The organism is Mesorhizobium sp. WSM4807 (genome assembly GCF_055811615.1).
Genome location: NZ_JBVVQY010000031.1, coordinates 1 through 44,453, shown reverse-complemented (window position 1 = coordinate 44,453; position 44,453 = coordinate 1). Strand labels below are relative to the sequence as shown.

General features: G+C 60.9%; 35 protein-coding genes and 2 pseudogenes. 16 read left to right on the top strand and 21 right to left on the bottom strand.

The genetic code is table 11. The features are described 5' to 3' along the window. Positions 1–296: 296 nt before the first annotated feature. Positions 297–2,090, top strand: a complete 1,794-nt coding sequence (locus AC0L3N_RS28300) for a type I secretion system permease/ATPase (RefSeq protein ID WP_473550800.1) — start codon at positions 297–299, stop codon at positions 2,088–2,090. Positions 2,091–2,208: 118 nt separating this feature from the next. Beyond that, entirely contained in the window at positions 2,209–3,609 is a 1,401-nt protein-coding gene (locus AC0L3N_RS28295) for an HlyD family type I secretion periplasmic adaptor subunit (protein ID WP_473550798.1), read from the top strand. A gap of 212 nt (positions 3,610–3,821) precedes the next feature. On the opposite strand, the gene AC0L3N_RS28290 is transcribed toward AC0L3N_RS28295, so the two are convergent. From AC0L3N_RS28290 to AC0L3N_RS28265, 6 genes are all read right to left on the bottom strand, one after another. Beyond that, on the bottom strand, positions 3,822–4,061 hold the full coding sequence (locus AC0L3N_RS28290) for a hypothetical protein (protein WP_473550797.1): 240 nt from the start codon (positions 4,059–4,061) through the stop codon (positions 3,822–3,824). 115 nt (positions 4,062–4,176) lie between these two features. Further along, complete coding sequence (locus AC0L3N_RS28285) at positions 4,177–5,175, bottom strand: nucleotidyltransferase family protein (protein ID WP_473550796.1); 999 nt, start codon at positions 5,173–5,175, stop codon at positions 4,177–4,179. Next, entirely contained in the window at positions 5,172–6,344 is a 1,173-nt protein-coding gene (locus tag AC0L3N_RS28280; RefSeq protein WP_473550794.1) for a PqqD family peptide modification chaperone, read from the bottom strand. The genes AC0L3N_RS28285 and AC0L3N_RS28280 overlap by 4 nt, the downstream gene beginning before the upstream one ends. Positions 6,345–6,794: 450 nt before the next feature. Beyond that, positions 6,795–8,234 carry an exopolysaccharide biosynthesis polyprenyl glycosylphosphotransferase gene (locus AC0L3N_RS28275; protein ID WP_473550793.1) on the bottom strand — a complete coding sequence of 480 codons (1,440 nt, stop codon included), beginning with the start codon at positions 8,232–8,234 and terminating at the stop codon, positions 6,795–6,797. Between the two features lie 439 nt (positions 8,235–8,673). Further along, positions 8,674–9,834 (bottom strand): glycosyltransferase, encoded by a 1,161-nt coding sequence (locus tag AC0L3N_RS28270; RefSeq protein ID WP_473550791.1) that lies wholly within the window; start codon positions 9,832–9,834, stop codon positions 8,674–8,676. A gap of 34 nt (positions 9,835–9,868) precedes the next feature. Beyond that, positions 9,869–11,527, bottom strand: coding sequence for a GMC family oxidoreductase (locus AC0L3N_RS28265; RefSeq protein ID WP_473550790.1), 1,659 nt, complete (start codon positions 11,525–11,527; stop codon positions 9,869–9,871). A 341-nt stretch (positions 11,528–11,868) separates the two neighbouring features. On the opposite strand from AC0L3N_RS28265, the gene AC0L3N_RS28260 reads away from it, so the two are divergent. Continuing rightward, complete coding sequence (locus AC0L3N_RS28260) at positions 11,869–12,960, top strand: hypothetical protein (protein WP_473550788.1); 1,092 nt, start codon at positions 11,869–11,871, stop codon at positions 12,958–12,960. Between the two features lie 36 nt (positions 12,961–12,996). Here AC0L3N_RS28260 and AC0L3N_RS28255 read toward each other — a convergent pair whose 3' ends face one another. From AC0L3N_RS28255 to AC0L3N_RS28215, 9 genes and pseudogenes are all read right to left on the bottom strand, one after another. Then, positions 12,997–13,401 (bottom strand): recombinase family protein, encoded by a 405-nt coding sequence (locus AC0L3N_RS28255; RefSeq protein WP_473550787.1) that lies wholly within the window; start codon positions 13,399–13,401, stop codon positions 12,997–12,999. Further along, the gene (locus AC0L3N_RS28250; protein ID WP_473550786.1) at positions 13,398–14,603 is read right to left on the bottom strand and encodes a glycosyltransferase family 4 protein; all 1,206 of its coding nucleotides are present in this window, start codon (positions 14,601–14,603) and stop codon (positions 13,398–13,400) included. Before AC0L3N_RS28250 ends, AC0L3N_RS28255 begins: the two co-directional genes overlap by 4 nt. Before the next feature lie 244 nt (positions 14,604–14,847). Then, positions 14,848–16,146, bottom strand: coding sequence for a glycosyltransferase family 4 protein (locus AC0L3N_RS28245; protein ID WP_473550784.1), 1,299 nt, complete (start codon positions 16,144–16,146; stop codon positions 14,848–14,850). Further along, positions 16,052–17,350 (bottom strand): polysaccharide biosynthesis/export family protein, encoded by a 1,299-nt coding sequence (locus tag AC0L3N_RS28240; RefSeq protein WP_473550783.1) that lies wholly within the window; start codon positions 17,348–17,350, stop codon positions 16,052–16,054. The genes AC0L3N_RS28245 and AC0L3N_RS28240 overlap by 95 nt, the downstream gene beginning before the upstream one ends. Before the next feature lie 309 nt (positions 17,351–17,659). Continuing rightward, positions 17,660–18,970 (bottom strand): O-antigen ligase family protein, encoded by a 1,311-nt coding sequence (locus AC0L3N_RS28235; protein ID WP_473550782.1) that lies wholly within the window; start codon positions 18,968–18,970, stop codon positions 17,660–17,662. Beyond that, the gene (locus tag AC0L3N_RS28230) at positions 18,967–20,691 is read right to left on the bottom strand and encodes a Wzz/FepE/Etk N-terminal domain-containing protein (protein ID WP_473550780.1); all 1,725 of its coding nucleotides are present in this window, start codon (positions 20,689–20,691) and stop codon (positions 18,967–18,969) included. Before AC0L3N_RS28230 ends, AC0L3N_RS28235 begins: the two co-directional genes overlap by 4 nt. 10 nt (positions 20,692–20,701) lie before the next feature. After that, on the bottom strand, positions 20,702–22,021 hold the full coding sequence (locus AC0L3N_RS28225) for an oligosaccharide flippase family protein (RefSeq protein ID WP_473550779.1): 1,320 nt from the start codon (positions 22,019–22,021) through the stop codon (positions 20,702–20,704). A 160-nt stretch (positions 22,022–22,181) separates the two neighbouring features. Next, entirely contained in the window at positions 22,182–22,988 is an 807-nt protein-coding gene (locus AC0L3N_RS28220; RefSeq protein ID WP_473489149.1) for a WecB/TagA/CpsF family glycosyltransferase, read from the bottom strand. A 170-nt stretch (positions 22,989–23,158) separates the two neighbouring features. After that, positions 23,159–23,281: pseudogene (locus tag AC0L3N_RS28215) on the bottom strand (bifunctional Delta(1)-pyrroline-2-carboxylate/Delta(1)-piperideine-2-carboxylate reductase); the annotation flags it as partial. Between the two features lie 185 nt (positions 23,282–23,466). On the opposite strand from AC0L3N_RS28215, the gene AC0L3N_RS28210 reads away from it, so the two are divergent. The 12 genes and pseudogenes from AC0L3N_RS28210 (at position 23,467) to AC0L3N_RS28155 (ending at position 35,404) form a co-directional block, all read left to right on the top strand. Next, complete coding sequence (locus AC0L3N_RS28210) at positions 23,467–24,075, top strand: SIS domain-containing protein (protein ID WP_473550778.1); 609 nt, start codon at positions 23,467–23,469, stop codon at positions 24,073–24,075. Then, entirely contained in the window at positions 24,072–25,340 is a 1,269-nt protein-coding gene (locus AC0L3N_RS28205) for an HAD-IIIA family hydrolase (RefSeq protein ID WP_473550776.1), read from the top strand. Before AC0L3N_RS28210 ends, AC0L3N_RS28205 begins: the two co-directional genes overlap by 4 nt. Beyond that, on the top strand, positions 25,333–26,388 hold the full coding sequence (locus AC0L3N_RS28200; protein ID WP_473550775.1) for an NAD-dependent epimerase/dehydratase family protein: 1,056 nt from the start codon (positions 25,333–25,335) through the stop codon (positions 26,386–26,388). Before AC0L3N_RS28205 ends, AC0L3N_RS28200 begins: the two co-directional genes overlap by 8 nt. Positions 26,389–26,421: 33 nt before the next feature. After that, a complete protein-coding gene (locus AC0L3N_RS28195) occupies positions 26,422–27,504 on the top strand; it encodes a GHMP family kinase ATP-binding protein (protein WP_123147937.1) in 1,083 nt (360 codons plus the stop codon). 103 nt (positions 27,505–27,607) lie between these two features. Further along, complete coding sequence (gene rfbC, locus AC0L3N_RS28190) at positions 27,608–28,141, top strand: dTDP-4-dehydrorhamnose 3,5-epimerase (protein ID WP_352963810.1); 534 nt, start codon at positions 27,608–27,610, stop codon at positions 28,139–28,141. A gap of 46 nt (positions 28,142–28,187) precedes the next feature. Beyond that, positions 28,188–29,525, top strand: a complete 1,338-nt coding sequence (locus AC0L3N_RS28185) for an NAD(P)H-dependent oxidoreductase (protein WP_473529706.1) — start codon at positions 28,188–28,190, stop codon at positions 29,523–29,525. Between the two features lie 41 nt (positions 29,526–29,566). Next, entirely contained in the window at positions 29,567–30,355 is a 789-nt protein-coding gene (locus AC0L3N_RS28180) for a phosphatase PAP2 family protein (RefSeq protein WP_133254760.1), read from the top strand. 805 nt (positions 30,356–31,160) lie between these two features. Continuing rightward, a complete protein-coding gene (locus AC0L3N_RS28175; RefSeq protein ID WP_473550773.1) occupies positions 31,161–31,733 on the top strand; it encodes an FkbM family methyltransferase in 573 nt (190 codons plus the stop codon). A gap of 463 nt (positions 31,734–32,196) precedes the next feature. Further along, a complete protein-coding gene (gene gmd / locus AC0L3N_RS28170) occupies positions 32,197–33,267 on the top strand; it encodes a GDP-mannose 4,6-dehydratase (protein ID WP_473550772.1) in 1,071 nt (356 codons plus the stop codon). Positions 33,268–33,339: 72 nt separating this feature from the next. Next, a pseudogene (locus AC0L3N_RS28165) lies at positions 33,340–34,246 on the top strand (GDP-L-fucose synthase family protein). A 222-nt stretch (positions 34,247–34,468) separates the two neighbouring features. After that, complete coding sequence (locus AC0L3N_RS28160; RefSeq protein ID WP_473550770.1) at positions 34,469–34,651, top strand: DUF3606 domain-containing protein; 183 nt, start codon at positions 34,469–34,471, stop codon at positions 34,649–34,651. A 423-nt stretch (positions 34,652–35,074) separates the two neighbouring features. Further along, positions 35,075–35,404 carry a GYD domain-containing protein gene (locus tag AC0L3N_RS28155; protein ID WP_165848547.1) on the top strand — a complete coding sequence of 110 codons (330 nt, stop codon included), beginning with the start codon at positions 35,075–35,077 and terminating at the stop codon, positions 35,402–35,404. A gap of 123 nt (positions 35,405–35,527) precedes the next feature. On the opposite strand, the gene AC0L3N_RS28150 is transcribed toward AC0L3N_RS28155, so the two are convergent. The 6 genes from AC0L3N_RS28150 to AC0L3N_RS28125 form a co-directional block, all read right to left on the bottom strand. Further along, a complete protein-coding gene (locus tag AC0L3N_RS28150) occupies positions 35,528–37,624 on the bottom strand; it encodes an EAL domain-containing protein (RefSeq protein WP_473550769.1) in 2,097 nt (698 codons plus the stop codon). 219 nt (positions 37,625–37,843) lie between these two features. Then, positions 37,844–38,152 (bottom strand): hypothetical protein, encoded by a 309-nt coding sequence (locus tag AC0L3N_RS28145; RefSeq protein WP_123147946.1) that lies wholly within the window; start codon positions 38,150–38,152, stop codon positions 37,844–37,846. Positions 38,153–38,161: 9 nt separating this feature from the next. After that, a complete protein-coding gene (locus AC0L3N_RS28140; protein ID WP_473550767.1) occupies positions 38,162–39,511 on the bottom strand; it encodes a S8 family peptidase in 1,350 nt (449 codons plus the stop codon). Positions 39,512–39,514: 3 nt separating this feature from the next. Then, the gene (locus tag AC0L3N_RS28135) at positions 39,515–41,086 is read right to left on the bottom strand and encodes a phospholipase D-like domain-containing protein (protein WP_123147948.1); all 1,572 of its coding nucleotides are present in this window, start codon (positions 41,084–41,086) and stop codon (positions 39,515–39,517) included. A 377-nt stretch (positions 41,087–41,463) separates the two neighbouring features. Beyond that, entirely contained in the window at positions 41,464–42,669 is a 1,206-nt protein-coding gene (locus AC0L3N_RS28130; protein ID WP_473550766.1) for an NAD-dependent formate dehydrogenase, read from the bottom strand. 272 nt (positions 42,670–42,941) lie between these two features. Beyond that, entirely contained in the window at positions 42,942–43,541 is a 600-nt protein-coding gene (locus AC0L3N_RS28125; protein WP_473550764.1) for a YdeI/OmpD-associated family protein, read from the bottom strand. 215 nt (positions 43,542–43,756) lie between these two features. Here AC0L3N_RS28125 and AC0L3N_RS28120 point away from each other — a divergent pair, with 215 nt between their 5' ends. Continuing rightward, entirely contained in the window at positions 43,757–44,368 is a 612-nt protein-coding gene (locus tag AC0L3N_RS28120; RefSeq protein ID WP_473550763.1) for a hypothetical protein, read from the top strand. Positions 44,369–44,453 lie beyond the last annotated feature (85 nt).

Sequence of the window (44,453 nt, the reverse complement as noted above, 5' to 3'; positions counted from 1 at the left end):
CCGGGGGCCCCCCCCCCCCCCCCCCACCCAAACTCCCAAAACTCGATTCCGGGTGTGGTGGGGGGGGCGGGCGGGGGGGCGGGGGGGGCGGGGGGGGGGGGGGCGCCCCCCCCCCCCCACTTCAGCACGGTGAGATGGGGCAGGGCTCGCGCTCGGACCAACTCGGCGGGTGGTTCCGTCGGGGGATTTTTGCATGAGACCTCGCCTGCCCTGCCGCCTTCCTCTCTCGTGAACAGAGGCCTGAAGATGGCCAGGTTAGAGCGCCCTGCGACCGCTTCACTGGATTCGGATAATAGATGACAAATTTCTCCTTGCACGTGCCCTCGCCGCTGGCGGTGGCCTTGCGCAATATCCGTCCGGGCCTCTGCGCGGCCGGCGGGCTCTCGCTCTTCATCAATCTTCTCATGTTCGTGTCTCCGCTCTACACGATGCAAATTTATGATCGCGTCCTAACGAGCCGTAATGCCGTCACGCTCGTCATTATTTCGGTGATCGTGGGCGTGTTGCTGATGACCTATGGGGCCCTCGAACATTATCGGGCTCGTATCCTCCAGCAGGCTGGCGTGCGGTTCGATCGGCTCTTGTCCGGTCCCGCCTTCGAGGCGGCGCTTTCCTCGGCGCTGCGTGCCCGCGGATCGAATCATGCACAGACCCTGCGCGATCTCGACCTCATGCGCGACATTCTTTCGGGCGGCGTCATCATGGCGCTGATGGACGCGCCCTGGGCTCCGATCTACATCGTGATCTGCTTCCTACTTCACCCGTTGATCGGCCTTGTGGCCCTCGTCGGCGCGTTGGCGATAGTGACGATCGCACTCGTAAATGAGCGAGCGACGAAGGGCTTGCTCTTGCGAGCCTCGCTCACGAACACTCGCGCGATCGACAGGCTGGGCTCCTCGCTGCGCAATGCAGAGGCAATTCGGGGGCTCGGGATGGGGCCCGCTATCCGGTCATGGTGCACCGGAATCCGCGAGGAAGCGCTAGGTTACTCCGTCAGCGCGGGCGAGCGCGGCGGCACACTTCTTGCGTTGTCCAAGTTTCTGCGCATGGCCATTCAAACGGCCATGATGGGCATCGGTGCGTACCTGGCTATTAACCAGGAAATCTCCGGGGGCGTCCTGTTTGCGGCGTCGCTTATCATGGGTCGGGCACTTGCCCCGATTGAGATCATGGTGGCGCAATGGAAAAGTATCGTGTCCGCGCGCAGCGCCCATGCGCGCCTGGAACGCATATTCGAGGAGAACCCGCCCATTGCAGGACGCGTGCGTCTGCCTGACGTCAGGGGTACGGTTTCCGTCGAGAACCTTTTCGTCCTCGCCCCCGGTACGAACACGCCGGTCGTCATGGGCGCGACGTTCACGCTGAAGGCGGGAGAGGTCGTCGCCCTCGTCGGGTCATCGGGCTCGGGCAAATCCTCGCTCGCGCGTGCGCTTGTGGGTGCGTGGCCGCCGGCGCAAGGATGCGTGCGACTCGATGGCAACGATTTGCGCCATTACGATCCGGACCAACTCGGCACCGCGCTCGGCTACCTGCCCCAGGATATTGAGCTGTTCTCCGGTTGCGTGCGCGACAACATTGCGCGCTTCCGAGCTGACGCGGCCGATGCGCAGGTGACCGAGGCGGCAACACACGCCTCTGCGCACGAGATGATCCAGCGCCTCCCCAACGGGTATATGACCGACATCGGGGAGGATGGAGTCGGACTGTCGGGTGGGCAGCGGCAGCGGGTCGGTCTCGCGCGCGCCCTGTTTGGCAAGCCGAGCTTCGTCGTGCTCGATGAGCCTGATGCCAATTTGGACAGCGATGGCAATCGCGCACTGATCCGGGCAATCGAAGGGTTGCGGAGAGACGGAAAGACCGTTGTGATCGTGACCCACAGGCCGAACCTCCTGTCGGCGGTGGATCGAATGATCATCATGCAGGAAGGACGAATAGCGCAGATGGGCAGTCGTGACCAGTTGCTGCCGTCGCTCGTCGGCCCGAACGTAGCGCCGGCACCGCGGCGGCCCGTCTGGGATGGAGGGCGCGCCGGACCGCCGGCGTCAGATCCAGCGCACTCTCTCCTCCGCCGGACACGCGTCGATGCATAACGAGTCGAAACCAATGATAATGCCTGACACCTCGAAAAGGACTGCAATCATAGCACGGGTTCGCGGGCTCCCGACGCGGACGGCCCGCTCGACTCCTGCCTCCGCTTGTACAAGCGCGGTGGGGCCGACACTTTCCGCGCTCTTGCGTGCAGGACGGGTGAGTCGAGCTAGCTTCCCGCAGATTTTCGCGCCGTTAGATTTTGCCGGCTCAGACCACAAGCCGGCGCACGCAAACCTCTCCGGCGACTGGCGCAAGCCCGCGCGGATGGGCTTTGGCATCGTCGTGCTGACCTTCGGCATCCTCGGCGGGTGGGCCTCTCTGGCCAGCCTCGACAGCGCGGTGGTCGCTTCGGGTACAGTTGTGGTCGAAACCGACCGCAAGGCGGTTCAGCACCTTGCGGGCGGTATCGTGCGTGATATTCTCGTCTCGCCCAACGCACATGTGACCGAGGGTCAGGTGCTCGTGCGTCTTGATCTCACCGAGGCGCAGGCGCAGGGCGAAATCGCGAGGTCCGCCGTCTTCTCGCTGCTTGCCGAGCAGGCACGGCTGCAGGCGGAACTGGACGGAGCCGAAATGGTCACTTTCCCGCGCGAACTCACGCTAGGGAACGCCCCCCTGGCCCAGCGCGCGATGGAAGACCAGTTGCGACTGTTCAACAAGCGCCGCTTGGCCCGTACGAACGAGATTCCCATCTTGCAGGAGCGCATCGCCCAGTCCGAACGGAAGATCGAGGCCGTGCAATCCCAAAGCGAGGCTGTCCGTTTGCAGATCGAAAGTATCACAGAAGAGCACGACATGCTGGCGCCCTTAGCCCATAAAGGCATCATTCTGGGCACGCGGCTGACCGCGCTCAAACGGCAGCAGGCCGATCTCCAAGGTCAGCTTGGTGCCTTCCTTGCCGGAATAGCGGGCGAGCGCCACACTATCGGCGAGGCGCGACTCCAGATCGAGCAAGTCGGGCGCGAGGCCATCGAAGAGGTCTCGGCACAGTTTGCCGAGACCAGTGCCAAGCTCGCCGACGCCGGCGAAAAGCTGCACGTTGCAGATGACGTGCTCAACCGCACCGAAATACGCGCACCGCGGTCCGGGCGCGTTGTCGGCTTAAAGGTACACACGATAGGAGCCGTGGTTCGCCCCGGCGAAACCTTGATGGAGATCGTCCCTGATGACGACACTCTGATCGTCTCAGCGAAGATGTCGCCGGTCGACATCAACAATGTTGCCGAGGGCCTTCCTGCCGAGATCCGACTGCCTTCGTTCAAGGCTCGCTCGACGCCGGTCGCGATCGGCGAGGTGCAGACCGTTGCCGCGGACGCGCTCCATGACGAAGTAACTCGTGAGCCCTACTACGAGTTGAAAGTTTCCGTGCAGGTCTCTCAGTTCCCCGAACAGGTCCGCGAGAAACTTAGGCCCGGCATGCCGGCGGAGGTGATCGTTGCTACCGGCGAGCGGACCGTGCTGTCCTACTTGACGCAACCGCTGACGGACGCGTTCCGTCTCGGCATGCGCGAAAACTGAGCCTTTGCCGGGCTGCTGCCATCCCTGCGATCGACCCTTCCTGAGACAGGATCAGGGTAGACCGCAGAGACGCGGCAATTATGGCAGGATCGATGACCGCTGGCGCAAAGATCGGGCCAAGCGCGCTTCCGTTTCCACGGCCGCCTCCAACCGATTCAGGCGTTCCGGACTACGCGTCATCTATGGTCGGCCAGAACGACCAAAGGAACATTCTAGCGCTTGCGGCCAGGAGGACCAGAATGGATGCCTTTCTTGCTGCCCCATCCATGTCCGGGACGTGCGCCATGCGATGCGGCAATAGCTTGCGAGTTCAAGCTCGTGCCAAGCAACAGAGCAATGGATGGAGGTGTTACAACAGCAAAACGCCCGGCATTCTTTAGAAATTCACGACGTGCCTGTTCTTCCGGGACAAGTTTATCTGTCCTTCCTTTGGAATATTTCCCGCTCTTCATCAAACGTACTCCAGCCAGCGCGACAACTCTAACCACACAATCTATCATATGCGACTCGTGAAGACAACGCGCCATCAAGGCGCCATCAAGATACAATTCAGGAAATTAAGTATTACTACACTTTTGACCCAAGATCGCCGTCAAGGAGGATGCTAGTGGCGCGGCGTCCAAAGTCGAGCGGACTCCGTCGGCCCAAGCCATCGCCATGTAGGAGTCGCCACATACCCCACAGCGAATTGCCGACCAGGCGCAATGGAACGCCGAGGACGGGATGGTACAAGGGGAAGACACGCCGCCAGTGTTGAAAGCGAACCAATGGGCGCCGCACATATTGCGCCGGTGCTCTGACGCCAAAGAAGTGACTCAATGCCAGGAGTTGAGTATCGAACGCGTTCCGCGCGCTCTGGTCGGGCAAGGATGTTCGGAGCACCGCCCAATCCAGCTTATGCTGTTCCGCCAGCCGTGCCAGATCATAAAGGTGGCGAAAGTCGGTCCTTCCGCGCCAGTAGTCCGCCTCCTTGATGAGATCATGCATGATCCAGTGGAGGGCCCGCGACTGTGGGGCGGGGATTTTCGCCCTAAGGCCGTGACGGCGGGCAAGCCTCGGGGACTCGTCAATCTCCCGGTACGGCCGGAGCTCCAGGAGACCGACGTCTTGCGGGCGCGCCATGCCACCTGCGACCGCCACTTCGGCATAGCCAAGCTTGGCAAGGCAAGCCCGGGCAGCCCCTTCTTTGGCCGTTTCCACAGCCAAGTCGAGATCGTTCATGATCCTGTCGGGAACCCTGCCGCTCGACGAAAGGAACAAGGGAACGGCCCCTTTGAGCAGGACCGGAACGACGCCCCCCTGATTGAGGGCAGCAACGGCTTCATTCAGCTGCCTGCGCAAGCGCAAATTGCGTTCCCGGTTGCAGCGGTAAATGAACTGAAGATACTGGCCCACGTCTTCGGGGAGCCGGTCAAGCTGGCCCGTGTGCGCAAGAGTGGCGAACAAGACGGGCGTAAGCAGAGTGTGGTTGGCGAGTGCAATTACCGCCTGCCAGTCGGCCGTTACCACCAGGCGGCCGCTAAGTCCCGCGATCAGGGCCTCGAGCGCATCCCTGGTGGGCTTCATCGGCACGCCTCCTTCAGCAGTTCCAACGCGTCATCCAATTTGGCATAGGTCAGGCAAAAGCCCTGTGCCGATCGGATGACTTGGCAAAGAACGTCGAACGCGGTGCTGCTTAGCTCTTTATTCCGCGCAAAGGCGCCGTTCAGCAAGCCACCCAGGATGTCGGTCGGGTCAATCACCCGCAGGGAAGGTTTGGCATCCTGCGTCCGACAGAGCAAGACCACCCAGCCCACGGGCCGGGGAACGGGAGGGACATGATCCTTAGGCACAAGAAAGCGCACGCGCCTGCGATCGGGGCGCCGGTAAACCGGAGACCTGCCGAGTTCGGGGAAATGTTGTCCGAGAATGGACCATGATCCCGATTTGACTGCAGGCGCAAAAGCAAGGCCGATACCGTGTCCGGCCGAGTCGAGAAGCGTCACATCGTCTGCCGCGAAGCCAAACCCCGCGTGGACCAGCGCCAAGGTCAGCGTCGTCTTGCCCGAGCCGGGGTTACCACAAAGGAGGAGCGTGCGGCCGTTCTTGAAAAGCGCCGCCGCATGGAGGGCGAGTTCATATTCACTGTGCCCAAGCACTTCGGCCAGCAGTTGCCCTTTGACCATAATGGGTATCTCGTCTCGACCACAGGAATCAGTCCAGTGGCCATCCCGGAACAGGTGGATCCGCTCCCTACGCTCAACGAGATGGAATAGAACGTCGACGGCCCTGTTTCGAACTTCGAGATGCTGAAATACGGTCGCGGCCGGAAAGGCGACGGCCGCCGGATACAGTATGCGCACACACACGCCTGGAACAGCAACGACCTGGCAGATATATTGATGAGCTGCGGTTGGGCACGGCGGTGGAGCAGGCTGGATTAGGCCGAGCCGTTCCCAGTCTTGAAGGGCAGCCTCGACATAGCCATTGGCCTCTTGCCTATCAACGCCACGGGCTGCCATCTCGCCCAAGATAGCCTCGACCGGCACGCCTTCTTCAAGCGAGCGCCAGATATCAGCCGCAGTGTCATTGAGCGCAAAAACTACCCCCTGCGTTGAACTGAGCAGGATATTTTGCCCTTTGATGCATGCAAGCCGCCCTTGGGGAACTAACCTCGCCGTAGCATACTCGACAAGGGGAGGCCCCGCAGTTCGGTCAGTGGTTCGGGTTTGTTGCGGACTCACAGAAGCCGTCATCCTCGTTTGTCTGGGCGTGGAGATCGTTCGATTCAAGTGGAACCCACGACCAGAGAGACACGATCTTCGTCAATCGCTCAAGTTATAGCATTCCTCTCCGCTCCCATAGCGGTACCTTGCCAACGCCGTTGCCGTGCGGCCACTTTTGCTTGAAGTCGCAGGTTATGCATTGAGCGGTCGCTGTGTTTCGCACTGATCATCGCTTGCATTCAGATGTTCTGTAACAGCTGTTCTGTAACAGTGCCTTTGGTAGTAGAGCCGCACATCTCATGGTGTCGAGCCTCCCAAAGTGGTATTCAACTGATAGCGTCGAAGAAGAGGTTCGCTCTTTCCGAGTGAGGTGTCGCTTGGCAGTTAATTGATGGGGTCGTCTGCCAGCCGCCACTTCTTGCAAATCAATCACTTGCCACACAAAATCGCCTCCAGCGGCCTCGGACCGGCAAAGTTGGGCTAGAAGGCGTTTCGCCCCGTCCAGATGCGGGGGATGGTCAGAAGCAGGATCTTTACGTCGAGCCAGACCGACCAGTTGTTGACGTACCACATATCGTGTTCGACACGCTTGATCATCATGTAGACATGCGGCGTCGCGCCGCGGCAGCCATTTATTTGTGCCCAGCCGGTGATCCCCGGCTTCACCTTGTGCCGAGCCGGATAGAGAGAAATGATCTGGCTGTATTCGCTGTCATGCGCCAGCGCGTGCGGCCGCGGGCCTATCAACGACATGTCGCCCTTCAGCACGTTCCACAGCTGCGGAATCTCGTCGATACTGAACCTTCTCAATATGCGCCCAACGCGGGTGACGCGGGGATCGCCCCTGCAGGCTTGAGGGACAACAGGCCCGTCCTCCAGGATCGTCATCGTTCGGAACTTATAGATCTTGAACGTGCGGCCATTGAACCCGGCCCGACGCTGACAGAAGAGCACCGGCCTCCCGGATTCGAGCGCAATCAGCCCCGCTACAACGGCCAGAGGGGGCAGAAGAAATGGAAGGGCGGCAGTGGTCAGCACAAGGTCGAAGAGCCGCTTCGTAAGCAGCTGAGGCGTCGTTAGGGGCGCGCGTTGCAGTTCTATCGCCCTCGTCCCCCCCAGGTTGACGACAGGTCGCTTCAAGAGCGCGCTAACGACGTGGTCTGGAAGGAGCCTTACGGGTACCGGAACCACGCAAAGGTGAGCCGTGATTTTCTCAATCAGGGATATGTCAGCCCAACTGATAGCAAGGACTATCTCGTCGACAGAACGCCGACGCACATGTTCAATAAGCTTATCCATACACTCAAGGAGCGAGCCCTCGCTGGATGCCGCCGGCAATGTAATCGTTTGGCAGACCTCGCATCCGGAAGCCTCGATTGCCTGGACTACGCCACTTGGCACGCGCACGTCCGATTGCGTTACGATCACTACTTGCGGTTTGGCAAGCATGTCCGACCTGGTCAATGAGGCAAACAGTCGTCCGGCGCCCAAGCGCACGAAGATGATGCCGCCAAGTCCCGTCACGAAGAACAGCATGACGGCTTGGCGCGAAAACATATCTCCCACCTTGAGTGCAAGCGCCACAACCGACAGGCAAAGAAAGACCGCCGTCCAGATAAGCACGACCTCCTTGATCTGAGAGGCCAGCGACCGCGGCTCGGAACTCAGATATGGGCCGCGCGCATATGCGGAAGTCGAAAAAAGGGCGGCTACAACAACACCGAGCCCGAAGTTCCGGCCGTACTCGCCGAAATGTCCGAAACTCACAAGATCATATACCATTCCCGAGACGATGCTGAGCAGCACGACGGACATTGCCTCGAGAAGCGGAAACGACTGCAGAAGAACATTGCCCTTGACGTTCCACCGCGGTGCGTTTGACGTGGCGCCCGCACGGGGGCCTTCATGAAGAAGTGCCATGATGTTCACCTGCGTTCAAAGCCGCATCCATCCACCATGTCGTGACGACCGCCCCCTCCTCGGCTGAAAACCGCCGAAATGCCCAGCGTGACTGCATCCGCCGCCCGCGGTCATTGCCCCTTCACGCGAAGTTCGATTGCCGTGGCTGCGGTAGCACTCGGTTCTTGGAGTTGAGAGAATGGCAGCGACACTGTGCGAATCCAATTCGGCATAAGCTCTAACCCCAAAGGGCAGCGCCGGCGGACACACGACCTTTCCTTGCCCGCTTCCAACGCCTGTTAGCCCTTCGGAGTGCCTCGAAATGAAATGCTCGCGCCAGAACTGGAGCGGCGGACGCTCCGACGGAAGCAACCGGTTCGGAGCTGCCGCTCTTTCTCTTTGTTTGAGCACCGTTTGAGCATCGAACCCGAAACCGGTTCCCACCTTCAGGCCTGATCGTCTAGGCGAGCGCCATTGCACCGGCGGCGATCCGTCGCAGCTGGAACTTGCGAAGGTGGAGTCGCTGGAGCGGCTCCATGCCGATCGTGGCAAGGATGTGCTCCCAACGGTAAACCCAATCGTGCCTCTCTAGGCAACGGACCGCGCTTGTCCGGCGCAACAATTCTGTGCGGCGGGGGTTTGCGTCGAGTTCGCCAATTACGTCTGCGATACTGCTCGAGTCTGGTGATACCTCGATCACCGCGTCTGGCCAGTCAAAGTGCTCGCTGAATTCGACGCATTGCGGCGCGGTCCCAAGCATGACGGCGCCGCCCGCGGCCCCTTCGAAGAAACGGGCAGGCAGCACCTGCTCGCCGGCAACCGTGACGGACTTGGAGTTTGCAAGTGCCGCAGGACTGAAAGCCATGAAGTAGCGCGTGCGCCTGATGATATTGGCGAGCAGCAACCGATGCTCATGCCAGTCCCTGACCCGGGAATCTGTGCTTGCGAGCGTGTCGTAGAGATAGAAGAAGTCCCGCTCTTCGGCCAGCTTCAGAAGCTGTCCGTGTATCTTCGCGGCTCGGTTGCCGATCGAGTATACGTCGATCACGCGTTTGACCGGCGACAGGTACGGCGTTGCAATGAGGCCGTCGACAGCCGTGGCAAGAAAGGAACAGGGCGTGCGGGTGTATTGAGGCAGGCGCGGTATGCACGCGCTGTGCAACAGGAACACGTGGTCGAACTGGTCCAGGAGCTTCAGATATTGGCGGTCCTCTTCGAGCGTGCTCGACCAGAGTTCGAACAGATACGCGACAGCAACCTTGCAGCGGCCGCGCCAGTCGTGGATCCGAGACAATTCAACAAGACTTTGCGGGCTCCAAGCGACGAAGAAGAAAAGGTCATATTCTTGGGTGAGCCGAACATGCTCCATGGTTGGTGCGTTCCTCAAGCCTAGCCCTTTGCGAATCGCGCTCGTCAGTCTGTTGAAGTCACGCTGGACGTTGTGAGGGTCGTGCTTTGGCAACATGGCGTGAAAGTGTCTCGTCAGGTAGTTGTCGATGCCGGGGGCGATCAGATCGGCATCCTCGCATTCGGCAACGATGCGGCAAAACTCATACGCCAACGCAAAGTGAGCCCGGTCCTTCGCATTGAATTCAGAGGCAACCAGTGTACGTCTCTTCAAGGAATTCTCCCGGCAGTTGTCGTTCGACTTTCAACTATTCGGCCGCCGCAGGTTGGCCCGGCGCATGGTGCTCCAGTGCCGGGAGGGGTTGCCGACCCAGGATCATGTCTGCTGCCTTTTCCGCGATCATAAAGACAGCGGCCGAAGTGTTGGCCGAGGGAACGGAGGGCATGATGGAAGCATCAACGACCCGCAGGCCCTTGAGGCCGTGGACGCGCAACTGGTGGTCCACGACAGATTCAACACTGTCGGATGGGCCCATCCGGCACGATCCGCACAAATGATAGGCGGTCAGCCCGATTTCGCGGGCAAACTGCAGCCGGTCGGCGTCGTCCGTTATTTTCGGGCCGGGAAGCTCTTCCGTGCAGTTGTAGCGCCTGAGCTCGGGGGCCCGAAACAGCTGCTGCACAGTCTTCATGCCGTTGATAACGACCTGTCGGTCCTGATCATCGGCGAGATAGTTGGGCTGGATGAGCGGAGCTTGAAACGGATCTGCCGAGACCGCCCGAACATGTCCGATGCTCTTCGGCCGCAACTGATAGTAGCCAAGCTTGATGACCGGAAACCGCCGCGCGCCGTGATCGGTATAATTGCCCAGGGCAAGGTCAAGCTGGATATCCGGGGTGGAGTGAAGATCCCGCGAGTTGGCGAACCCGTAGACGAGCGACGGGCTGACGGCGAGAAAGTTCGGGCGGCCCAGCATCCATTTCGCTGCCTCGCGCAGGAGGGCGACGCCGTTTCCGCTGACCGTTTCGATGCCCTCCACCCGGGCGATCAGGTGGACGATGTAATGGTCCTGAACATTTGCACCGACACCGGGCAATTCGTGCACGACCGGAATTCCAAGGCCGGAGAGCATACTCGCAGCACCGACGCCTGACAGCTGCAGCAGCTTTGGTGAGTTCGCCGCGCCAGCGGAGAGGATTACCTCCCGACGGGCCTTCACACAGCTCGTGGGATGACCCGGCCCTCCTCGTGCATATCGAACGCCGATGGCACGCTTTCCCTCGAACAGGACGGCAGTGGCCTGCGCGTTCGTGCGGACGTCCAAGTTCTTCTTTCTGGCGATCGGCCGTAGGAAGGCCCGCGCTGCGCTCACGCGCCATCCGTTGTCGATATAGCGCTGATAGTAGCCCACGCCGGCCTGGCTTGCTGAATTGTAGTCGGGATTACGCGGGATACCGGCATTGAGCGCGGCCTCGATGAATGCATCACATAGTGGATGTCGCCAATCGCAGTCTGTAACTGGAAGCAGTCCGTCCGTCCCGCGGTAGAAGGGATCGCATGCCCCAAGCCTTCGCTCGGTTCTCTTGAAATAGGGCAGCACGTCGGCGTAGCCCCAGCCTCGATTGCCCTGGAGGGCCCACTCGTCGAAGTCCGCAGCCGCGCCGCGGTTGTAGTTCATGCCGTTAATTGCGGTCGAACCGCCTAGTGTCTTGCCCTGCGACATCGGAATAGAACGGTTGGCCGTCCCTGGACTAGGCTCCGTTTCGAACTGCCAGGCATATTTCGGATTCGAGGATGTCTTGTAGAGTCCCGCCGGAATGTGCAGAAGGATGCTGCTGTCGGCCGGCCCCGCCTCGAGCAGGCAGACCGTATTGGTCCCGTCAGCCGCCAGACGATTGGCCAAGACGCAGCCTCCCGCCCCGGCTCCGACGATCACATAGTCAAAGACGTCCGCTTCAACCGACATCGCCTCGCGCTCCGCTTATTGCCAGCTTCGGAGAATGGCAGGGAATCCGGCAGATGGCACTTTGCCCATCGGAATTAAGCCTTATGAAGGGCTTTCGCGGCGGGCGGAATGGAGAGATGGTGTGCGGAGTACTGTGCGGGCATAAGCCTGCCGCCGATGTGCATTCTTCGGGAACCTGCGCCGCTGGCGCACAGGGGAAATGGGGATGCCTGACGACAACCTAGCCGAAGAAGCCGCCTTGCCGAGAGGTTGGGTTTATCTGCATCTCGTTGGCCACCTCGACGTCTCCGCACAAGCCGAGTCGACGTTTAGCACCCGAACTGGGCGGGCTGATAGATTCCATGTCGCGCGGCCGGCAGTCTCTTGAATCCCCGCGCCTTAACCGGCGCCGTCTCCTTGCCGGGCTGCTGGCGCTGCCTGCCTCGAGTGTCGTCGGTGCAGCGGTGCATCCGGCCCAGGGGGGATCGGGCGGAAAATGGTTCGGGGGTGCCGTCTCCTTTCTGCGTCCAAGCGGACCCGTGCTCACGCGTGCGGATGGGCAGATCATTGAAAATCTTGACATTTATGCCCCCCATGACAACGGGATCACGGCACTCCATCAGGGCGTCATCGTCCGCAGCTGCCGCATTCGTCATGCCATGGGCAGCGGGATATACGCCCGGGGAGCCGCCGGAATACGCTTGCAGGATCTCGAGATCGATCATGTCGGCGTTCCCCCCTCGGGGACCGGACCAAGCCAGAACCGCAACAACATAGAGCTGAAAAGCTGCCCCGATGCGATCATCATCCGTGTCAAGGCGTCCCGCGGCTCCTCCAATATCTATGTTTTCGACTGTCCAGGCACCCAGATGAGCTTCCTCGAACTCCACGACGCGCGCGGGCCGTTCCCCCGTGGACAGAATGTGCAGTTCAACCGCTCTCCGGATACGAGCCTGGAAGAATTCTCGGCCGAGAACGGTCCCACCTCCTGGACCGAGGACAATATTTCCGCCTTTCACTCGGATCGCTGTACAATTCGACGTGGACTCGTCTTCTACAACAACAGCCCCACGGGCGCTGGCGTCATGTTGGAGGGAAGCTTCAATTGCCGGGTCGATGACGTCGATGCCGTTCAACAGGGCAACGGCGCCTTCTCGGCCGTTCCGCAGGGTAAGATCGGCAGTGGCGGTTGCTCGTTCAACCGCTGCCGGAGCCGGGACACCTACAATGAGCCCCGGGACGGCAGGGACGCCCCGACATCCAACGGCCTGTCGTTCCATACCCGGATATCAGAAGGCGCTGAAAAGCACAGTGTTAGGGACTGCTGCGTCTACGCGCTCGCCAATCCCCGCAACATCATCTGGCAAAGGGCGGCCGTGCATGCCGGTTGGTCCATCGAGCGCAAGGCATTTGATCCCAGACCGCCATTGCGGCTTGCCTTCAACTGGCAGTGAGAGAGTGCGCGCTGGTGCGTCGAATCCGACGAGGCCCTATCGATGACGACGCCAAAAGAGAAGCAGGTCTGACAGCATTGACCGCGACGGGGACATCCCAAGCGTCCAGAGAGGCGCTGATGCAAGAATCATGCGTCCCGTCGTCGTGCTCGTATCGATAGGTGTGTCGACGATGCGAAGACCGACATCCTTGGTGCCAAGCCTTTCGATGAGCGCCAGCACTTCGCGGGTTGTGCGCGCAACACGGTACGGCTTCGTGACCGCAATCACGTCTCCTTTCCTGGCACATGCGATCGCCCTCTCCAGCTCCGGCGTCGAACCGAATATGCTGGTCTTCTCGCAGAAGAAGTTCTCGGCTCCCAAGCGGGCAAGATAAAGCTTTTGCGCCTCCAGCCTGGCAGCGGGTTCGAAGGTGTTGATACGACAGTAGCCGATGATCATCGCATTCCCCAACCGTAAGAAGCTTTCAGGGAATGGGATGCAAGGGGCCGGACAAGCCGCTGACGATCTGCGAGCCGCGGTTCGTCAGTCCCTTTGTCTTCCTCCCCCTTCACCGAGATTCCGATGTTGGACCGCAATCCGGAGGGGTTCGCGAGCTCCAGATATTGCTTTGCAACACTGTGAGCATCGAACTGTCTAACCCTCTCGCGGGCACCCGCCGACAAACGCGACCAAAGGTCATCATCGTCCAGCACCGCCTTTAGCGTTGCGGCCATCGCCTCGGGCTGTGGTTCGACCACTGCCCCATTCACGCCATCCGTGAGGAGATCCCGGCTGAGCCTTGAAGTCCCGACGATGGGTGTGCCGCTGGCGATCGCCTCCATCACCGTTGCTGAGGCGACAGGAACCGTATAGCGCGTGGGGAAAGCGGCGACGCGAACGCGGCTGTGTAGCTCACGAACGCGTGCTCCCTCTGCCATACCGAGAAGGACTACGTGCCGCCTTATCGGTTCAGGAAGAGCATCGACCCCCTCCCGCACCGGTCTTGTGATGTCACCCGTCACGTAGAGCCGTACGGAAGGGTCGTTGAGGGCGCCGAATGCCCGGATCGTCGCCTCCGGCACCTTGTAGGGCGAGGTGCCGGCATGGAGGATTGCCCGCTCGCGCTCTGCCAGCCCACGAGACGCATATGACTGGCGATCGATGCATTTGGGAATTTTCAGGATTTGGTCCCTTGGCAGGCCAAGATCTCGCACCAGTTCCTCCTGAAGCTCGGTCGTGGAGGCGACGACGTAGTGGCAGCGCCGCATGCTCGCGCGTCGAATGGCTCGCCATGCTGCCGCAAGCGCCCCTTTCCGTCTCTCGAGATCGTGAACGATCTGGACGATCGTGCCACGCAGCGGTAGCGGCACCGTCTCGCTGTGGATGACAAGGTCCGGCCGGAACCGATTGATGATACCGATCGCCCGCAGCCATGCCGCGACTGAGGCCGGTCCGGTCAAAGGCGTGCGGCTCAATCCGATTATCGGCAACTCGAGGCGAGGCGAAAGAAGTCGCTGAAATTTTGCGGGGCTTTCGAAGGTGCCGACCACGATCTGCACCTGGTGCCCCAGTTCGAGCAACGCCTGGGCAAGTGCCACAATGAAGATGCTCACACCATCAGGTGAATCCAAAGGTTCGCGCCGGGTCAAGACAATGCGCATTCGATCAAACTGTCACAATAGGTGCCTGCGGGCGGCCGCAGCCTCCCGTTGCACCGTGTTTCAGCAATGGAAGCAAAAGAGGACCTCTCCGAAGTATGCGAGGCGGCAGGATAGATCCTCGGGGCAATCGATAAACGAAAAATGGGGAGTACCCCGGCCCGCACTGCGCTCGTTGACGCTTGAAGCTTGGTCTGCCCTATGGGCAGCCCTGGTCGGTTCCTGCCGGCGCATGTTCCGGCCCACCTCACGACACCGCCGCGAAGGCCCGGATCGGGCGCCTGACCAGGGGTTCATAGATGGCCATCAGCCGATTGAAGTTTGCTTCGGGCGTGTACTGCTCCTGATAGGCGGCATAGGCCCGGCCTGCCACTTCCTCCAAGGCAGATCGGTTTGAAAGCGCCCAGCGCACCTGATCGGCCAACGCGCCGGCATTGCCGACAGGAACGACAAGGCCGGTGACGTCTGGCTCCACGACCCCTTTGATCCACGGCAGATCCGAGCAGATGACGGGCAGCCGGCTTGCGAAGGCCTCGATGACTGTCATGGGAAACAATTCATACCCTTTCGACGGAAAGAGCAGGAATGCTGCAGCCTGCATCTCCTTCAGCACCGTCTCGCGCGACTGACGCCCGAGATATTCCACGCGCTCGCACGCAGATTGCTCGACAAGCGGAGCCAACGGCCCGTCGCCGATGATCCGCAGCGGATAGTCGATCTCCTTCCACGCCTCGAGCAGCGTGGCCACTCCCTTGTGGTGCTCATCCAGTCGTCCGACGAACAGCCCTCCATTGCGACGAAGGTCACCGAAGATCGGCGGCCTGGCAACAGCGTTGGGCTTGACGACGATGCGTTCGGCCGGCAGGCCGCCTTCCACAAGCTTGCGCCTGGCCCAGTCGGTGAGGGCAATGAAGCGCTCGACCTTGCGGGACCAGGTGCCGGCTCTCTTGTGAAACTCGACCATTGCGGCAAGGGCGAGCGTGCCCGCCAGGGAATTCCTGTAGACCTTCTTCGGAACAGTCCACCAGCAGGCGTGGCGGAGACTTCGCTCCCGAAGCCTCTCATCGGGATAAAGCAAGGCACTGGGACAGAGGATCCTGAAATTGTGCAAGGTCATTACTGATGGCACGCCGGCCTGACGGCACGCGTCCAGGATGGAGGGGCTCAGGAGAGGAAAGAAATTGTGGATATGGACGACATCCGGTGAAAATTCCGCCAATTTTCGGGACAGTGCCCGCCGTGAATGAGAGTTGTAGACAACTCCCAGGGCGGTAGAAATCTTCCGCGCGACCCGCACGATATCGTCATTCGTGGCGGAGAACAGCTCGACCTCGACCCCATTCTGCTTGAGGCACGCGAGCTCCTCCCGAACCACGCTGTCCTCTCCGGCCCTTATCTGGTAGAAATTATGAACCATTAAGACGCGCATCGCAGTCCGCCCCGTCCGAATCTCAATTCGGCATCCCGGACGCCCGTGGCGACGACGCGACGGCTCCGGAAAAGTCGACCTTTGGCAGAACGACCTCCACAACGTCGCCGGGCGCAAGCCCGAGATCTTCGCTGCCGGGGAGCGTCTCGGCGCCCTGCTCTCGCTTTCTATGGACTGTTATCTCGGGCCGACCCGCGGCTATCAGCAAGGTGGATTGCGCTTGACCTGTAAGCGCCAGCTTCTGCGCGGTACCCTCAAGACGCGCCGAGATCTGGGCCAGATTCATATAGGCCTCCTGTAGCTCTCCCAAGGCCGCGATTTGTCGTTCACTGTCGATCTTGTTCATCTGTCTGACATATTCGCCACGCTGGCGCTCGATGTTCGATGCCTGGACGATCGTATCGAGCAGTTGGGTTGATGACATAAGCACCGCTCGACGGGCTTCAGACAGGCGCGTGGTCGGCGCCAGGCCCTTCTGAAACAGCGTCCTGACGCTCTCGTAATCGTCGGCGTCGGCCTGGCTTCCCTCTTCGTCCTTCTTCTTCTTTTCAGACAGGAGCCCCAGTTGCAGGTTAGTCTCCTCGACAGCACGTCGCAGAAGCTCCTTGTCCTTTTCACTGTCTGACAGACGAGCTTCGATATGCGCTGTTGCCGTTTGCTTCAATCGTTCGGCGAGCGCCTCAGGCACCGGCACGTTCTTGACATGTTCGACTTCTTCGCCGAGTTCGGTGCGAAGGCGCCAAATGCGAGCCTGTTCCGTTGCGAATTGCGCCCATAGGGCTTTGTACTCGGAACGGAAATCGGCCGCTTCCATGAGCGGATTGGCGATGCGAACCTGGGCAGCGCTGTAGCCACCCGCAACCGCCACAGCCTGTCGGACGGTCATACCCGGCCGGAAGATGTACTCTCCCGGCCTGGCCACATCACCATAAACATAGATGGGCCGGTATTCGGCAAGCGAAACGAAGACCTGGTCGGTCTGGATCAGGTGCGTTACTTCATGGCCGTCCGCGGTCCCCCGCTGATACTGCTTGCTGGCGAGACTGCCAGCGATTATTTCCTGCGCTTGTTGAATGGAAAGGCCGCTGACTTGAACCGCTCCAACCAGCGCCAAGTTCACTTCGCCGTCCACTCCGATCAGCAATCGCTGCCTGAAATCCGGAATACCAGGGACCGATACTTCCAGCGTATCTCCGGGCTGTAGCGTGTAGTCGGCAAGTGCCGCTGTCGGAATCAGAGCGATGGCGCCAGCGAACGAAGCGAGGCGGGTCGAAGCCATGGTCATCGACAGCGCCGACAACAAGGATCTCAACAGCTTCATGGGTTCCCCCAACGGGTTGCCCCCGTATCTCTCTACGGGCGACTTAGCACGGGTTTCTCCGGCGCGGGCGAACCTGCGCAGTGGATGGCCCTATGCTACCAGAGGAGGCATAGCCGAGGCCGAGGCAAAATGGCTGGCTCGCTGGCTCTTTCGAGGCACTCCTCATGGAAGCGGCACGGCGCCGCCGCATGAGCGGGCACATCAGCGGACGGCTCTCCTGCTCCTGCCGCGCCAAAATCGGTACAACGCGATCCCCTTCTACCGAGACCGATAGCCCGCCGATGTCGAGTGGGCCGCATCCATGTTCCGTCAGATGTATGAACAAGCGCAATGCTGCGTTCGACCCGGTTCAACTGGAGCGGGTTCCACAGCCAAGGCCGGAACGCTGGCGCGAAGTGCAATCAAATAGCCGTATGAGAAACCAATTCCCACAACCTGTACAGGGCTCTCCAGGACTGGATTGACGAACATGGCGAGGAAAATCGTGATGAAGACTGTGGACGCATGATTGCGAACACCGCGTGGCAGTCGATTTGGCGGGAAGGCCACCAAAATGGCAGATACGATCAAAATGAAACCAATGACCCCCGTCCGCAATATGGCTTGAAAGAACGAATTGTGAATTCCTGTCGAGAGTATCTCAAGCATTTTGGCATGCGTAATATTCCTGGTGTCGGGAAGAAAGGTAATATCCTCGAACCCGGGAAACTCATATCGCCATCGGACCGATTCCTTCCCAAATCCGATGCCAAATCCGTATGTATCCGCAAGGGATGCGAGTGCGTCCGAAATGAACTCGAGTCGGATCCCGGCGTTCGGGTCCAGAGCAAAGGTTTGAGGTATGAAGTTCAGCCCGACGGCATAGGCCGAAGTCAGTGCGGTCGCCAGAGCTGCGGCCATCAACCGGCCGGGCACGCCAATTAGAATGACGATCATCGTGACCGCGAGCACCTTGAACTGAGCCAAGGGGCTGGCGAGGGCTATTCCCAATAAGAGCAAAATGCCGCCGTATCGGCGCCAGTCGTTCGTCAGAAAAATACCGCCTGCAATGAAAAACGCGGCAATGACCATGTTATTGATCAGCGAACCATAAAGAATCGGTATCGTGGCTTGCGGAGATGCACCCTGATATTGCACGTCCTGCTGAAACATCACCGCCGGCGCGACAACGAGAGACAGGAACAGGAAAACGGGTGCACCAAAAAAGGCATTGCCGCTCATCAGCCTGCGGCGGAAATAAGCCTTGGATGCCCATGCGACGGCGAAGAATCCTACAATCGGGACGATTTGCCTTATGACTGCTTCTTGAAGGAAGTGAACCTGCCAGGAATCCGGCATCAGCCCGTATCTGGACAGCAGGGCAATGAAGAGGCAGAAGGCGGTGTAGACCGCCAGCAGACGAGGCGGCACCGTCTGCCGCAGCACGGCATAGGCCAGACAGACACCGACCGGGATCACTATGAAGAAAGGGCCAAGCAGGCGCAGGGATATTGCGAGGGCGCAGGCCAGCCAAATGCCGGAGAGAAAGAGGGTGTAGTCGAGCACGTCAGGGGAATTGCTGCAAACGAGGTCGACCGGCTTTGAACCCATCCTGCGTGACAATGTCGCTGGCGAGGTCATGGCCTGTATTCCCGGTTAGGACTGAAAGCCGCACGGTTGATCCTGGTCAAAATTACTGCTGAGAGTTTCTCTGCAGGGATGATGCGCAGGATCCCCTCGACGTGGTCCGCGAAAGTGCGGTGTGCCTTCAGCACCAGGAGGATCTCGCTGATGACGCCCATGGCCGCTTCCAGATCAGCGGTGCGGTCGGTGCTGTGAAAATCAACCACTATACAACTGTATTCTTGCTGCAGATGCTGGAGTGCAGCGGAGATGGAGAGCGAGGCATTCAAGTCGGAGATTGACCCCGTGGGCCTGAGAACCAGAACTTCCAGCCCTTCCTGATCCGCGGGAATGGTGGCAAACGCCCTGGCGAGCTTGCGACCTGGCTCCGCGTTCAGCATTGGCTGGTCCATTGATGGCTTTTGCCAATTGGCATCAACGAGCAGTGTCTTTTGCCCGGTCGCCGCAATGACCCTTGCGAGATGAACCGCCACCGTGGAGCTTCCGGACTTGCCGAGGGGTGAAGCAACGCCGATTACAAATCCGCCTTGGCGGCCCTGAACTCCGCGCATCCGGGTGGCAATCTTGCTCAGCGAGCTGTGAAGCTCGGGAGCGTCCTTTGAGTAGACGGGCTGCAAAGACTGCTCGCATGGCCCCACGACATTCCACCTGCGGCGGGGAATTCTGGGGATCCCTACAATCCGATCGAGGCCGGTCGACCTGTGCACATCCTCGACCGTCATCAGGCGGTGGTTCATTGCTTGCCTGATCAATGCATGACCAACGCCGGCAACCCCACCGGCTATAGCGGAGAGCGCTACCATCAGGACCGTTGGCGGCCAACTGCGTTGGCGAGGCGGTTCGGCCGCGGTGATGACCCTTGCGCTCGGGATCAGCGACGAGGCGCTAAAATCAGAGTGGGTCCGCTGCAGAAGGGCATTGTAAAGCGAGCGATAAACCTCGGCCGCGCTCTGCTGCTCGCGGAAAAGGACTCTTGCCCTCTCCGCAGATTCAGGGTCCGATGGGAGTTTCTTCGGTGATTCGGTCACAAAAGCCTTTTCCCGAAGTTCCGCCAGCCGCTTGTGCAGATCAGATGTTTCTTCCGCGCGAGCCGCCTGCCGGCGTTCGCGCTGACTTCCGATGTAACCGCCGGCGATCGCGTTCGCGAGCATGGCCGAGAACTGAGGATCGGAAGAGGTGACCCCGATCTCGACGGCGCGGGAGGAACCCAGCTGATGAACGGAAAACGCGCGCCTCACAAGGACCATCGCCTCATGCCGAATATTTGGCTCCGCCGTCGGCGGCTCGGTGCCGAAGAGAGACGCCAATTGGCTCCGCACATAGCTGGAGATCCGCGCGCGCAAGCTGTCATCCATCACAAACTCTTCGTCTTCCGCTAAGCCAGTGTGGTCAACAACGCGTCCGACGACCTCGTCCGACTGAATGACCTGTATCTGGCTCTCTACATAGACCCGCTCATCTGCCTCAGCTTCGCCCGGTTGCGAAGCGGGCGGAGATGAAAGGAGGATCGTCGCATAGGCGGTGTAATATCCAGGCGAAAGGACCGCATATGCGCCGCCGACACCAAGGCTCACAACCATCCAGAGGAGGCAAAGGCGCCAACTGCTTCGAACAAATCTCAAGATGTCTTTCGCGGTCAGCTCGTCGCGATCCTTGGGGGGGATCGGCTGGTGAGGCGACCCGGAGGGCTGAACGACAAAGTGATCAGTGGCGAACATACATGCTCTCCTACGACCGGAAACGATCGGCGTCGTGCTCAAACGGCGCGGATTGGGACGCCGGCGGATATCCTCGCACCCGGCCTGGGTCGCAAGCCGCCGCCGTGCGAAGGACGGCCGCTCCGCCAATGAGGAAAAAGCCGGCTGAAACCACCAGCACGACGACTTCCTTCGCCACCAGCGCATAAACAATGGCTTGCTCCGCCATGACGAAAGACAAAAAATATGTGGCCACCAGGAATACTAGCAGACCGGATACGTTAAGGACGGCCCATTCATTTTCGTAGCCGTAACTAAACATGAATATATTTGATGTGAATGTATTTATGTTCATCAGCAATGGTATAATGGCCATTGCACGCACGATAGGTATCGCTCCGGAAAATTCATCTCCGAAGAGGACCAATATTATATATGGAGCAACAAAGAACATTCCAATACTAATCGCCGTTCCGCCCGCTACGGTGAATAGTGATATCCTTATCAGTCGTATCCCGGCAGAAGGGTCGACATGAGCGTAGTATGAAACCCTCGGTATGAAGGTATCCATAAGCAACTTGAAAAATACCCGCGCGGCTAATAGGAATTTTTCGGCGACAGAATATTGTCCGGCTGCGACATAACCTTCGAAATGCCCGACAAGGGCGACAGGGAGGGTGAAGAGGGCAGTCTCCACGGCTAAGAAGAGGCATCCCCTCCAGCCATTGCGCAGCTGCATTCCAATCGTCGAAAGCGTCACGGACCTGAAGCCGCCGAACCCAATCGGAAGGATGAAAGGTAAGCAGATGACGCCACTGACGACGGGAACTGCGCTCTGGATGGCAACGGCGAGCGCGACCTGGTCAGGTGATGCGACCATGGCGACGAAACAGACGAGCGCCAGAACGCGAGCAACAACCACCGCGACGGCCGCCTGCCAGGCGCGTTCCAGGCCGACGAAGAGCCAGGCCGGAAAAATAATGCCGCCGGCGGCCGAGAGCATCGCGCACAGGAATGTCGGCCTACTGAGCGCCAGGACGTCGCCGGCCAGCACAAGGCCAACCAGGCATACGGCAACGAACAGCACTGCCTTGGTGGCCATGACCTGAGCAACGAGTGACGCGATCGCCGCCGGCTCGTATCGAAGGGAAGCAACCCTGCGCTGCGCGGTCCAATGAAATCCATAGGCCACGACGGAGGCAGCGAGTTGTCCGATGGCGAGCGCATACGCGTACTGCCCGAAACTCATGGGTCCGAGGACACGCCCGGCATAGGGCAAGATGATCAGCGGCTGCAGGACGTCGGTGACATGCAGGATAGCCAGACTGGCGGCCTGTTTGCTCAGAGTCATGGTAGCCTCCAGTCAGGTGCCTGTCGAGGCAATGCAAACCACACCGTCCAGACATGGGCAGCGCCGCCTCCCAGCAGCGCCAAAGAACAGCCGCCCGTGAAGGAGTTGGCGCAGATCAGCAACACGGCGGTCCGAGTGTGTTCACTGGTTCCGCCTCCCTCTAACCGTCACGAAGTCTGCGCCTGGGAAGCAGCGACGCCTGCAGCAAAGCCAGGATGAACAGGCTGTTCGTCACGAGATACCTGCTCGCCAGGCGGCGGGGATCCTGGAAGAGCCGGTGCAGCCATTCCAGCCCGCTCTTCTGCATCCATTGCGGCGCCCGCTTGACGTCTCCGGCGTGGAAATCGAAAGCTGCTCCTACCCCCAACATGACCGCATTGATCCGGCCGCGATGCGCCTGCATCCAGCTTTCCTGCTTGGGACATCCGAGCCCCACCCACACGATCCTCGCACCGGACTGATTGATCATTCTGACCACTGCCTCATCTTCCTCGGCCGACAGAGGGCGGCGCGGAGGTGAGTAAGAGCCCACGATGTTTATGCCGGCAAACTCGGTTCGAATGCACCCTCCGAGACGCTGGAGGGTGCCCGGGCTGCCGCCGTACAGGAACATTGGCGTGCCGAGTTCCGATGCCCTCCGGCAACAAATCCACATCAGGTCCGGTCCGCTGATGCGCGGCTGATCCGCGTGTCCCTGCCGCCTCAGCATCCAGGCCACCGGCGCTCCATCCGGCGCGACAAGGTCGGCGCTATCCATCGCTTCGGCATGGGCGCGATTGCGGCGGGCGGTGACGACACTGTGAACATTGCACAGGAAAACCGTTCGGCTCTCCCGCCGTAGGGCCCAGTCGAAGACGCAGTTGACTGCCTGCGCCAAGCCCAGGGCGTGCACGGGTACCCCAAGCACTTGCTCGCGCAACTGTCCCTGATCGATCGCGTGTCCCTGATCGATCGCGAGCTCTGTCATGCCACACCCTCGATTGCTGCAATAGGTGAGCCATCATCACAGCGTGCGAGCACTTCGAGTTCAATTGCTATTCCGAACGGGAAGCCGGCGGGCGGCGCGCTCACCGGAGGTAGCTAAAAGGAATATCCCTTGTTCTCTCCGTGGTGCCGAAAGAGCGCATGAAATGCGCAGCCCGTCCCGCCGTCGAGCAGGAGGTAAAGCCCCATCACCGCGGGTTTGCCTACGGCATTGTTGTCTGGCGACACCGTGACGATCTTGACGCCGATATGGCCGCCTGCCGACGTGCCGGCCGCAACGGAGAGAACAAGGGATTTTCCTTTTAGGTACCTCCGGTGAGCGCGCCGCCCGCCAGCTTCCCGTTCGGAATAGCAATTGAACTCGAAGTGCTCGCACGCTGTGATGATGGCTCGCCTATTGCAGCCATCGAGGGTGGCATAACAGAGCTCGCGATCGATCAGGGAGTGGTGGGATGTCGCAAATGTTCGCGGTTGATGCCCTCTGGTTGCAGCCTAAAGAATTCACGCAGGATTATCTGGCATCGCTGTGCATCGCATTGGCGCAGATCGATACGGATGCCGTGCAGGAGGCGATACAGATGCTGCGCGCCGTACGCGATGCGGGCGGGACGGTCTTCGTCGCCGGCAACGGCGGCAGCGCAGCGACCGCCTCCCACTGGGTCAATGACCTCGGTAAGGCCACGAAACGCTCGGGAAGGCAGCCAATCCGGGTCATGGGCCTGACAGACAACGTCTCCTGGATGACGGCGCTCGGCAATGACGAAGGCTACGAGCGTATCTTTGCCGGCCAGATGGAGAACTTCGCCAAGCCGGGTGACGTGCTCATAGTGATTTCAGCCAGCGGGAACTCGCTTAATCTCGTGCGGGCAGTCGAACTCGCTCGCGAAAGGAAGGTAGCCACCATCGGCATTGTCGGTTTTGACGGCGGCACGCTTAAAGAGCTCGTCGATCAGCCAGTATGGGTGCGGTCTGAAAAAGGCACCTACGAACTCGTCGAGGACGCCCACGCCGCGATCTGTCATGCCATCACGCGATACCTCGTCGCCGACCGACCGGAGCGTGGTCAATGAATATTGTCCTGCCGAGCTCTCCCTGCCTGCAAAAGGCAGACGTCGAAGGCCGCACCTACAGCCGGCCGCGCCAGGCCGTCATCCTGGCCGGCGGGCGTGGCACGCGCATGCGGCCGACCACACTCGACCGACCGAAACCAATGGTGCCGGTGCTCGGCCGCCCTTTTTTGGAATACCAGATCGAACAGCTGCGGCAGGAGGGGTTCGAAAGGGTTCTTCTTCTACTCGGGTATTTGCCCCATGTGGTGATGGACCACTTCGGCGACGGCAGCAGGTTCGGCCTCAGTATCGAATATGCCGTCACCCGTCCCGACGACCTCACCAGCAGCCGGGTATCCAATGCCCGTCACCTCATAGATCCGTGCTTTCTGCTGCTGTATTGCGACAATTACTGGCCGATGCGCATGGAGCGGCTGTGGCAACGCTTCTGTGCGGCCGGCAAGCCTGGAATGATCACGGTCTACAGTAACAAGGACGGCTATTCACGCGGCAGCGTGATCCTTGATGCGGACGACAATGTGACCGTCTTCGACCGGCTCCGCACCACGCCCGGGCTGCAGGGAGTCGAGATCAGCTATGCCATACTGACCGATCTCGCCCTCGAACTCCTGCCCGACGAGGACACCCTCTTCGAGGAGGCCATCTACACGCCGCTCGCGACGCAGCATCGCCTCGCCGGCTTCGTGAGCGAGCACCGCTATTACAGCGTGGGCTCGATCGAGCGTCTACCCGCGACGGAGCGCTTTATGAGGCGCGAAAAAACCATGCTCGTAGATAGGGACGGCGTACTCAACTGCAGACCGCCACGGGCTCAATATGTGTGTTCATGGGACCAGTGGGAGTGGGTTCCGGGTGCAAAGCAGGCGTTGGCCCTTCTGAACGAGGCCGGCTACCGCATAGTGATCATCTCGAACCAGGCAGGGATAGCGCGCGGAGCGATGACCGCCGCTGATCTCGAGGCGCTTCACCAGCGCATGTGCGCCGAGTCCGAAGCCGTCGGCGGCAAGATCGCGGAGATCTACCACTGCCCACACGGCTGGGACGACGGCTGCGACTGCCGCAAGCCCAAACCCGGCATGCTGTATCAGGCACAGCGCGACTTTGATCTCGACCTCACACGCACCCTCTTTGTCGGCGATGACGATCGTGACCGTCAAGCGGCCGAAGCCGCGGACTGCCTATATGCGCAAGTAAGCGAGCAATGCTCGCTTCTGGACCTCACCCGTCAACTCCTTTCGAAAGCGGAGCAGGGCAGACATGAATGAACCAACACGCGTTCTCGTCACCGGACACAATGGATATCTCGGTTCTGTCATGGTGCCCGTGTTGCAGGCGGCGGGCTATGAGGTAGTCGGGCTGGACATGGGATATTTTCATGCGTGCACCCTGGGAGCCGACAATACCAGTGTGCCCGAGATCACAAAGGATCTGCGCGCCATCGAACCCCCGGATCTCCAGGGCTTTGACGCGGTGATCCATCTGGCGGCACTCTCGAACGACCCGATCGGAAATCTCAACGCGGATTGGACGAGGCAGATCAATGCGGAAGGGACAGTTCGTCTGGCCACGATGGCCAAGGCGGCCGGCATCCGGCGGTTCCTATTTTCCTCCTCCTGCATCATGTATGGCATGTCGAAAGCCGCCGTCGTCGACGAAACCGCCCCGCTGGCGCCGCAAACAGAGTACGCAAGATCGAAGGCTGTTGCCGAAGAAGCGCTGCGCGCGCTGGCGGACGACCGGTTCTCGCCCGTCTATTGCCGCAACGGCACCGTCTATGGTCTCTCGCCGCGAATGCGCTTCGACACCGTGCTGAACAATTTCATGGGCAGCGCCTTCACAACTGGACGTGTCGAAGTCCATAGCGATGGCACGCCATGGCGGCCCGTGGTTCATGTCCAGGATGTCGCGCGCTATTTCAAATTGATGCTGGAGGCGCCGCTACAGGACATCCACAATGAGGCGTTCAACATGGGTGTTGAAAGCCTCAATCTTCAGGTGCGCGAGATAGCGGAGATCGCCGTTGAGGCCGTCCCCGGCGCGCAGCTCACAATGACACCGAAGCCGGGCGCGGACCAAAGGACCTACAAGGCGGACTTCAGCAAGTTCTCACGGACTTTCCCGGATTTCGAGTTTCAGTCGACGGCGCGAAAGGGAGCGGAGGAGCTTTACGAGGCGTTCCGCTCGATCGCACTTAGATTTGAAGACTTTACCGACAAGCGCTTCACGCGGCTGCGCTGGCTCGATCATTTGCTCAAGGCGGGGATGCTCGATGATCAGCTGCGCTGGCGAACCGCACAGCCGCGTGTTGCCTAATTTTCATTCCGTTGATTTTCGAGAGGGCAAAACATGGAACAGCTAGACGATACCAAAGCCGTGGGGCGCCGCTCAGGACTGGACCTTCTGACCATCATCGATCGCGCTGCACAGCGTCTACCGTCTCTCGTCCTGACGCGCACTCCTTTGCGCGTCAGTTTTGCTGGCGGCGGTACCGACCTGCCCGATTTCTACAATCTCGATTGCGGCGCGGTCTTCAGCGCGGCAGTGGACAAGTACATCTATGTCACCGTCAAGCGTCACAGCGAGATCTTTAATGAACCCATCCGCTTGAACTATTCACAGACAGAGCAGGTAAACACCATAGGGGAGATCAAGAACAACATCGCTCGCGAATGCCTGCGTTTCCTGGAGATCGAACCGCCGATTTACATCTCGACGGTCGGAGACATGCCGGCCTCGACGGGCATGGGGGGATCGAGCTCGTTCACGGTGGGACTGCTCAACGCCCTACATGCATTCCGGGGAGAACGTGTCACCCCTGGCCAACTCGCCGAAGAGGCATGTCACATCGAGATGGACATCCTCAAGGAGCCGATTGGCAAGCAGGACCAGTATGCCGCCGCGTTCGGGGGCATGAACCTGTTCCGCTTCCAGCCTGGCGGCGCGGTAACGGTCGAGCCGCAGCGGGTGCGCAATGGCGCCGTCGAACATCTCTTCAGCAACCTGATGATGTTCTGGACATCGCATCAGCGACCGGCCAGTTCCGTGCTGGCAGAGCAGAAGGCGAACACGTCAAGCAATCTCGATACGCTCAGGCGGATGCGGGACGATGCCTTCATGCTTCAGGAGATCTTTTCGGAGCCCGTCATCGACATAGAACGCTTCGGTGCCGTCCTTCACGCAGGGTGGGAGATGAAGCGGAGTTTGGCGTCCCGCGTGAGTAACGCGGCGATCAATGGCCACTACGACCTCGCCAGGGACGCAGGTGCGGAAGGCGGCAAGCTGTGCGGCGCCGGCGGCGGCGGATTCCTTATGTTCGCGGTCAAGCCGGAACGCCGGGAAAGCGTAAGACGCGCACTCTCACACCTAGCCTATGTGCCTATCGGCTATGAAGTCCACGGCTCGCGCCTCTTGCATCCGGCGCAAGTCTGATGCCGTCCCGCGATCGCACAAGCGGACCGCCGGCGCGAGCAACCCTCAGGAGAGCGTCGGAGATGCGACCCGACGTGACACTCATTTGATCAATCGATCTACGATGCTTTTCACAAAGACCGATATTCCCGGCGCCACCCTGGTGGAACTGCAGAAATTCGAAGACGAGCGGGGCTTTTTCGCACGCGGCTGGTGTTCGCGGGAATTTGCCGAGCAGGGGCTTCCGGATCATGTCGTGCAGATGAATATTTCATACAACAGGCACAAGCATACACTGCGCGGCTTCCACTACCAGCTGGCTCCCCATGGCGAGGACAAGATGCTTCGCTGCATACGGGGCAGCCTGTACGACGTGCTGATCGACCTGCGGCCCGAGTCGCCCACCTATAAGCAGCACCTCACTGTGGAACTTTCCGCGGCGAACCAACGGATGCTGGTGATACCGAAGGGCTGCGCGAACGCCTTTCTCACCATTGAGGACCACACCGAGGCCACGTATCTCGTCTCCGAATTCTATGCACCTGCAGCCGAACGCGGTGTTCGTTGGAACGATTCTGCTTTCGCCGTGAAGTGGCCAGTGGATGAGCCGGCGGTGATCTCAGATAAGGACCGAACTTGGCCGGACTACGCCGAATGACCTTTCTCGGCGACGAACTTGCGGGAGCGCTACAGAGGAGACGCAAATGTTCATCGTCGACAGGGAATTGGAGTTGCTCCAGGCTGAGGGGCGTCCAATTCGCGTGGGTATGGTGGGGGCCGGTTTCATGGCCCGAGGCATCGCGATGCAGATGCTGCGACATGTTCCGGGCATGAAACTCGCAGCCATTTCCAACAGACACGTGGAAAAGGCGCGAGAGGCCTATGCCGCTGCGGGCGCGGACGATGTGACGGAGGCGACCAGCACCAAAGCGCTTGAGGATCTCGTGGCCAGCGGCCGCCGCGCGATCACGGCGGACCCGATGCACATTTGCGAGGCCGAAGGCATCGACATCGTCGTCGAGGCGACAGGCGCGATCGAGTTCGCTGCCCACGTCACAATGCGCGCGATCCGGCACGGCAAGCATGTCGCCCTGATGAATGCCGAACTCGACGGCACGATCGGCCCAATCCTGAAAGTGTATGCCGACCAGGCAGGCGTGGTCCTCACCAATGTGGAGGGGGATCAGCCGGGCGTCATCATGAACCTCTACCGTTGGGTCAGGGGCCTGGGCATACGTCCCGTGCTTTGCGGGAACATCAAGGGCCTGCACGATCCCTACCGAAATCCGACGACCCAGGAGGGATTTGCCAAGAAATGGGGGATGAAGGCCCCGATGGTCACCTCCTTCGCGGACGGCACGAAGATCTCATTCGAGAACGCCATCGTCGCTAACGCCACAGGCATGCTGGTGGCCAAGCGCGGCATGTACGGGCCTGTGGTCGAGCCCGGGACCCCGATCCAGGAGGCGGTCGGCTGGTATCCGCTCAATCAGCTCCTCGAGGGGCCGGGGATAGTTGATTATTGTGTCGGCGCCACGCCCAACCCCGGCGTCTTCGTTCTTGGCACCACAGAGAATGCCGTCGAGAAACACTATCTGTCACTCTACAAGATGGGCCCCGGGCCGCTCTACTGTTTCTATTGGCCTTATCATCTGTGTCATTTCGAGGTGCCCTTCACGGTGGCGAGGGCCGCGATCTTCCGCGATGCTGCGATTGCGCCCCTGGGCGCGCCGACCGTTGACGTGGTGGCCGCCGCCAAGCGGGACCTTAGTGCCGGAGAGATCCTCGATGGCCTCGGACATTACATGACCTATGGCCTCTGCGAGAACGCGCCGACGGTGCACGCCGAGCGGCTTGTGCCGATCGGGCTCGCCGAGGGCTGCCGACTGCTGCGCGACGTCAAGCGCGACGAGGTGCTCGGCTATGACGACATCGAGCTTCCGGTAGGGCGGCTGTGCGACGCACTGCGCCGGGCGCAGGATCTTGTCTTCTTCGGCAGCTCTGCCGCGTCACCGCAGCGCGAGGTTCTTACAACCGCTTAGTTAGCGGGATGTTCCGCAGACCGAGCCCGAGGAGGTTCGAGATGGCCGAACCGATGGCGCGAACGCTATCCGACTTCCATTACCTGAAGCATGCCGCCGCGCTTTGCCTCCTCTTTGTGGGTACGACTTTCCTGGCCCTTAACCCGGATTGGATCGACAGGCCCCTCGTAAAGGCCATTAACACCGTAGCGAGCAATCAGCCCTTCGCCAGCCGGCTCGCTTTCGGTGCCGTCTACCCAACAACCGAGGGCGCTATAGTTGTATCCTTGCTTTGGTATTGCTGGTTCGCCCATGACAGGCCGGAATCGAGGGCAAGGCTGGTGAGCGGCGTCTGCGCAGCTGTCCTCGCGGCGCTCGTCGCGCATTTCCTGCAGGGCACTCTGCCGACGACGCCAAAGCCGATTTTTGACGCCGCACTTGGGCTTCATATCCCGGAGGTTCTGGGCGACGCTGCCGTTCTGCGCTCAGCGCCGTTCGCCGGCAGCCCCGGGTTCCCCAGCGAGCGAGCGGTTCTGTTCGCGGGTTTAGCGATCGCCATTCTTCTCGTTCGCTTCGAACTCGGACTCCTCGCCCTGGCCTGCACCTTGGTGATAGAGCTTGCGCGAGTCTACTTGGGGCTGCATTACCCGACCAATGCTCTGGGTAGTCTCGCCTTGGCCGCGACCCTGGCATGGCTAGCCCAAACGCGCCCGAGCCTTGAACTCGGCGCCTTGTTTCTCCGGTGGGAGCGCGGCGCCGCACCAAGCTTCTATCTGTGCAGCTTTCTGGTCTCATACCTTGTTATTGCGTTTCAGGACTTGCGCGAACTTGCCAAAGGGCTTCTCCAGTAGGAGCTGGTGTGAAGCCGGCCATGAAACGTCATCTTGGCCAAGCAACAACAATCATGCTGAAGGGTTCGCAACAGCGGCGAATTACCACAATGCAACGGATCAAAAAATATGCATCCGGCAGCTGGATAAGGCCCCCCATACGGCTTCCACTGGCCCTATTACCTCTGCCATTTCGAGTACCCACTACGTCGCGCGGCCGCTGTTCAAAAAGCCCGATCGCTCCGCTCGGCGAAGCCCAGGGTCAATTTCGTTCGAACCGCGAAGGCCCGCCCTCCCCTGCGTTCAGCTCCGCAACGAACAGGATCACCACTTCTTCGGCTCCGCAAGTAGCCGGCACGCAGCCCTCGGACAGGGGCATCGGCGTAGGGACTCGTGAGCCGGCGATCGCAGCGGGGCGGCTACTTCCTATGCAGCGGGGCGAAGACGTTGGCCGAGCCCAAGGCGACGCTCCCGCAGCATCTGTTACGAACGCCGAGCGATGGGGATTACCTCCTTTTGCTGGAGTGCCTGCCACAATGACACTCTGGTCGCGGGAGGAAATGATGTAGAATTCACAGGGCGATAGCCGCTCCACGTTAGGCCAGACTGAACCCATCTGGCGCTCTTGTCCATTTTGGACATGGTGAGGAAGGCGCAGTCAAGCGGAACAGCTACTACAAATAAGCCAAAGGCACTATTGATGTACAATCCAGATTGGCTCCGGTATTGTAAGCGCGTTGTAAGAGCGGCCTTAGGCTTCGATCATCTTCTCCGGCCCGAATGCTCTGTTCCTACACAAAAACTCGGCTCCGTATATGGAGGTTGGGTGGTTGCGGTCGAGCCTCTTCTAGGTACTCCATCCCCTATTGTTCTTTCCTTTGGCTTAGGGGACGACATTTCATTTGATCAGGAAATCAGCAAAGTATTCGGCGCAAAGGTCTTTGGGTTTGATCCGACTCCGGCCAGTCTTGACTGGATTGCCGCTCAGGAATTACCCCCCACTGTGCGGATCTACCCCCTGGGAATATCTAATTTCGACGGGGAGCAGACGTTTGCTGTGTCCGAAGATGATACACGCAGCAATTTTTCCACGAAGATGGTTACGGGCAAGAGCATTATCTGCGACGTGAGGCGTTACTCTACTATCCTGGATATGCTCGGACTGGCAACTATCGATGTGCTGAAACTCGACGTTGAGGGGGCAGAGCACGATGTCCTTCCAGAGGTGCTTGGATCTGATGTCTTACCGAGACAGATTCTCGTCGAGTTTCACCACTGGTGGCACCGCACTCCGGTGGAGCAAACCTACCGAACAGTGGAAGCGATAAAGGGCCAGGGGTACACCCTGTTCCATGTTTCTCCTGCGGGCCACGAATTGTCATTTTTGCTGACGCGATAACAAGCCTTACGAGAACTTTCGACAAGCCGCCGTCGGTGGCGGGGATCGTCGGCAACAAGCGCCCCGACGCGACGCTTGCCAGGTGACCCGAGATGCAGGCTGGACGCGAACGTTTCTCAGCCGGCATGGCCCGCGCTGCACTGGTCAGACGACCCACATGTTCGGCATTGCCGACGGCAGCATGGGCGGCAAGCAACTCGCGGAGAAGCGGTGGCGCAAGCGCTTGTGAACTGACGGCTCGCGGCAGGGCGGCTACGTCCGACGAGGCTAGCCAAGCAGAAAGGGGACGCACGGGAAGTAGCTGTGACGGGCATTGAGCGGTGGGGATTACCTCCTTTGCCGGCGTGCCTCCCACAATGACACTCTGGTCGAACAAAGCGCTTTCGCCTTTCATTTGAGGAGTGCGGGGGCGGACCGTCGGTCGACGGCGCCACCACAGCCCTCAACGATTGGATGGGGCACGATGACAGATCGCATTGCGCTCATAACTGGTGTGACCGGTCAGGACGGTGCCTACCTTGCCAGACTGCTGCTGGAGAAAGGCTATACTGTCCACGGACTGAAACGCAGATCCTCCTCCTTCAATACCGAACGCATCGACGACATCTACGTCGATCCGCACGAACCGGACGCACGCTTCTTTCTCCACTACGCCGACCTGACCGATGCGACCAATCTCATTCGTATCATTCAGGAGACGCGCCCTACCGAAATCTACAATCTTGCGGCCCAAAGCCATGTCCAGGTAAGCTTCGAGACGCCGGAATATACCGGCAACGCCGATGCCCTTGGCACACTCAGGCTGCTTGAAGCCATACGCATCCTGAAGATGGAAGAGCGGGTGCGCTTTTATCAAGCGTCAACCTCCGAGCTGTTCGGCAAAGTCCAGGAGGTGCCCCAGACGGAGAAGACGCCGTTCTACCCGCGCTCTCCCTATGCGGCGGCCAAACTCTATGCCTATTGGATCACGATCAATTACCGTGAAGCGTACGGAATGTTCGCTTCCAATGGCATACTGTTTAATCATGAAGGCCCCACGCGCGGCGAGACGTTTGTGACCCGCAAGATCACACGTGCGGTTGCAGGTATCGAGCGAGGCTTTCAGTCCACCCTCTATCTTGGAAATCTGGACGCGAAACGCGACTGGGGGCATGCTCGCGACTATGTGGAGGGCATGTGGCGGATTCTTCTGCACGCCGAGCCTGACGACTTCGTCCTCGCCACGGGCGAAACCCATTCGGTGCGCGAGTTCGTGGAACGTGCCTTTCGGGCAGTCGGCCGCGTCATCGTCTGGGAAGGTAAGGGGGTGGACGAGATCGGCCGGGATCGCAAGACAGGAGAGATCCTCGTCCGAGTCGACCCACGCCATTTCCGTCCGACGGACGTCGATCTCCTGATGGGAAATCCGGCGAAAGCCCGCTCAAAGCTCGGCTGGTCGCCTAAGACGACGTTCAGCGACCTCGTGGCGGAAATGGTGGCCGCCGATCTGAAACGTCTGGAGCGAGAGACCTGGCACATGGACAGTAGCGTCTAGAGAGGGCCACCGGTCATGGACTACACTTATCGGCTCGACGCATAACGGATATTCGTGGCTGGCCACCGCGGCATGGTCGGCTCGGCTGTGGCGCGGCGATTGGAGGAGGAAAACTGCGAGGTCCTAATGGCTCCGCGCGACGTTCTCGACCTTCGAAATCAGGACGCCGTGCATCGCTGGATGACAGAAACCAGGCCCGACGCCGTGGTCCTTGCAGCCGCAAAGGTCGGCGGGATTCTCGCCAACGATCGGCCGATTTCCTGCTCGACAACTTGCTGATCGAAACGAATGTCATCCACGCCGCGTTCCGGTGTGACGTCGACAGACTGTTGTCCTTGGGCTCATCCTGCATCTACCCGAAGCTGGCGCCACAGCCGATCCCGGAAGACGCGCTTCTCACAGGCCCCTTGGAACCCACCAACGAGTGGTACGCTATCGCCAAGATCGCCGGTCTCAAGCTGTGTCAGGCCTACCGCCGCCAGTACGGTGCCGATTATGTTTCGGCAATGCCCTGTAACCTATACGGTCCAGGCGACAACTTCGACCCGAAGAATAGCCACGTTGTCCCCGCACTCATGCGCAGGACCCACGACGCGAAGATCGGGGGAGAACCGAGCCTGACGATCTGGGGGTCCGGCAGACCGAGACGCGAATTCCTCACGTGGACGATGCCGCCGACGCCATTGTCCACATGCTCAAGACTTACTCTGCCGACGGCCACCTCAATGTCGGTTCGGGCCAGGATATCTCCATCCTGGACCTCGCAATGCTTATCGCCGACGTCATTGGCTTCACGGGTGAGATCCAGACCGACTCGGCAAAGCCAGACGGGACACCTTGCAAGCTGATGGACGTCAGCAAGCTGTTCGTCGCAACTGGATGGCGACCAAAGTATACGCTTCGTGCAGGCCTGGAGCTGACATATGCCTGGTTCAAGTCGCACACCGAGATTGGCGATCTGCGGCTTAAGGCCGTATAGGCGCCAGGCCAGTGTGCCGGCGTGGCGCGACGCCGGTCTACCGCACAAGACGTAGTGAAGCCGCCGATCACCGGAATCATGCATGGCTCACCGAGTCCATGAGCGGGAACCAGCATCGCCCGCGCCAGGCAACCGATCGGACCGGTGTGCCGTCCTTTTCACTGGCAAGGTGGTCGGGCCGACCAAGGAGCCCTATAACCACCTGACGTGACGGAGGACGACATGGCAGACGACAAATCCAAGACCAAGCAGGACCGCAAACCGGCCTCCGGCGAGGAGTCTTACGACGTTGCGGCTTTTGCGAAAAAATACGGCATACCGCCGAGCGAGGCCGCGACAATCATCAAGCGGTACGGGCCTTCGAGGAAGAAGCTCGATGCGCATATGGCGAGCCGCAACGCCTGATCCGCATCCGGCGGCGTCGACCCGGACTGCGGCTTGACCATGCCGCGTGTTTCCGGCCGGTTTCTGCCGGATGCGCGAAATTTCCCGTTTTGGGAAATCGCCTCTTGTTCCCGTTTTGGGAAGGTGCGGCCTGGCGCCGGATGAAGCGCTGAAGATCATGCGCGAATCGCAAGGCTGGGTGAGCACGACGACGCCGTCCAGCGGCAAGCGGAAGAATTAGCCCGAAAAGTGTATTGGGCCGGAAAGTATGGCGCTCGGTTGCCGGCAAATCGACCTCGGAGCGCCGATTCATGGATGTTGCTCTTGCATTAGCTTGAGCGCATATTTCGTCAGCCGGTGAACTACCCAAGCCGGTTAGGCTCGGCGCCAGTCCCCCCTCGATCCCTCGACGCCGAGCCGCCGGGATCGGCCTGGAGGCGAACCATGCCCATGTATCTCTCACGATTCAGCTATACGCCCGAGACCTGGGCGCGCCTGATCGAAAACCCCGAGGATAGACGCGAGGCAGCCCGCACCTACATCGAGTCGGTGGGCGGAAAGCTGCACGGGTTCTGGTACGCCTTCGGAGAGCACGATGGCTGGAATCTGTGGGAGGCGCCAGACAACGTTTCGATGGCATCTGTCGCGCTTGCCATTGGTGCGGGAGGAGCGCTCAGCTCGTACGAGACCACCGTCCTCCTAAGCGTCGAAGAAACGATGCAAGCCCTCGGTAAGGCGAAGTCGGTCCGCTATCGCCCGCCGGGAAAGCCCTGACCAACTCGCGCGGTGTGGGCGCCGGAACCGTTTCCAGACTTTCTCGCGGCCGTTAATCGCCCAAAAGGCATGCCCTCAGGCTTGAACCGAGGGTCCTGCAGCCTCGCATCCGGCCAGCGAATGCTACGCTCGCCGTCCAGCTGGCAAAGCCGCTCGCGCGCTCGCCCGCGTAACGATCGCTTGCAGCGGCTCCGGCTGGTGCAGCAGAAATCCCTGGCCGAAGTCAACGCCCATATCCCTGAGGATGTCGAGCGCATCCTGCTCTTCGATCTTCTCCGCCACCACGGAGCAGCCGAGGCTTCTGGCTATGCCCGATATGGCTGAGACGATTTCGCGGTCGAAACGGCTCTTCGCAATATGCTCGATGAAGGAACCGTCGATCTTGATCGTATCGACGGGAAAGCGCCGGAGATATTCGAACGAGCTCATGCCCGCCCCGAAATCATCGAGGCTGACGCGGCAGCGCCGCTCGCGCGCCTTGCGGACGAACTCTTCGGCAGCAGTGAAATTGGTGACCGCGGCGGTTTCCGTAATCTCGAAGCCGATGCCGGAATGCGGCGCCCCGGTCTCATCGATGACGGCGTCGACAAAATCCCAAAGCTGCGGATCGCTCAGCGTCTGTGCCGACAGGTTGAAGCCGAGCGTGAGCGCCCCTGACTTCAGCGCCGGACCATGAAGCGAGAGCGCCGTCCTGATGATCCAGCGATCGAGCCGCGAGGCAATGCCGAACCGCTCCGCCGCCGGGATGAACTCGCCCGGCGGGATCAGCCGTCCGTTGCGCCCGGCGAGCCGCGCCAGGACCTCGACATGGCGGTTCTCTTGCCAGGGTTTTCCGAGCCGGTGGATTTCCTGGCCGAACAGTTTCAGCCTTCCGTCTTCCATGGCATCGACGGTGTCGGCCGCCAGCCGCGCCGCTGTGAGGCCGCTGAAACCGGATGTTGTCTCAGGGGAGAACACCGCGAAGCGATTGCGCCCGGCGGCCTTGGCCGCATAGCAGGCGTCGTCGGCGCAGGCGAGCGCGTCGGCCACCGCGGTATTCTCATCGGCGACGAAGGCGATGCCGATGCTGGCCGCGAGCTTGCGCGACGCCGCCGTCGAGCCGAGATCGGCATCGCGAACCGCCGCGAGAACGGCGCCGGCGAGACGCTCGGCTTGCGCTGTGTCGCAATCAGGCACCAGCAGCGCGAACTCGTCGCCGCCGAGGCGCGCGGCATGCGCCGGCGGCGGCAGACAGCCCAGAATGCCCTCGGCAACGCTCTTCAGCGCGAGGTCGCCGGTGGCATGGCCGGCGAAGTCGTTCAAGGCCTTGAAGTAGTCGAGATCGACGTAGAACACCGCGAGCGGGCGCGCCGTTGCGATATGCTGGGCCAGCAGCCGGTCGAATGCGGCGCGGTTCAAAAGGCCGGTCAGGGCGTCATGGCAGGCCGCATGGGCAAGTTCCTGCTCGCGTTGCTTCGCCTCGGTGATGTCGCGCACCGTGCCCAGGATCTGGCCCGACGACTGGGCGTCGGCGATGAACCGTATCAGCGATTCGACATGTCTGATGTCGCCGTCCCGCTTGATGATGCGGTATTGCACGGCGACGACCTTTTGGGTTTGCAGCGGCGCCAGGTGGGCCCGCTCGGCGTCGGCCCTGTCGTCCGGATGCAGATAGCTGTGCCAGAGGTCTTGCGACACCTCGTCGGTTTCGGCGACAAGCCCGAAGATTTCCCGCGTGCGCTCGTCCCAGTAGCTTTTGCGTGCAGCAAGATCGTGATGCCAGATGCCGGTGCCGCTGGCGGCCAATGCCAGGCGAAACCGGACATTGACCTGTTCGAGCTCTGCTTCCGCTTGCTTCTGCTTGCTGATGTCGGTCTGGACGCCCATCAGCCGGACCGGCCGGCCTTCCGCGTCGCGTTCGACCACCCCGCCGCGATCGAGAACCCATACCCAGTGGCCGGATTTGTGTTTCAGCCTGAGCTCGGTCTCGATCGAATCGGTCAGGCCGGCAATGTGGCGTTCGCCGCTGGCCACCGCCCGCTCGCGATCGTCGGGATGCGTCAGCTGCAGCCAGAGATCGCTCGCCTCGACGAGCTCACCCTCGCCATAGCCGAGCATTTGCGACCACATTGCCGAGTAGAAACAGTCGCCGCTCCTGAGATCCCAGTCCCAGACGCCAAGATGCGCGCGTTCGAGCGCCAGCTCCCAGAACTCTCCGTTGCGATTCTTCTTGTCAGCCATGCCCTGGACTTCGCCTGCCCCGTCGCGGCCATTGTGCGGCAAAACCAGAGAAGAAACTGTTACCGGTTGGGTTAAAGGCCGGGATTCCGCAGGAATAGCCGCGGCGGGCAGCTGCGATATGGGTCGATTGCCCTGACTCGGCGCCCGTATCATGCCGGCTGTGCTGCTGGCTGCCCTGGGGCTGGCGGATGGCCGCACCGGCATTGCTCTGAGGGCTGACTAGTCCGCGCGGTTAAGGCTCGCCGCGTCGATCGAGTCGTCTTCCAGCAGATGGCGCAGCAATTTCGGGTCCGCCTCGATGGAAAAGGACTGCACATTGGGAAAGAACACCAGCCGGCTTGGCTTCGACTTTGACGCCTTGCAGGCGCGGTCGACGAGGTTGCGCAACATCTGTTCGCTCTCGGCGGGTGGCAACGGCTTGGATCCGGCCGGCGACCCGACCACGACCACCGCCTGGATCGGACCGCTGTTCACCGTCGCCCGGTCGAGCGCCTGCTTCAGCCGCGGGTCGATCTTGTCGATGTCCATCGTACACCGTTACAGCTTGGATTTGGCGACCATCGCGTCCGGTACGCCCTTGTTCCCCCTTAATGTGCTTATTCCACTGGGCCGCTTGCAAGAGGCAATGATCGCTTTTTGGATTTGCGCGCCGGTCGCCTCGGGCCGAAACTGCTTGAGCAATGCCGCGAGCCCGGCAATGTGCGGCGCCGCCATCGAAGTGCCGGAAAGCTTCTTGAGCCCGCCGCCAGGCGCCGAGGACCAGATGCCGGCGCCCGGCGCAATCAGCGTCGGCACGATCCGTCTCGGCGTCTCGGCGAATTGCTGGCTGGAGGAATTGAACCAGATCTGGTCGGCCTCGTCGGCGGCACCGACCGACAGCGATTCCGGCAGATTGCCTGGCGTGCGGCTGGTCTCCGCCCCTTCATTGCCGATGGCGATGATCGGCAGGATGTCACGGTCGCGCAATTGCCTGACCAGCGCCGCGACCAGCGGATCGAATCTACGCACACCCAGCGAAAGGCTGATGATCATGACGCCCTGGCCGACACACCAATTCAGCCCCGCAATCATGCGCGCCGGGATATCGCCACCCTCGATGACCGTTCCCGCCGCAAGCCGCGCCCCCGGGGCGACGCCGAAGGTGACATTCTGGAACGGCTGGCCGACCAGCAGGCCGGCCGTGTGCGTGCCGTGAAAGCCGGTATCGACCATCGCTGTCGTGACATTGAGCTGCTGGCCGAGTTCGTCGAACACCGAAGAGGCATCGATGGCGTCGGCGAGCGCCGGATGGGCGCTGTCAATGCCGGTATCGAGATGGCCGATCAGAACGCCGTCTCCCGTCAGCCCGGCATCCCACAGTTTCGGGATGCCCAGTCGTTTGAGCGCCCAGGAGACGCCTTCTGGCGGCCCGGCAAGCGCTGCCTCCTCATCTTCGAACGGACGGATCAGGCTCATTTCCGGCGGACTGAAAAGCTCCGCCACCTCGTCCTTCTTGTTACGCAACTCCGCCAGGCCCGTGCGATCGACCGTCCCCATCATCATGCCGAGATAAGGGAAGTAGCGAACTCCGGCGTTTTCGGGGACAGCCTCGGCGTGCTCGTCGCGCACGTACTCCGGCCGGCCGCGCCGCATCGGGCCATCCGCGGCGATACGCGAGCGTATCGTCGGCTCGCTGCTGCTGGCAAGTTCGCGCGCCATTTGCGACATGCGCGAATTCTTGAACGGACGAAAGCAGGACGTGATCGACTGCGCCACTTCCTGCTGCATTGAAATCGTCTCGGTCAACGCCACGGTAATCCGCCCATCGACTTTGTGCCGTTTGGTCGGCTTGAGCACCACGACCACGCGCGTATGCCCCGAAGCCTCCAATTCGTCCTCGATCGGCATCGCTCAATCTCCAAAGAAATCCGACCAGCTCATCCGCACCATGCCCGCCGGCGGCGGTGCATTGTCCGGGGCAATGACTGCGGCAAGGCCGGCCGTCTCGAACGGCGGCCGCGCCCTCGTCTTCCAGTCCTCATCGAAGACCCCGGCGAAATACTGCGCGACCTCACGGTCCTCGATGATCAGGCCAGCATCACGGTTGCGCAGGAACCCATCGCCCGACCAGTTTTGGCTGCTGACCAACACCTCGGTGCCGTCGCGCACGATGCCCTTGTTGTGGATTTTCGACTGCACCTTGAAGACAGCTTCGTTAAAGCCGTTCTGCGCCAGCAGACGAATGGCATCGTCGGCTCCTGAACCGACGATGATCCGCAGCGTGAAATCGTCCTTCCAGGACAGCTTGCCGATGTCGTCGAGCAGCGCCTTGAAATCCTCGTCCTCGGCGCGCTCCGAATAGTTGATGTAGGAGTACTGGAGATCGAGGCTCTTTTGCGCGCCGCGGATCCATTCGCTGATGCGCCGCGCATAATTGTCGGGAGACAGGAGCGGCCGCACGCGCGCCGACTGCCCGGACAGGATCTTTTCCGGCGCGACCGGATCGGCGGCGGCAAGTGCGGCATCCCCAAGCAGATCGCCAAGCGGCACGAACAGGTCTGGGAAGGCCGGCCTCTCCTCCCCCGCCAGAGCCGCATCGCTTTCGGATTCCCTCTTGTCATGCGCGATGTAGCGCTCGAACAACCTGGCTAGCGCTACATCCTCGACGACGACATGCCACTCGCGGTTGCCCTTGCTGAACCAGCCGCCGGCCGGATGGCCGATCGGGTCGATATCGGGCTGGCTGTTGGGCGACCAGTTGCCGCTCGACAGCCAGAAACGCTTATGATCCTGCACCGCCACCTTCGGGTGATAGGCCGATGGGAAGCGCCTGCTCTTGGCGCACCGGATGACCTCGGCGTCGTAGAGGTCCCCGAGCTTCTGCTCCAGCCGCTCCTGAATGTCGCGTTCGGTGTCCTTGATGCCGTCGTCGAGCGTCAGTTCCACCTTCACATCATTGGCGCGCACGACCTCGATCAGCGTGTTCGAAATATAGTCGGCAGAGAAATCATACATGGCGACGTTGAGCGTGTTGCGGGTTCCGACCAGGAAATCCCTGAGCACGATCCAGCCCTGATCCGGCCCGACCGCGCACAGGATCGGCTTCGAGATCTCGAAACTGGCATCGATGGGGTCGTCGGGCAGGCCCTCATAAGGGATCGTCGCCGCGGCCGCGGTTTCGATCTCCTCCTGCAGCGCCCGCAGGCCTGGATTGAGCTCGATCTGTTTCCAGGGATCGGCCTGCATCACATCGAGCCGCACGCCTTCGACCTCGCCGGGCGCGAAGTCTTCCGGCAGGAGCCGCGCCCTGGGCAGCTTGCTGGCAACATAGAGGATGATCGCCGGTTCGCGCAGCAGCTTTCCCTGAACGATGGGGAAACCGGGCTCGGCGCCCAAAGCATTGGGAATCGACAGCAAAAGCTCACGATTGCGATCGATGACCGCCTGGACGCGGTGTCGATCTACTTGGCTTAATTTACGCATGGACGCCCCCCGGCAAGATTTTATATCTACCTTGAACCCATCATTTCCAGCCTGGCAAACATTCCTCAAAGTAAATTGTGCGACGATGTCGAACTGTCGTCAACAGGCAAAAGGTCCCTGCCCATGGCCGCAGAACAGACAGATTTTTGTGTGCAAGGCCAAAACAAACTCAATTGTCGTTCAATTTCCGACGACAGATAAGAGCCGGCTTGCGATGATTTTTGCTTGGCGGCAAGCCCGGATAGTGTCCGGCTGCGCTGTTCGACGCCCGCGTCGACATTCGCTTGGACAGCCGGTTCCGTCGCGTTCCTTCCCACCCATTGTAACTTGGAATCGACAGCATCCATGCGCTCAAGATCACCGAGGCACCGCCCGGCTCACACCTTGGCTCTGAAGCGCGCTGCCTCCTCCGAACCGCTTGTGGCGTCGCCGGCGCTATAGGAATGCGCGCCGGCGCCGGCCAGCTTGCCGCCGTCGACGATCAGGTAGTCCTCGCGGATCGGCCGGCCTTCGAACCAGCACTCCAGGATTTCGCGTGTGCCTGCAGCGTAGCGTGCCTGGGCCGAGAGCGACGATCCCGAGATATGCGGTGTCATGCCGTGGTGCGGCATCGATCGCCACGGATGGTCCTTGGGAGCCGGCTGCGGGAACCAGACATCGCCGGCATAGCCGGCGAGCTGGCCGCTCTCCAGCGCCCGGGCGACGGCGTCGCGATTGCAGATCTTGCCGCGCGCCGTGTTCACCAGATAGGCGCCGCGTTTCATCCTGGCGATCATCGCCTCGTCGAACAGGTTCTCCGTCTCCGGATGCAGCGGGGCATTGATCGTCACCACGTCGCAGATGCCGACCATGGACGCGGCGTCTGGGTGGAAGGTGACGCCGAGGTCCTTCTCGACTGCCTCGGGCAGGCGGTGGCGGTCGGTGTAGTGCAGTGTGACGTCGAACGGCCGCAGCCGGCGCAGCACCGCGCTGCCGATACGGCCGGCGCCGACGGTTCCGATCTGCATGCCTTCGACATCATAGGAGCGCGCGACACAGTCGGCGATATTCCAGCCGCCCTTGATGACCCACTGGTAGGAGGGGATGTAGTTTCGCACCAGCGCCAGGATCATCATCACCACATGCTCGGACACGCTGATCGAGTTGCAGTAGGTCACCTCGGCGACGGTGATGCCGCGGTCCATCGCGGCCTGCAGATCGACATGGTCGGACCCGATGCCGGCGGTGATCGCAAGCTTCAGTTGGTTTGCCTTGGCGATCCGTTCCTTGGTCAGATAGGCCGGCCAGAACGGCTGCGAGATGACGATTTCGGCGTCACCGAGTTCACGTTCGAAAACGCTGTCGGGACCGTCCTTGTCCGAGGTCACGACCAAGCTGTGCCCGGCGCTTTCCAGATATGGCCGCAGGCCGAGTTCGCCCGACACGCTGCCGAGCAGAACGCCCGGTTCGAAGTCGATGGCCTTCGGCGTGGGAAGCGTCTGGCCGCCGGGATAGCGATCGAGCCTTGGCAGCCCATCCCGGGCATAATTTGACGGGTAACCGTCAACCGGATCGTCATAGAGGACGCAAACGACCTTTGCCATTTTTGGTTCTCCTTCGTCTGACAACGAGGAAGACGCTCGATTGTTAAGGCTGCCCGCCAAAACCGAACGGGCGGCCACTCTGGTTTGTCGGAGGCCAGCAACTCCTGGCGCTTCCTCGGAAAGTTGCGCTATTGCGAACTAAATGGAGGAGCCGGACGTGGCTTCAAGGCCAGCGGCAGGCAACGGTGCCGCGTTATCATCGGACCTTGAGCGTGCGGACGGCGACGATCCGCCATCGCAGCCACAACCGCGACGGCGCCAGCCAAAAACCATCATTTCTTCCCTTGCGGGTAGATCGTCTCGCCGCGCTTCAGCATCTCGACGAACGCTGCGATCTTCTTCTTGCGGCCGGCTTCGGTCTTCATGTTATGGATGCGGAAGGCGAGCGCGAAACGGTTTTGCGCGCTGAGCGTTGCCAGCATCGCCTTGGCCTTGGGCTCGGCGTCGATTGCCGCCTGGAGATCGTCGGGGATTTTCATGTGCTTGCCGCTTCCATAGGCGCGCGCCCAGCGGCCGTCGGCCTTCGCCGCCTCGACCTGTTTGAGCCCATGCTCGGTCATCCGGCCCTCCTCGATCAGCCGGGCGACGTTGTCGACGTTGATCTGGCTCCAGGTGCTCTTCCTGCCGCGCGGCGTGTAGCGCTGCAAATAGCTCTTGTCGTCGAGCCCCTTGCGCACGGCGTCGATCCAGCCCCAGCACAGCACCACGTCGATAGCCTCCTTGGGCGTGATCGAAGGCAGCCCCGAACCGACCTTGTGGATTTTGATCCAGACTTCTGTCTCGGTGTCGTGGTGCTGGCCGAGCCAGGTGTAGAAGCTTTCGGCATCGCCGAATTCGCGCACCTTGGCGGGATCGACCCTGACCTGCGCCATCAGCGGGCCTGCCTTTTAGAGGGCGTCATCGGTTTCCTCCTTGTCGCTGCTTAGCTCCGATCGAATGGAGCAACAGTGGCCTTGTTGCAAGGCTGGCGGGACAGCGTCGCTGTCCCCGCCCCAGCCCATAGCGGTTCTTCCCGTCGTATTGTAGGAATCTCCCCCGGCAGATCCGGCCATGGTGGCACGGCGGGCTTCAACTGGAGGATGTTGCCATGCGAGCAATGATGCTCGGCCTGATGCTGCTGGCGCCAACCATGGCCCTGGCCGAGCCAATAGAAACCCAGAAGATCATCACCGCGCTGACCGGCGACTGGAATGGTGACGGCGGCACCGACCTTGTGATGATCGTCGAGACCAAGCCCGGCGACCCGATGGACATGCATTTCTTTCTCAGGGATCGCGAGGCCAATTTTCTCAAGCCTGCCGGCGTCGTGCGTGACCAGATTCTCGGCGAGTGGAACGGCTACGACCGGCCCGGCTACGGGGCCTCCGACACCGAGCCGGAGCTGACCGCGCTGCCCAACGGCTCGATCAAACTGTATCTGCCGGCAATGCCGGTCGGCACCAAGCGGACCAACCAGACGCTGACGCTCGCTTACCGCGACGGCGCCTTCATCGTCGCGGGCTTTGCCTATGACTATCACGACTACCTTGAGGACAATGTCGCAAGCGACTGCGATTACAATGTTTTGACCGGCAAGGGCAAAAGCAGCAAGATGCGGCAGGACGGCACCGCCGCGCACGCGACCGTCTCTGTCGAGGGCAAGATCATCCCCTTCGCGGAGTGGGACACCAGCACCGGCTTCAGCGCCTGCGGCGAATGAGGCACCTTTCCTTCTCCCCTTTGTTTGGACTGGGGACATCGCGAACAGGTGTGCGAGGACATCGCGAACAGTTTTGCGCATTGTG

Excerpts from the sequence above, each read along its gene's own strand:
- AC0L3N_RS28300 (WP_473550800.1), top strand. The coding sequence starts at position 297 with ATGACAAATTTCTCCTTGCACGTGCCCTCGCCGCTGGCGGTGGCCTTG.
- AC0L3N_RS28290 (WP_473550797.1), bottom strand. The coding sequence starts at position 4,061 with ATGAAGAGCGGGAAATATTCCAAAGGAAGGACAGATAAACTTGTCCCG.
- AC0L3N_RS28285 (WP_473550796.1), bottom strand. The coding sequence starts at position 5,175 with ATGAAGCCCACCAGGGATGCGCTCGAGGCCCTGATCGCGGGACTTAGC.
- AC0L3N_RS28280 (WP_473550794.1), bottom strand. The coding sequence starts at position 6,344 with ATGACGGCTTCTGTGAGTCCGCAACAAACCCGAACCACTGACCGAACT.
- AC0L3N_RS28275 (WP_473550793.1), bottom strand. The coding sequence starts at position 8,234 with ATGGCACTTCTTCATGAAGGCCCCCGTGCGGGCGCCACGTCAAACGCA.
- AC0L3N_RS28265 (WP_473550790.1), bottom strand. The coding sequence starts at position 11,527 with ATGTCGGTTGAAGCGGACGTCTTTGACTATGTGATCGTCGGAGCCGGG.
- AC0L3N_RS28260 (WP_473550788.1), top strand. The coding sequence starts at position 11,869 with ATGTCGCGCGGCCGGCAGTCTCTTGAATCCCCGCGCCTTAACCGGCGC.
- AC0L3N_RS28255 (WP_473550787.1), bottom strand. The coding sequence starts at position 13,401 with ATGATCATCGGCTACTGTCGTATCAACACCTTCGAACCCGCTGCCAGG.
- AC0L3N_RS28250 (WP_473550786.1), bottom strand. The coding sequence starts at position 14,603 with ATGCGCATTGTCTTGACCCGGCGCGAACCTTTGGATTCACCTGATGGT.
- AC0L3N_RS28240 (WP_473550783.1), bottom strand. The coding sequence starts at position 17,350 with ATGAAGCTGTTGAGATCCTTGTTGTCGGCGCTGTCGATGACCATGGCT.
- AC0L3N_RS28235 (WP_473550782.1), bottom strand. The coding sequence starts at position 18,970 with ATGACCTCGCCAGCGACATTGTCACGCAGGATGGGTTCAAAGCCGGTC.
- AC0L3N_RS28230 (WP_473550780.1), bottom strand. The coding sequence starts at position 20,691 with ATGTTCGCCACTGATCACTTTGTCGTTCAGCCCTCCGGGTCGCCTCAC.
- AC0L3N_RS28225 (WP_473550779.1), bottom strand. The coding sequence starts at position 22,021 with ATGACTCTGAGCAAACAGGCCGCCAGTCTGGCTATCCTGCATGTCACC.
- AC0L3N_RS28220 (WP_473489149.1), bottom strand. The coding sequence starts at position 22,988 with ATGACAGAGCTCGCGATCGATCAGGGACACGCGATCGATCAGGGACAG.
- AC0L3N_RS28210 (WP_473550778.1), top strand. The coding sequence starts at position 23,467 with ATGTTCGCGGTTGATGCCCTCTGGTTGCAGCCTAAAGAATTCACGCAG.
- AC0L3N_RS28205 (WP_473550776.1), top strand. The coding sequence starts at position 24,072 with ATGAATATTGTCCTGCCGAGCTCTCCCTGCCTGCAAAAGGCAGACGTC.
- AC0L3N_RS28200 (WP_473550775.1), top strand. The coding sequence starts at position 25,333 with ATGAATGAACCAACACGCGTTCTCGTCACCGGACACAATGGATATCTC.
- AC0L3N_RS28195 (WP_123147937.1), top strand. The coding sequence starts at position 26,422 with ATGGAACAGCTAGACGATACCAAAGCCGTGGGGCGCCGCTCAGGACTG.
- rfbC (WP_352963810.1), top strand. The coding sequence starts at position 27,608 with ATGCTTTTCACAAAGACCGATATTCCCGGCGCCACCCTGGTGGAACTG.
- AC0L3N_RS28185 (WP_473529706.1), top strand. The coding sequence starts at position 28,188 with ATGTTCATCGTCGACAGGGAATTGGAGTTGCTCCAGGCTGAGGGGCGT.
- AC0L3N_RS28180 (WP_133254760.1), top strand. The coding sequence starts at position 29,567 with ATGGCCGAACCGATGGCGCGAACGCTATCCGACTTCCATTACCTGAAG.
- gmd (WP_473550772.1), top strand. The coding sequence starts at position 32,197 with ATGACAGATCGCATTGCGCTCATAACTGGTGTGACCGGTCAGGACGGT.
- AC0L3N_RS28160 (WP_473550770.1), top strand. The coding sequence starts at position 34,469 with ATGGCAGACGACAAATCCAAGACCAAGCAGGACCGCAAACCGGCCTCC.
- AC0L3N_RS28155 (WP_165848547.1), top strand. The coding sequence starts at position 35,075 with ATGCCCATGTATCTCTCACGATTCAGCTATACGCCCGAGACCTGGGCG.
- AC0L3N_RS28150 (WP_473550769.1), bottom strand. The coding sequence starts at position 37,624 with ATGGCTGACAAGAAGAATCGCAACGGAGAGTTCTGGGAGCTGGCGCTC.
- AC0L3N_RS28145 (WP_123147946.1), bottom strand. The coding sequence starts at position 38,152 with ATGGACATCGACAAGATCGACCCGCGGCTGAAGCAGGCGCTCGACCGG.
- AC0L3N_RS28140 (WP_473550767.1), bottom strand. The coding sequence starts at position 39,511 with ATGCCGATCGAGGACGAATTGGAGGCTTCGGGGCATACGCGCGTGGTC.
- AC0L3N_RS28135 (WP_123147948.1), bottom strand. The coding sequence starts at position 41,086 with ATGCGTAAATTAAGCCAAGTAGATCGACACCGCGTCCAGGCGGTCATC.
- AC0L3N_RS28130 (WP_473550766.1), bottom strand. The coding sequence starts at position 42,669 with ATGGCAAAGGTCGTTTGCGTCCTCTATGACGATCCGGTTGACGGTTAC.
- AC0L3N_RS28125 (WP_473550764.1), bottom strand. The coding sequence starts at position 43,541 with ATGGCGCAGGTCAGGGTCGATCCCGCCAAGGTGCGCGAATTCGGCGAT.
- AC0L3N_RS28120 (WP_473550763.1), top strand. The coding sequence starts at position 43,757 with ATGCGAGCAATGATGCTCGGCCTGATGCTGCTGGCGCCAACCATGGCC.